We start from the raw sequence: 48,627 nt of genomic DNA, 5'->3' as shown, positions 1-48,627 counted from the left end.
GTCGACCGTACTCCCCGGTACGGCGCTCCTTCGCGAAATCCCTTAGAGCCGCAAGGTTCCGCGCAATTCTCAGGGCAGTTTATGAAATATCCGGGATAGCTCGTATGGGTAATAATGACAAAAGGTGACAAACATCATGAAACCGCCAGTGGCCGCTAAAAAAAATTGTGTCGTCCATCAGCATGGCTATGAGCGAACAGACCACTACCAATGGCTGAGGGATAAAAACTGGCAGAGGTTGATCAAGGGGGAGCTGAATTTCCACAACCCGCAGGTGCTGAGTTATCTACAGGAAGAAGAAGCCTACAAACACCATGTAATGGGAGACGCAAAGGCGACGACCACAACGCTCTATAATGAAGTGCTTTCGCGCATCAAAGAAGATGATAGCTCTTACCCGGTAAAAAAAGGGGATTATTATTACTATATTCGGGAAGAAAAAGGTAAAAACTACCCGATTTTTTGCCGCAAAAAAGGGAATAGGGCGGCACCTGAAACCATTTATTTTGATGTGAATAAAGAGGCTGAAGGCAAAGCGCTTTACCAAATGGAGGCATCAGCCACCAATCAGGCGCAGACTCACTTTGCTTATGCGTTTAACCTCACCGGTTCTCTGGAGAGTACCATCAAGGTGCGGGATTTAACCACAGCAACAGATCTGTCTTGGTCGTTTGCCAACAGTACCGGCTCTTTTCAGTGGGCCGATGATGAACATCTTTATATTGTTGAGAGTGATGCACTCTCCCGTGGCAAGGCTGTCTATAAAGTCAATATTCACAAAGGACCGGAAGAAAAACAGCTGATTTTCACCAAACCGGCGCACTATGATGACCTGTTTATGTCCCTTTCTCGAACTACAGACAGGGCGTTTTCCTTGTTGCACCTTGACAGCGGTGCCACCCATGTTGTGTTTGTGGCTAAAAAAGGCACTGACCGCTTTGAAGCCTTTGTTAAAGGAGAGAATGACATTTCATTTTCTGTGGATCATTATCAGGGCTATTTTTATATTCTGACCAATCAGGACGAAGCCCATAATTTTAAAATCATGCGCTGCTCCGCTGAGGCTGATCAGTGGTCACAGGAAAACTGGACACTGTTTTTGGCCGAGCAGAAAAACCATTGCCTTGATGGCATCAGTTTTTATAACGATTTCCTGGTGCTCGAGAGAAAAAATACCCACAAGGCACTGGATGAAATCATCATAAAAAATATGGTTTCAGGGAATGAGCAAACCGTTACCATGCCTGATGAAGCCTACGACTTGTCGTTTTCAGGTGCATGGGATCATAAGTCTATTGTCGTCAGACTCGACTATGACTCGCCAGTGAGTCCCAACAAAGTACTGGAACTGGATTTATCCACAGGCAATGTTAAACAGGTGCATGTTAAGGCAGTCCCGCATTTTGACGCTGACAACTATGTGGTGAAACGGGAGTTTGCCAAAGCCCGAGATGGTGAACACATTCCCATGACAGTGGTGCATAAAAAAGGACTGGTAAAAAATGGCACGCACAAAGCCTTTGTTTATGGCTACGGTTCCTACGGTTACGGGGTGTCAGCGAGTTTTTCGTCACGTATTTTCAGTTTGATAGACCGGGGTTTTGTCTACGCCATAGCCCATATCCGTGGAGGCGATGACAAGGGCTATGCCTGGTACCTCGATGGAAAAATGCATAACAAGATGAACACATTTTATGATTTTATTGATAGCTGTGAGCATTTGATCAGTGAGGGGTATACCCAAAAAGGGGCAATAGCGATTAATGGCGGGAGTGCCGGCGGTTTGCTTATGGGGGCAGTGACAAACCTGAGACCTGACCTGTTCGGTTGTGTCATTGCTCATGTGGCATTTGTGGATGTTATCAATACCATCAGCGACAAGACCCTGCCATTGACCCCTCCTGAGTGGGAAGAGTGGGGAAACCCTATCCATAGCAAAGACGACTTTAATTATATTTTGCAGTACTCACCGTACGACAATGTAAAAGCCTGCCACTATCCCCCCATGCTGTTTAACTCAGGGATTGCTGATGAGCAGGTCACCTATTGGGAACCCACTAAAATGGTGGCTAAACTCAGGGCGTTAAAAAAAGACGACAACCTATTGTTGCTCAATATGAAAATGCATGCCGGTCATGCCGGTGCCAGCAAGCGATACGAGTGGATTGAGGACGTGGCCTTTGATTATACCTTTGTATTAAAATGCTTCGGCCTGGAAAACCTGAAATAACCCTGTTGTTACTGTCCCCTCATAAACAACTTATCCAGCTCGTTCATGGTTAACAGTGTCCAGGTTGGCCGACCGTGATTGCATTGACCACTGCGTTCCGTGTGCTCCATATCGCGGAGCAGCGCATTCATTTCTTCAATGGAAAGCTTGCGGTTAGCCCGAACAGAACCATGGCAGGCCATGGTGGCAAGAATGTCATTGATATGGGCTTCAATTTTATCACTGGTACTAAACTGTTCCAGATCAGTAATGATATCGCGTACCAGTTTCTCCGTATCGGCGGTTTTCAGCAGTACCGGTACTTCGCGGATGATCAGGGTTTCTGGCCCCATTCGCGCTAATGTTAACCCCAGGTTTTGAAAATGGCTGGCATGCTCCTCAGCACAATCGGCCTCCCTGGCACTGACCGCAATGGATTTGGGTACCAACAGGGGTTGAGCAGCAATGCCTTCAGCTCTCCAGTCCACCTTCATACGCTCGTAGGTAATACGCTCATGGGCCGCATGCATATCCACCAGAATCATCCCCTGATCATTTTCTGCCAGAATATACACCCCCTTCAATTGCGCAACGGCATAGCCTAAAGGGGGAGCAAGCGTATTGGATTTGGACGCGGCCTCAGCAGTGACCGTTGATTCCGCTACCTGTTCACTATTGTCAGGGGTAACCATCGTTGGTGCCGCGGATGCGTACAGCTCGCCATAAGACGCCATTTGTCGTTTGATTTGTCGGGGTGTAGCAGGCGATGCGTAAGCAGGCGCTGTTGTATTTTCTGAACCTGACTCCCGCGATGTTGCTTTTGAAGCGTCCGGGGACAGAGGCATATTCTCCTGTCCCTTGAATTCACCCGCTGCCACGCCAGTATTCACTGCCTGGGGGGGCAGGGTTGTTGGCGGCAAATGGTCATCGGGTCGCACTTCTGCCAGCGCCCGGTTTAATGTACTGAATAAGAAATTATGCACCGAACGCCCATCACGGAAGCGCACTTCATGCTTGGTAGGGTGGACATTGACATCCACCATTGCCGGGTCAAGCTCAAGGTACAAGACAAAGGTTGGGTGGCGGCCACTGAACAGGACATCACGATAGGCTTGACGAACGGCATGGGCAACCAGTCGGTCACGAATAACACGCCCGTTCACAAAAAAATACTGCAAGTCGGCACTGGTTCGGGAAAAGGTGGGTAAGCCCACCCACCCCCACAGCTTTAATCCTGATGCTTCTGCCTCAATACCTACGGCATTCTCAATAAACGCGGGACTGCAAAGTGAGGCAACCCGGCGATCTTTTTCCGCTTGTGTGGTGGCCTGGCGCAACTGATGAACACTGCGCTGGTTGTGCCTGAGCGCAAAAGCCACATCAAAGCGTGACAGGGCCAGACGCTTGACCACTTCTTCAAGGTGGGAAAACTCGGTTTTTTCTGTACGCAAAAATTTTCGTCGGGCCGGTGTATTAAAAAACAGGTCTTTCACCTCAACGGTTGTACCCACCGGGTGTGGGGCTGGATCAAGGCGGGAGGCCATATCCCGCCCTTCTACCTGTACCTGCCATCCTGCCTCTTGACCCTCGGTATTTGAGGTTAAGGTTAAGCGGGACACGGAGCTGATGCTGGCAAGGGCTTCGCCACGAAAACCGAGCGTTGACACTCCTTCTAAATCTTCAAGTTCTGATATTTTGCTGGTGGCGTGTCGTGACAGTGCCAGGGACAGATCATTTTTGGGAATACCATAACCATCGTCCCGTACCCGGATCAACTTCACCCCCCCGGCTTCTACGTCGATACTGAGTTTTTTCGCACCTGAATCCAGGCTGTTTTCCAGCAGTTCTTTAAGGGCAGAGGCAGGGCGCTCCACCACTTCTCCGGCAGCAATCTGGTTGGCAAGCCGGTTATCCAGTAAACGAATAGGCTTCATGGGTCAGGCAGTGCTCAATGGACATTCTCAATGGCTATCAAAGCAGTAAACATACCCAATAAATACGGATTACGCTATTAAAAGCATATAGTTGTTGCTGGTCATGGCTTGTTGGCTTTTTTATTGCCCGGTGTGACGGTGATGGGAAACCGGAGCATAAGGCACCAAAAGCATTGATATATGCCGCAGTAATTGAAAATATATAGGCTTTTCCCTTGGAGCCTGTCGGACTTATGTTTTCGAGCATAAAATTCAGTAGGGCGAGTCAGAATTTTCGATCAATTTGCGCGAATAGTTGTCCTGTTTAAGCAAATTGATCGGAAATTCTGGCCGCGCTTTCTCGGACTTTCTCGGACTTTCTGGATTTTAGGCCGAAATTGTCTTAAGTCCGACAGGCTACTTGGACAAAAGAGGCTGTCGCAATTGGCAATAGCCCCTAAAAGCACGGGTAATAGAGAGCCGGACGACTTATGTATATATATCGCCTCGTACTGCTTCTGGTGATAGGTATTTACCTTTTCTCTCCCGCCATTATGAGCTGGTGGATTCATTTTGGTGAACGCTGGTATCAACCCTGGGTGTTATGGCTGATTCTGATTGTGGCAGCTTTTATTTTACAGCCACGGGGAAAAGCTGACGATGTTTGACATACAGCCTTTGGTGATTATCAGCACTGGCTATTTATTGCTCTTGTTTGCCTGTGCATGGATCACAGAAAAAGGGTGGTTTCCCAGACGCGTTGTTCAGCACCCTGTTACCTACGTTTTATCCTTAGGCGTCTACGCCAGTAGCTGGGCTTACTATGGGAGCACGGGGGTTGCTTATGATTTTGGTTATGCGTTTCTGGCCTTTTATTTTGGTCTCAGTGGCGCATTTCTTCTGGCACCGGTATTGTTAAATCCCATACTCAATATCGTTAAAAAGCATCAACTCAGTTCATTGGCGGACTTGTTTGCTTTTCGCTTTCGAAGCCCGGTTGCCGGGACGATCAGTGCTTTATTGTTATTTGTTACCTTAATGCCGCTTTTGGCTCTGCAAATTCAAGCGGTATCGGACAGTATTCACTTGATCACAGACCAATCATCAGCTGATACGCTGGCCATTGGTTTTTGTATTTCCATGATGCTTTTCACGGTGTTATTTGGTTCACGGCCTATCACCAGTCGTGATCATCATCAGGGACTGGTATTTGCGATTGCTGTTGAGTCATTGCTGAAAATGACTGTAATTCTTGTTGTGGGGGGGGTAATTCTTTTCCAGGTCTTTGGTGGTATGGATGGACTGGATACATGGTTAAATGCTAACAGTAAAAATATTTTTGCCATGAATACGCCGTTGGAAGAAGGACCCTGGCGAACGACGCTGTTAATGTTTTTTGCGTCAGCGATTGTCATGCCTCACATGTTTCACATGACGTTTACAGAAAACCGTGATCGTAAAACCCTGTATGCTGCCAGTTGGGGATTGCCGCTTTTTTTGTTAGCGCTCAGTATTTCAACGCCCCTTATTATTTGGGCAGCCATTAAGCTGAATGTAAATACCCTCCCGGAATACTTTCCTCTGGCCATTGGGCAGGCATTAAACCAGCGTTGGTTAACGTTGATTGTTTATCTCGGTGGACTGTCAGCGGCCAGCAGTCTGATGATAGTAACAACTCTGGCACTGTCCTCAATGATGTTAAACCATATTGTTTTGCCGATTTACCAACAGATTGAACATGTCAATTCGGAGATCAATATTTACCGGCGAGTGATATGGCTCAAGCGCGGACTAATGATAGTGCTTATTATTGCCGCTTATTGCTTTTATCGGCTGCTGCATGATGACAGTGATTTACATAAGCTGAATATTGTCGCGTATGCAGGGGCTCTTCAGTTATTGCCGGGGGCACTGTGTACTTTGTATTGGGAGCGGGCGAATCATAAAGGATTTATCAGCGGTGTACTGGCAGGAACCAGCCTTTGGTTTATGACGTTTATGCTCCCTTTGGCGATAGATATTGTGCCACTTTTTGTGGAAGGTGACAGGGTGCAAAGCTGGATTGTCGGGCATTGGCATCTGGCGGCAGGGGCGGCGCTTTTTGTCAATATTACTGTCTTTGTGACAGTGTCATTATTGACGCGAGCAACAGAAGCCGAGCAACGTGTTGCCAGGGCGTGCGTGGTTCAGCATGTGACAGCAGGTGCGCAGAGTGTTCCCAAAGCACAGTCGGCACTGGCTTTTCAGGAGATGCTGTGTGAGCCGTTGGGAAAACGGGCAGCCCAAAAAGAGGTGTCCAGGGCACTGGCTGAATTGGGTCTTAAATTTGATGAGAAACGGCCCGGTGAACTGGCAAGGCTCAGGGACAAAATAGAAAGTAATTTATCCGGGTTTATGGGGCCGACGGTGGCCCTTGAGATTGTCAACACATTTTTACCCCTTGATAGCGATAAAAGTTACATTCATCAGGACTGGCATTTTCTTGAGTCGCGCCTTGAGGTCTATCACTCTGAGCTGACCGGGCTTGCTGCTGAGCTGGACAGCTTAAGGCGGTATCATAGGAAAACACTGTACAGTATTCCTTTAGGGGTGTGTGCCGTCGGGCATGGTGATATTCTTTTATGGAACCCCGCCATGGTGGCGATGACCGGGCTTGAAACTGAACAGGTGCTGGGATTCCCGGTGAGCGGTTTGCCTGAACCCTGGGTGTCATTGCTTGGTACGTTTATTGACCAGGACCGAACATCCCTGAACAAATATCGCATCGATGTTGAGGGTACGCTTCGATGTTTTAGTGTGCATAAGGCCAGTATTGACAGCGAAGCCATCACAATGGATGGCAATCAGGTATTGCTGCTGGAAGATCTTACCGAGCACCAGCAACTTGAAGACCAGTTGATACACAGTGAACGACTGGCTTCTATCGGCCGGCTGGCTGCCGGGGTCGCCCATGAAATTGGCAATCCCATTACCGGGATTGACTGTCTGGCACAAGAACTGAAAGGCTTTTCAACCGACCCGACTATCCGTGAAAGCGCCCAACAAATACTTGAACAGACCAAAAGAGTCGGTAATATTGTGCAAATGTTGGTAAGTTACGCGCACAGTGGACAGACCAGGCAGGGGGTGACAGGTAACGCTCAACCTGTGAGACTCTATGAGTGCGTTGGTGAAGCCATGGCGCTATTACAATTAAACGCTAAACATGATGAGCTGACATTTTTGAATCGCTGCAACCCGGAACATTGGGTGTTAGCCGGCTATCAAAAGTTGCAGCAGGTGTTTATCAATTTACTGAGTAATGCGGCTGATGCTTCGCCAAAAGGTGGTCATATCACGGTATCGACAACAGAAAAGCGACATACCGTTGATATTGTCGTAGAAGACCATGGACATGGAATCCCACAAAATATAAAAGAAAAGCTATTTGATCCGTTTTTTACCACAAAAGAAGCGGGCAAAGGGACAGGATTAGGATTGGCACTGGCCTGGAATATTGTTGAGGCATACTTTGGTACGATACGCGTCATCAGCCCAGTTAATGAAGTCAGTCACAGTGGTACTTGTTTTATTGTTTCCCTGCCGCGTATTGAGTCTGTGCACGCAAAACAACAGCAGGAGATAACGCATTCGGGGGAATGGGTATGAGTCAGGCACATATTCTTATTGTTGAGGATGAAGGCATTATTCGGGCATCTTTGCGACGCTTGTTGAAGCGACAGGGGTTGTCAGTCAGTGAGGCAGGTTCGGTGCACGAGGCTGAGCGGAACTTCAACCTGCAGGATTTTTCCTTGATCATCAGCGACCTCCGTTTACCGGGAGAGCCTGGCTCTGAACTAATTGCCAGGGCACAAGGTGTGCCTGTGTTGATTATGACCAGTTATGCCAGCCTTAACTCTGCTGTCAGTGCCATGAAAAAGGGGGCAGTGGATTATATTGCCAAACCGTTTGACCATGAAGAAATGCTGCGACGTGTAAGGGAAGTGCTTGCTGAAAGTGAGGCACCGAGGCGTGCGCAAAGGGTTCAAAAGCCTGATCTTGGCGAGCCTGAAGATTCCGCCTCCAGCCCGTCATCAGACTCAAGGTTTCGCGGTATTATCGGTGACAGCCCTGCCATGTTGCAGCTTTTTCAGCGGGTACAAAAGGTGGCGCCAACGGATGCCACCGTGTTGATTCAGGGTGAGTCTGGCACTGGTAAAGAGCTGATAGCGAAAGCGTTACACGAAAGAAGTAAACGGGCAACCGGCCCTATGATTTCGGTTAATTGTGCAGCGATTCCTGAAAGCTTGATTGAATCAGAACTGTTCGGGCACGAAAAAGGGTCATTTACCGGTGCTTCAGCGGCGCGCGCAGGGTTGATTGAGGCAGCAAATGGCGGCACCTTGTTTTTGGATGAAATCGGGGAGCTCAACCTGGAGGCGCAGGCACGTCTGCTGCGCGTGTTGCAGGAAGGAGAAATCCGTCGTGTAGGGTCGGTTCAGTCCCAAAAGGTGGATATTCGTTTGATAGCAGCAACGCACCGTAATCTGCACCAGCTTTCCCTTGAGTCGAGGTTTCGTGAAGACTTGTATTACCGGCTGAAAGTCGTTGAATTGCGGATACCTCCTTTGCGCGAGCGTGGAACAGATATTCTGACATTGGCAGAGTGGTTGTTGAAAAGAGCTTGTGACAAAATGAACAAGCCACTGTATTCCTTATCACCGGACGCCATGGCAACCATTAACCAGCATTCGTGGCCTGGTAATGTGCGGGAGTTGGAACATGCCATCGAACGGGCCGTCATTCTCTCAGAAGACACTATTATTACGCCTGAGTATCTGGATATCGAAACTAAAGTACGTCATTTGGCTTTTAAAGCGGAGAGTAACGTGCCCCAGGGTGGCCTAACCCTGGAGGACTACTTTCAGCGCTTTGTCCTGGAGCATCAGGATCAAATGACCGAAACCGAGTTGGCTCAAAAACTCGGTATTAGTCGCAAGACGTTGTGGGAAAGACGGCAGCGTTTGGGTATTCCAAGAAAAAAGGCCAGTCCTGTATAGCTTTTAGTCATTCAGAAGCAGTCTTAAAAGTCTGCCCGTAGCCGCAGTAGGAGCATGACTTTTAAGACTGCTTCTCAGAGTTGACCTGACAGTTGCCGGTTTAATGGGTATTTGTCAGGTTAACGCTGAAGTTACCTCACATGCCTGATGTCGATAACAAGCTTCTCTTTTGCCAATAAAGCTATCTCATTTTCAACAATCTCTCATTGCGGCTTTTTAGGGTTGTCGATTGACGGCATTTCCCCTTTCACCGCTAAAATCTTGAGTTGGCTGGAAATATCATCCTGTTCTTTTCTGAGATTTAATAAGAATCCTTCAACTGTGCGCTCTCGCAAGGATAAGACACGGTAATTTTCATTCATCTGTGTCAGCATTTGCTGGTGGTGAGCGCATTCCACAGCGCCCTCTGATGGTTCTGAAGCAGCCTCCATACTGGCAAGCTTCGCATTGATTGCCGAAATTTTGGCGGGTAATCCGCGGATCTGGCTATGTAACTCTGACAGCTCTTCCTCAAAAGTTTTGATATCTTCCACAGTGTCTGCAAGCAATTGCTGGAGTTTAACGGGGTCATTGTAGGTTTCGAGGGCTTTAATGAGTTCTTCAGGGGTGTGTTTGGGGCTGTGTGACGAGTGTTCGTCCATGCAGAGGCTACCTTTGTTGTTTCTCTTTATTAACCCTAGTGTCATTTGGCATTTTTAGCCATGATCCCCTCAAAGGATTTCAAGCAGCAGATTGAGGTGAAACACCCCAAACTGTACTCGTCATTTCTGGTGATGTGAAGCTTGCCATAATCATTACGGTCGTTAGCCCGGATATTTCATAAACTGCCCTGAGAATTGCGCAGAACCTTGCGGCTCTAAGGGACTTAGCGAAGGAGCGCCGTACCGGGGAGTACGGTCGACTGAGCAAAACTCCTTTAGAGCCGCAATGAGCAAGCAAGGCCAGGAGCATGTTTATGAAATATCCGGGTTAGAAGCAGTCTTAAAAGTCATGCTCCTACTGCGGCTACGATAAATGGGTCTAAAAAGTCGCTTTTGTTCGTCAAATAGTCCCGCTATTCTCCTCACAAAAGCGACTTTTTATCGGCCATTTCTCGCAGTCCTCGCTACGGGCAGACTTTTAAGACTGCTTCTTAGAAAAGATCATTGGCATAAAACCTCTCCCATTAAAACATCCTCAAGGCGTTCTTACTGTCAAACTTTATCGAAGATGATTATCCAGGTTGTCCAGGATTTCTTCAATATCAAATTCTGGGTCACTGGCAATGTTAAGCTCTGAGGCGTAATTAAGATCAAACTCAGATGCATCCTCAAATCCAAAGAAATCAGTGTATTTTGGCAATATGTCACTGGCAAAGTTCATAATAAATATCCCTGTGTCGCGTTTTTCAATCAAGCCCAGTGATTTTAGAACAGCTAAGATTTCATAGACACGGCGTCGCCTATTTAATTCTACTGAAGTCAGATTGCAAAAAAATTCCATTTTTATAGTGATATGCGTTGATTGAAAAACATCAGGTGAAGTACTGACTATTTTTGTAGCAAGAAAGGATAATATATTCAGGTAGAGTGCTATTTGCTCACTGTATCCTTTAAGCGTGTTACTCCACTTTATTTTGTCCTTAAAATAATTGAAGTGGCGCATAGCAGCACGGCATAAGTAATGACTGATATCTTCATTGTTTTCACTTATTCTTATTTCCTCATTGGTTATTTTATATGTTTCTGGTTCTATGTCAGATACCAACAGTTTCATCTCTTGATCATTCTCATCTGTTCCTACACTAAATAGAAGAAAAAAATATTGGTGCAAAAACATTTCATTATTTTCAAACCACTGTAGTGGTTTTAACTTTCCTTCCCATGCGCAATGACTTATCTTCAATTTTGACAAGAATTGTTCCAACAAACTGTGATATTCCTTTTTCTCCATATTGTCATAATCTACGTTAATGATTCTGAAACCCTCCAAAATCGACAAAACCTCATGTATCCTTCTTGGAGGAGTCGTGATTAGTGTTTCCTGCTCAGGCTTGCTTATCTTTTTATTATTTTTCAAATATTTGATAATTGAGGAAGATAAATTTTGTGATTTACTTTTATGCCTTACGTTTTTTATAACGCCAGAACTTCTCCTTTTTTTCTTCGCTATAGGTTCCTTTTTTTTTGTTAATAGTACAGTTGCTGTATCTGTCACAGTTTTTTTTGTTGGCGCTCCCTGACTTAGCAGAGGTGTCAACAAGATGCTGCTAATAAATGCAACGTAAAAAAAGCGATATGAAACCATAAAAAATACATTGTTACTAATAATTACCAAGAAAATACAACAATAGAAGATAGCTGGTTTTCAGTGTTGAGCAAGTCATTATGCTAACAGGGCAAAACATGAATGTTTTTTGTACAGAGATTCAGGTAAGTTTTTTCCTTATTATGCCAATGGTCTTTAATTACGCTGACAATTTGAACGCCAGGAGCCTGTCGCACTTTCTCGCACTTTCTCGCATTTTCTCGCATTTTCTGGATTTTAGGTCGAAATTGTCTTAAGTCGGACAGGCTCCTAGCCCTGAGCAGGTTATTACCCGTCATTTTTACTGACCTGGCGCTTGCCCATTACGGTAGTTAGAAAAAACCATTGGCGTAAAACCTCTCTCCGCTAAATCATCCTCAAGGGTGGATTCCTCGGCCCCCATAATGTCAAGCTCAAAGGTGCTCCCAAAATCAAAGAAATGCGCTTTCTCAAATCCAAAGAAATCAGGGTAATTTGGTAAAATTTTATTGGTAAAGTCCATATAAAATATGCTTCTATTGTATTTTTTAATCAAACCCACTGCTGTTAGAACAGCCATGATATCATACATACGGCGTGGCCTTTTTGCATCTGATGGGATCAGCTTAATAAAAAAATCACTTTTTATAATGATATGCGTTGATTGAAAAATATCAGGTGAAACTTCTGCTAACCTTTTAGCAATAAAGGATAATATACTCAGGTAGAGTGATATGCGTTCGCTGCATGATTTAAGGGTGTTACTCCAATCTATTTTATCTTCAAAATGATTCAAGTGTTCCATTGCAGTATTGCACAACCAATGGTTAATACTTTCATTTGTTTTTACTGATTTATTCGTTATTTCATGTGTTTGTGGTTCTAAGTCAGTTATCATCAGCTCTATACAATGACGATTCCTATCTTTTCTTGCCCTAATGAGAGGAAAGCAATATTCACTAGAAAATATCTCATTGTTTTCAAACCAGCAGGGTGGTTTCAACCCTCCTTTCCATGTGCAAAAAATTAAATTCCGCTTTTTACAGGTATTCTTTAACAAAAAGTGATCTTTTTTAATCTTTGTTTTAAGAGAATGATAATTTACTTCAATTATTCTGAAGCCCTCCATAATCGATAAAACATCATAGACCCTTTTTAAAAAATTTTTATCTTCGCCTTCGAAAATGCTTTGTAGGTCATCGTTGCTTATTTTTCTATTTATCTTGAAACATTCAATAATATGCTCGGATAAATTTTTTAGTCCGGTATTATCTTTTATAGTATTAGAGTCTTCCTTTTTATTTATGCGTGCTTTTTTAGTAGTGGTACAGATGTATTCATCACAGCCTCTTTTTTTTGGTGTTGCCTGACTGACCAAAGGCGTAAACAAAATGCTGATCACTAGCGCAGCATAAAAAAAGTGATATAAAATCATAAAAGACCATATTATTAACTATAAAAGATAATAAAAGAAGATAGCTGAGTTTTATTGTTGAGCAAGTCATTATGCCAGGAGCCTGTCGGACTTAAGACAATTTCGTCCTAAAATCCAGAAAGTGCGAGAAAGTGCGGCCAGAATTTCCGATCAATTTGCTTAAATAGGTCAACTATTCGCACAAATTGATCGAAAGTTCTAACTCGCCCTACTGAATTTTATGCTCGAAAGCATAAGTCCGACAGGCTCCTGGCAGGGCAAAAATATCAATGTTTTTTGTACAAAGATTCGGGTAAGTTTTGTTCTGATTATGTCAATGGCCTTTATAAGACTGCTTCTTAGTCATACTTTACGCTAACAACCAGGACACCAGCCCAGTGTGGGCTGTTACTGGCCATTGTTCTGACGTGGAGCTTGCCGTAAATATTACAGTAGTTTAATCCCATTTAAAGAGGTTAGTGGTGATATTTTCAACGTTAAATTCTTGGACATCTGGCATGTTAAGCTCTGTGGCGTAATCAAACTCACATGGTTTTTCAAAACCGAAGAAATCGGGGTATTCTGGCAATATGCCACTGGCAAAATCCATAATGTATACGCTTTTCTTACGTCTTTCAATCAATTTCAGTGATTTTAAAATAGCTAACATATCATATACACGGCGGCTTGCTATATCTTTTGGGAGTAGATTGTTAAAATATTTCAGTTTTATAGTAATGTGCGTTGATTGAAAAATATCAGGTGCGGTTTCTGCTGCCTTTTTGGCAAGAAAAGACAATATATTTAAGTAGAGTGATAATCGTTCGCTGCATCCTTGAATCGCAGTACTCCAATTTGCTTCATCATTAAAATAATTAAAATGATGCGTCGCAATATCACACAGCCAACTATCAAAATCTTTATTATTTTCATCTGTCTTTACTTCTTCATGGATCATTTCATTTTTTTGTGGCTCTATATAAGATACCGTCAGACCTATTCCTTGATAGTTCTCATCTGTTTTTTTGCTAAATAGAGGGAAATAATATTGACTCAAAAAAAAATCATTGTTTTCAAACCACTGTGGTGGTTTTAACTGTCCTTTCCACGTACAAAATTCTATCTGCCGTTTTGGGTATCCTTCCTTCAGCAAACGTTGATATTGTTCAGGTTTATCGCCACCACGAAAATTATCTGCATCAATTATTCTGAACCCCTGCAGAATTAATAGAGTCTCGTATACCCTTTTCATTACTTTGTCACCCTTGGCTTTATTTCCATACAGTTTTTGCAGATCAGGGAGACTTATCTCTTTAATTTTCATCAAATGATTAATAACAGAAGAGGATATATCTTGTAGGGAAATTTTATTTTCAACGTTTTCTTCAATGGTTTTTTTATAGTTTTTTCTTCTAGCATCAGGGCCTTTTTTTACACCCATGCATTTTTTTTTACTAGTAGAGCCGCTGATTTTATCACAGTCTTTCTTTTTTGGTGCAGCCTCACTGAGTAACGGTGTAAATAAGGTGCTGGTAATCAGAACAACGTAAAAAAAGCGGTATAAATTCATAAAAACCACATTATTACTTTACAAAGAGCATAATATAAAATAGCTGAACTCTAGTTTTGAGCAAGACATTATAGCAATGGTTTTTAATTCTACGTTAATAATCTGAGCGTCAGCCCTGTGGTGGGCTATTACTTATTATTTTTACTAAGGAGCCTGTCGGACTTAAGGCAATTTCGGCCTGAAATCCAGTAAGAGCGGCCATATTTTCTGATGAATTTGCTTAAATAGGTCAACTATTCGCACAAATCCATCAAAAAATCTGACTCGCTCTACTGAATTTCATGCTCGAAAGCATAAGTCCGACAGGCTCCTAAGGTATATCTTTCCATGTTTATTGCGGTAGCTAAAAAAGGCTACCGTTAATAGTTAAACACACACCTCAGGCTCATCTGACAACCATTGATAAAGGGACTGCTGAATAAAGTCAGCACAAAGGCGCTCTTGCTCGAGGCGGCAGCCTGTTAATTGATTAAATAATTTCTTTTCGGCTTCATTCAAATGCTCAGGCATACTTGTGGTGGGCACGGGTTCTGTTACCACACGTTGCTTATGGCGCTCCAGCGTCGCCTCATCCATCATCAGTGTTTCACAATGGGCGCACCTGGCTTTGGCATCACTCAAAAAAGTCAACCCCCAACTGTCAATATCACCCCAGTAACCGACACGCTTTTCCTGTAGCCAGTCAGCGTCCATCCACGCAACATTTCTGCCACCGCCACAAACAGCAATGGAGGTTTTCAGTGCAGGGAGTCCCAGGCCGGATTGCAGGTTTTCAACCACCAGAATGTTCTTCGCCGGCAAGGGCGAGTTTTTCAGGGTTTCACCGGTTAGCTGCAGCAACGGCAAATTGCCCAGCGCTTTTTGACTCAAGGGGTCGAGGGGTCTGATGGTTAACCAGTCTTTGGGCAGGGCGGCACAGTCAAGCCATTGGCGTAACCCCCCTGCTGTTGTCACTTCATTGCTGTGTAAGGTATCAAGCAGGTCGGCTAACAACTGGCTGTGGGTTTCCACAAATTTAGTATCGACGCCCTTTAATGGCAGAGATCTCAGGTAGTGCCCTTGCCCCATGCCTTTTTGCAGTTGAGGCAGCGTCTTCGCTACTAATTGGGCATCGTACAATGACAGCTTTTCTATGGTATCAAGATGCTTTACCAGTGCGGGATACAAACCTTTATTGAGGGCCAATACCGGCCCCATATTGCGTTCCCATAAACGGCTTTTGTTAACGGCACTGTCACCGATAAACTGAATCAATGCTTTAACAGTGGGAATAACAACGGCCACCGGCAAACGTTGTTCATCCAGATCCCTGAACGTTTTTGCTTCCCACTGAACCAATGGTTGATAAGGGTAGTCTCGCCACTGTTTTACATAGGTTTGCAGGTGCCCCATATCAGCCAGTGCCGCTTTGCCCCTGGGCGGTTTCAGGCTGATACGAAGGGGAAAAGGCTTTTTGCCCGTAAGGAGTCCTTTGAGTGTTCGGGTATTTTGCCAGTATTTTTGCAGCACCCGGGCTTTTACTTCATCCGGCAAAAGTCCCCAGTGGCGCGGGGCGCTGTCGGCGGTATGGGTGTCAGACATTGTTACGCCCTTCAGACATTGTTACGCCCTGCTTCTGACTCTGACGCCAGTTCAATACCATAAAGGTGAGCATCGTTGGTTTTACTGGCTTGCATGCGCTTGTCAATCTCTTCCCAGGTCACTTCACACAAATGACTGTCATGATGTTGGGCATCCCTCTGGGCAATGAGCAAAGAGCGTGCGGATTCCCTGGCGAGGTTCAGGTTTTTATAAGGCGTAATCAGGTTGACATGGATATGCAGCTCCCTGAAGACCCTCAGCACCCGGCGGCTGACGGCCTCGGCGGTATTGGAAAAGGCTTCATCAAGAAACACGGTGCTATAAACCGGTTTGTCATAACCCTCAGGCGTCAATACATAGGCCAGACTGGCAGCAACAATAGTTCCGGCAAACGATTCCTTTTCCCCTCCTGATTTACCACTGGACGATTCCAGCACATCAAGCACTTTATTGGTGCGAGCATCCCACTCCTCGGCACAAAATGACATCTGGTAGCGAGAATCGAGCAAGCGCAGGCTTTCCAGGTTAGAGGCTGTGCCCGTGGTACTGGCTTTTTTAAGAATCTCTACAACCCCTTTCAATTGTAAATAACGGTCTTCATGATTATCGCTGGTCGCCTGGCTGAAGACCTTGCGTAACTGTTTTTCAAAATCCTGCACATGGGGGTATTTTTCTTTTTTTGACACCAGTTTCAAGTGCGAACCGTGGCGAAACTCCGTCCGCTTCAACACACCATTGATGGTGTTGATACGCTCCAGAATATCTTCACGCTCAGACTCCAGCCGGGTTTTTATCTGGGCAAGGGATTGTGTCGCGTGCTTGTTCAAACGCTCAACAAAGCTGTCCACCAGTTCAGGCAAGCCTTCTTCTTTCAGTTGTTTCAGATAGCCAAGGAACTCTGGCAAGCTGTCAACATCGCTTTGCCAGTCTGCGGTTATTGTCTGCCATTTGTCGTTTGCACTGAAAGTCGACATAATCCGCACGGCTTCGCGCTCGGTGCTTGCTTTTTTGTTCTGAGCGCTGTTGATCGCTTTGTCTAAATCCCCCTCGATGTTTTGTTGCAGCCTTTGCATGTCATCAAGGTGTTGTACTGTCAACTCACCCACACGCTCTGCCAGGCGCTCCCTTACGGCGTGCTCAACGCCTTGTTCAGCGGCCCTGAGTGTTTTTTCATACTGGCCTTTTGCCGTAGTGTGCTCAGTGGTAAGGCTGCCCTGTTGGGCCGAGAGTGTTTTAAGCTGCTGTTGGCAAGCCTCCAGAGCTTCCTTGGCTGACTCCCAGCGGACACGGGCTTTGTCCAGATCACCGCCGGTTTTTTCAAGGGCAGCAAGGTCATTGTTTAATGCCGCCAGTTTTTTTTGCCAGTAAGGCGCATTAATCTCATCCCACTGAAACTTGCCCAAAGCCTGCCACAGGGTTTCCTTTTCCTGTAATGCCTTAAGTGCTTTCTGGGCGTCGGCAACGGCGAGACCAGCGGCTTTGAGTTGCTCAATAAGCTGGTTGCGATCATGGGCCAACTGCTCCAGGCGTGTCTTGTTGGAAAAGCCAAGGTTCCATTGGCGACGATCATTGATTCCTTGCAGATCCTTTTTTTCAAAGCGGCCTTTTTCTTTGTGGATTAAGCCTTGTTGTGTCATGGAAAACGGCGTGTTATCCAGTTGCCCGGTATCTGCCACACACTGAAGGTCAAAACGCCGCAAGTGGGCTTTGAGCCAGTCCCGGTAACGGTGTTTACGCCATTCAAGTTTGCGCAAATAGCCATTGGCAAGAAAGGCTGGCGCGTTAGTGGCTTTGCTGTCGTTGACGACCTGAACCCTGACATGCAACCCGGTGTGCCGACTGTTCAGCCAGCGGGTCACCAGGCGATAGCTGGTCTGTGGCACTGCCAGGGTGGTACGAAGCCCGCCCATTGCCCGTTCAATGGCTCCCTGCCATTGCTGTTCACCCTCTTTTACATCGAGCAGCTCAGCCAGAAAAACCAGCTGATCCTGGTCAAGTTCGAGGGCACTGACCAGCTCGTCACGTAACTGCTGGTATCTCAGGGGAATGTTGGAGTCGGGTCTGGCCCGGATTTCTTCCAGCTCCTTTTCAATGGCTTCTGTGTCCTTTTTCAACTGTCCAAAGGCTATTTTTTGATCAACAAAAGCATCATCAGCCGTTTTCAGTGATACGTCGAGTTTTTCCAGTTCGTCATTGGCCACAGACTGATTGCGCAATAATGTCGCTTCAACCAGTTCCGTATCGAGGGATAACTGTTTTGCGGTTTTCTGGTATTCAGACGATTGTCGTGTAATGCGCGATAACGTATCGCCCGTGTATTCTATTTCCTGTTTCAGTGATTCTATTCTGTCCCCACCAAACTTCAGGTATTCACCGTGCCTGCGCTCCGCCAGGGCTTTATTGTCTGCTTCTTCGGTTTCGGTTTCTCGAATCTGTCTCTCCAGCTCAGCCATACGTCGCTCGATGTCTGCCATCCGGGTTCGCCATAACCGCGCCGCAATCTCACCAAAGTAAGCGGCTAACCCTTCCTTCTCACAGGTCAGTGTGGTCAGTCGTTCCCGAGTCTGACGCAGGGTTTTGTCCAGCACCGGCAGACGGGAAAGATGGTTTTCCTGTTTGCGGGCATCCACCAGTTTGTCATGGATAGCCACGAGGTCGGCAAATTCTTCCACCACTTTTCTGGCGTCGTCTTTAACAGAACTCGGCTCTAGCACCAGCTCTCGAATCAGGTCGGTCAAATCATCAATTTTTTTCAGCCCCAGTGCACGTGAGAGTAAAGCGGGCGCATTGCGATTCTCCATATACAGCAGCTTTTGATAGAGCGCCTGATAGACCGAAAAGTTGTTATCACAACAGGTCAGTGCCGGGTCATCGCGCAACCACTGTTTGAGTAACCGGGCGTTACCTTCGCCAAAAGCATCAAGCACTTCTTTTAATGCCATCTCACGTTTGGCTACCATATACACCCGATTGACATCCGCTAGCGCATTGGTTGATTGTGTTGTCCAAAACAGTGCCGCCAAAGTAATACAAGCGCCATCATCCCCGCGATAAAGGGCCCTCAAGCCAGTAACAACCGCCGATTCCCGTTTGCTTTTCACCCGCGTACTGACACCGTCATGGGCTGAACCAAAGCTGCCGCGCATATAAGAAAGCAGTGAGCGGTCAGAGCGATCTCCCTGGGCTGCGGCCATATTAAACGACGCTTTGCCCACCGGGAGCAGCAGAGCCATCAACCCGTCAATCAGGGTAGATTTTCCCGCGCCGTTATCACCGGTTACCAGTGTTCCCATTGGGTCAATGGTGGCTGTATGAAGGCCGTTGAATGAGCCCCAGTTAAACACCGACAGTTCTGCCAGGCGAATTTGTCCTACCCCGAACAGGGTGTCTACACCGTTACCCTTGTTAAAGGAGGTGTCAGAAAATAAGTCAGCCATGCCCTGAGTCTCCTGTGGATGATTGAGCCAGGTCATGTGCTGTACTATTTTCTTTGACCATGCGCTGGTATTGCTCTAACAGCTCCCCAAGAAGATCAGCATTGACCACGTAGCGAATGATGGGAGTAATCTCGTAACGGTCTTCACTGCCCCTGACAACACTGAGTAATTTTTTCTCGGTCATTTTTTTCAGTGAGGCTGAGAGTTTTTTACGGTCGGCTCGAGAGTTGGTGGTTAAGGGAAGAAAAGGAATAAGCCATGATTCGATTTGCTCAATGTCTGTGACAACTTTTTGCTCGCCGGCGGTTTCGCGTTCCTGATAGTACTTCCTCAACACCAATAACAAAAGTGTGTCGTATAGTGTCAGCGTTCGTCTGACAATAAGCGACGTATATTCCTCTTCCACTTCCTGTTCATCATCAGTGTCATGCCCAATGGCAGCAATGAAGGCAACGCCCATCTTTTCATCAAGCATTAGCTTTAAGTAAACCTCGGACAAATGCCGTCGTATACTATCCTGGTGGCGACACACCGTTGCGAACAGTGCCGATTTTTGAGCACCAAGAATAACACCATGACGCATCAAGCTGATCAGGGCCCTTCGTGCCTCATGGGGGATACCGTGGTTATTTGCCGCCATGGCGCCAGCCGTTTGCTGGTCGACCGTAACAGCGTCATCCTCGGCTGCTTCATCAACAGCCGGTGGCGGTGGAGACAGCTCCTCCCTTAGCTGATCAAATAATGCGGGCGATGGGGACGGGCCACTTTCTGTATCATGGGAGGTCACGGTTAAGTCCTGTTACAGCAATGGATAAAGTACTATAGCACCAGATCATCAATATTGTCTGGAAAAAGCTCAGCACTGAGCAACAAGCCAGGTATGTTTGCGTTGAGGGGTTTACCCTGTTTGTCTTGAATCGTGACAGGTTCCTTGTTGCCCAGTTCTGTTGCGTTCACTGCCTGAGCTACTCTGATATAGGCTACCAACTCTTCAAGGCCGGCAGTCACTGGCCTGAGCTCAGCAATACCCGCCACGGTCAGGGGGCCGTGCTTTTTGAGCAGAGCCTGAGTGGTTTTTGCCACTGCGCGTATTTGCACGGCATCGAGGCACTGAAGCATACTCTGGCTAGGTAAGCGACTATTGACGTTTTCAGTGATGCCAGAGGTATCGATTTTTTCATCGGGCAGGCGCAAACGCAGGGTTTGTGGTGAAGTGATTTTTACCGGCCCCACCGGCAAAGATAGCCCCGTATCGGCCTGAAGATTGACCTCCGCCTCTTTCAGGCTGACGGCAGCGCGTTCCAGTTGCCCCAGCAGCTTGTCGACAATACGGTTCTCTTGCGCGGCACCGCTTTCAATATAACTACGAAGCCCTTCTTCTGTTCGCCGACGCACAGTGAGCACACGATTGCTTTCGGTATTGAGGTTGCGCATCAGCTTTCCCAGAAACTGTTGCTGACCAGCGGTGAGCTGTTTGGCCACGGGACGGTTCAGAATACTGTGTAATTGCTCCCTGAATTCCATGGAGCGGTTCTGGTCACAAAGGAGTTGAAAAAAACCTTCAAAGGCGCTGCCGGCATCGGTAGTGGCTAGAAAAGCTTCTTTTTTGAGAACAGTAGTAATAATGTCACCACGGCTGGATTCACCTTCGAGGATCTGGATGCGGATAGCCTGACCAAGCTCACGGATATCGTCTTCCATACGACGAAAGTCGCCGGTTAGTACGGAGGCCAATTGGTAAATTTCTCGTATTCGCTCCCGTTGCTCCTTATCGCTGAGCTGCACCACAATGCCGTCATTGAGTTTATCAATTTCCCGCTGAATACCTGCTTTTTTATGTTCAAGCAAGGTCATCCGTTCATCCTTGTTCAAACTGGTAGCCACGGCAAAATCCCTGACCGCCTCCTGCACAATGCGTAAATGGGAGGCCGTCGTCCCCGCGCCGCGCTCCTCAAGGCTTTTACAAAACTGCAATGCCGTATCACTGGCATCGGTTTTACTGAGTTTGTCATTCATCAGCCGGAGCCAACCGGCATTCACCCATTGGTTCAGATAAGTACTGGCCGGTGTTTGCGTATCCCAGATTCCCCTTTCACGACAACGCGCCAGTTCCGTTCCCAGGGCGACCTGGGCGCGCTCAAAGGGTATCTCGCTTTCTTCAGAAAACAGGTCAGCCAGAAATGCCAGCATCATGGGGGCTGTCTCTGCCCGAAGGAGCCGCCAGGCTTTGCTTTCTTTATAAAGGCGCTGGTATTGCGCTTGTAAACCTTGAAAGTTCAACGATCACCTCAATTTATATTATACAGTAATGAGTGTTTGCGTAGGTATTACAAAATGCTGACGAAATAAAGATGCTTTTAAGCGTAGTATGGACAACAACTTTTTTAAGTTGTTCTCAAGCATACCACAACATTTTGGTTGTAGGCCGATGTGTACCTGATTCTGAGGCGGCCATTTTTTTGCTGCCAGGTTCAGGCTGCTTTAATGAAGAACTCTCGCTAACAAAATAGTTAATGGGCTTGAAAAAGTATATGGATGCTATGTTTGGCGTTAACTCCTGTTTTGAGTTATCCAAATTTTAAAATCCTGTAGTCAATTAAACATAATAAATAAAAAAACTATGAAATATCTAAAAAACAAGTGCCTTAGTCAACTTGCGGTGGCTGTTTTCGCCTGTAATGTCTCGATAAGCTTTGGTGAGGATATCCTTGATAATGGCTCGTTTGACAGACAAGCCTGGGATACCATCACGCAAGCTGAGCTGGATCAGCGCAATGACCTGCAGGCGCCACTGGGTCCTGTGCCCACAGACTCCACGTATTATATCAACAAATACATCACCGGCACCGAGGCGGTAGGGCTGCCACCGGTATCGGCTTATGTGTCTGATTGGGGGCAATACGGGAGAAAGGTCAATATTGATAAGTTCGCGCACGGTTATGACAAGCTTATTTTCTCTTTTATGGGCGTGTGCGGTACGGAAATTGGCGACCCAAGCAATGTGTCGGCAGTGCATTCCCTCAAGGCTGGCTGTGAAGCCTTTGGTGAAGGCAACAACACGCTGATGATGGCTGATATCTGGGGCGATATCCAGTCCACCGCGGCGGGAGCTTTAACCTCTGACGATCTGGCGGCACTGGGTAACCCTGACTGGCTTGCCATTGATGACCCAACACTCAAAAGGGATTACTGGCTAAAAGGACAAGCCCATGTTGCCGGCTTGCTTGGCGCTCTCTACCAAATTCATCAAGCCTACCCTGAAAAAACATTTGCCTTGAGTCATGGGGGGTGGTCCCTGTCGGAGGCTTATTCCAGAGTGCTTGCCTCAGAGGACGGAAGAAAAACGTTGATCAATAGTACTATTGATGTCCTCAAGCTATTTCCTATGTTCACTCAGGTGGATATCGACTGGGAATACCCCGGTGGTGGCGGGGCCAGTGGCAATTCTCAAAGCGAGAATGATGGTAAGAACTACGCGCTTTTTATTAAAGAGTTCAGAGCGGCCCTGGATAAAGCTGGTCTGGGTAGCGTGAAAATTGCCATTGCAGCGGCCGCACCAAAAGAAAAAATAGACGCTATGGCCATTAAGGATCTGATTGACAATGGTGTTGAAATCATCCATTTGATGACTTACGACTTTTTTGGTGAAGCCTGGGCATTAGGTCTTGATCACCATACCAACCTTTATACCATTGAAAATGGTGGCGATGTCTGGTCTACGGATCAGTCGGTTAATTATCTGATCGAAGAGCTGAATGTCCCTGCTAGTATGATTCATATTGGTTACGCGACCTATAGTCGGAATGCTCAGTTGGCTGACATCGAATCAATATCGCCATTAAAAGGTACGTTTGGTCAAAAAAGCAGTGGGCTTGCGGGAGGCTCTTGGGAAGAGGGTGTTTCCGAATGGTATGATATTGAAAAGTATCTGGCTACCATCAGCCCTGAGACGGGTTTCACTATTGATAAACTCGATGGCTACACGCTATACACTGATACTGTCGCCAATGCTGATTATGTTTACGGGACAAAAGATAAGTTCTTTATGTCGTTTGATACACCAAGAACAGTGTATTTAAAAGCACGGTATGTCAAGGAAAAGGGGTTGGGAGGTCTATTTACCTGGATGGCTGACTATGATAACGGCTATCTGCTTAATGCTGCCCGTGAAGGTCTTGGTTATCAGTTACAGCAAGATAGCGGCAACATCGACATGGAAAAAATTATTTTCTCCTGCGGTGAAAATGTAACGGCGGAACAGTGCGTGGCACTGACAAAAATCGCCGATGATGATTCTGTGAAAGCGACAGAGGCTCATGCTGGTAGTGATGTAACCGGTTTGCTGGAGGAGGGTAAAGCCTACCTCCTTGATGGGAGTCAGTCCACGAGCGCGGAGGGTGAGCTAAAATACAAATGGACAGTTCATAAGGTTAAGGGAGGTATTAGTCCTAAAGACATTGTGATCGCTAACCCCAAAAGTGAACAGACCCACTTCACGATTAGCAATGCAGGTGATCTTGACAGTGCTGTTATTACCTTCAAATTGAAGGTAGAAGATGAGGCAGGTACAAAAAAAGGGGACAAGGTTAAGTTTACCCTTAATGAGGACCACGAGGAAAATCAAGCACCCGTAGCTGAAGCCGAAGCGACACCAGCATCGGTTGAAGTCGGTTCTACGTTTACTTTAAGGGGGGATTTGTCTTCTGATCCTGAAGGCGCGCCATTAAGCTACCTTTGGGTGCAGTCTTCGGGTGACCCTGTCAGCTTTGACGCTGATGCCGCGAATGCTGTTGTTGACACCAGTCAATTGAAAAACAAGGATCATGAGCTGGGCTTTACCTTGACCGTCAATGATGGGGGGCTGACAGATACTGATACAACCCATGTTTCGGTTACCGCAAATAGCGCGAACAACATTCCTCCGGTTGGGAATATAGACGTATCTGGTAGTTTAGTTGTGGGTGGCGCCATCACGATGGACGGCACAAGATCATCGGACGATGGAGAAATAGCAAGTTACCAGTGGTCAGTTGTTAATCAAGTGGGTGAAGCTGTATTTGTATCAGAAAGCCAGTCCACAGTGGCCACTTTTGTGCCTGAAACAGCCGGTGATTTCACCCTGTCACTGCAACTCACTGACAATCTTGGGGTAAGCGGCGTTACCAGGAAGAATATTACGATTGAAGAGAACAATGCGGGTGAAGGCACTGACCCTGATGCAGTCAATTATCCAGCATGGGATTCTGCGGCTACCTACACCACTGGCATGATGGTGAGTCATCGTGGTTATGTTTTTCAGTGTAATTACTGGTCTCAAGGGAATGACCCAATGACCGAAGATCACTGGAACATCCAAAATGGTTTCATTATTCCCTGGGCTGAAGCAAAGGGGTACGACAGGGGAAATGTCGTTAGCCATGGCGGCTATAATTGGGAAGCCACGGTTTGGAATCAAGGGTCAGAACCTGCCACTGGTAATGCCGATTGGAAAAATATTGGCGGAGCGTAGTCTGTCTTGAAGCGGAGTAGCTAGGAGCCTGTCGGACTTAAGACAATTTCGGCCTAAAATTCAGAAAGCGCGGCCAGAATTTGCGATCAATTTGCTTAAATAGGTCAACTATTCGCACAAATTGATCGAAAATTCTGACTCACCCTACTGAATTTTATGCTCGAAAGCCTAAGTCCGACAGGCTCCTAGAGCCGGGTTTTGTTGACATAAGAACACAAACTCAGCATAAGCCGGAGCAGCTATGACTACATGGGATGACGCAGACAGACTGACGTCTTTCAAATGATAGTAACAGCGCCCAAAGTAGCTCTGGCTCTGGCCCTGCGGGAGACAATAATTGTGGAATTGACAGAGCTGAAAAGAGGTGACGTTCTATTTTATGATGAGTGTCGGATGGCATACCTATCGGACTTCATTAATCATGTGGCTATTGTGCAGAGTAATGAAGCGGTAATGCCAAAAGTTATACACCTGACTAACTCAGGTATTCTATTAAATGAAATCAGTGAACGTACTTTGAATAAAAAGATATACCATGCTTTCAGATTCACTGAACAAAGCTTTGCGGAGGAAGCCGCCGTCGTGTCCTATAACTGGCTGATTAACAACAACTACAATGAACAGCTCTCAAGTACTGATAAAAAAACGGTATTGGTGGCCGCAGGCATATTAAACAGGCCCGCACTGGAGTTGTGTGTATTCCGGTCCTCTGATTACGGCACAGGTGCCCGTCGTTTCGTTAGACGATTATGCAGGGAGTGTAAGGTTTATCCCCCCAGGGAGTTCACAGGATCAGCATTCTTCTATGACGGAGCGGCATTTTGTTCAGGATTTGTCATAGCCGCTTATCAGGCAGCCATAGGCGAAGAATTATGCCCTACACGTCTGGCTATTGACGCACGCACAACTCTGCCGTCACTATTTTTCAACTATCTGAAGACTAATACGTTCTGGGATTATGTGGGCAAGACGCAATTGAGAAAAAAAGATGCCTGACCCAGGAGCCTGTCGGACTTAAGACAATTTCGGCCTGAAATCCAGAAAGTGCGAGAAAGTGCGAGAAAGTGCGGCCAGAATTTCCGATCAATTTGCTTAAATAGGTCAACTATTCCCACAAATTGATCGAAAATTCTGACTCGCCTTACTGAATTTTATGCTCGAAAGCATAAGTCCGACAGGCTCCCAGGTTCTTTTGACAGAAACCCGTTAGCGGTAAAATAGGGCATATTCTGGCACGTCCTGCCTGTGCGGAACTTGCTTGCCGGACAATGGTCAGCATTGGTATAAAGCCTGCTACTGTAGGGCCTTTCGTTGCACAGTGACAGAGGTTAAGTAATATTAAAGGCTTCCCCCTGTTTCTGATACTGGTGGTTTTTTTATTAAGACTGCTTCTAAAATAAGTGGGGCTGGATTCAAGCAATAAGTGCAACAGACTTCCCAGTGTAGTCTTCAAGCGGTGTTAATCCAGCACCAAAATCAAAATTAAGGTAAGAGTATGAAAAATCACATATTAACGCTTGACTTCCGAAAAAGGGTTCAGTATAAAAGGCAGTACATTAATAAAAGAAAAGGAAAGGGAAATGAAAAAAATCAAGTTTATGAGAATCGTTAGAGCATCTTCCGTAATTCAGCGTGCCCAGCATTCACTGTTTTAACAAATAACAAGCCTCCGGCCATACCGGAGGCTTTTTGGATAATGGCTAATTTCAGGTTTTGACTAGACTTCCTTAAATGAGTTGTATCGGAATCTTTTGAAATTTTATGGCACTATTTCAAATAGAGCTTGTGCTTTATAAAATAGTGTTTTTTTCACTATATCCATAATTTTTCTTGCAATATAAATCATCCTTTATTTGGAGGTCTTGCTCTTGAAAGACTGGCTTGTGTCTAAAGAGGATTTTGAAAGTGAGCTTAGTAAAAAATTTGAGAAGGCTTATTTTCTTAAAAAGAATGCTTCAAAGCTGCATGATTATTTTTCTTGCGATGATGCTGAGGCATATCTGAAAAACAATGAAGGCTGGTTACAGAATATCCTAATGCTGTATCAGAATGGTCAAGACTTTCCGATACCTGCTAATCTTAAGCTTAATGCCAAAGGGCAATTTAATTATGTTTTGGATGCTTTTAAGTCAGGTGCTACGTTAAAACTGGAAGAGCTGGAAAAAAGAAATTTTACAATATCTGAAGTATGCCGCTACTTTGAGAATATCTTTGGAGGAAAGTCTTGGTGTAAAGCTTTTTGGACGTCTTTTGACGAGGAAGGTGTCCCTGCGCACTTCGATACAACATCCATTGTTGTTGTTCAAATTGATGGTGCGAAAGTTTGGCAGTTATGGGATGGTTTGCTTGAAATGCCTAACAGCTCGATGGCCTACTCATTGAATCATTCTCAGTTAGGCAAACCCAAAACTGAAGTGACCTTAGAGGCAGGAGACATCTTATACCTCCCGGCAGGTGTTCCTCATGCAGCTAAGTCAGTAGATAATCATTCATTGCACCTTGGATTTGCTATAGAGCCTATTTCTTACCTTGATGTGCTGGTGCATGGGTTGAAGTTGGTAGCCCAAGAGACTCCGGAATTAAGAAAGTCTATCATAGATTGCGCTGCTCAAAATGAAAGTGAAATTATTTCAAATTTTTTGAGCAAGATCGATCAGGGTGTATTGAATAATTTTTTTCGTGAGTATAAGTTTTCCTTATTTGCTAATTACATTTCAACAACAAAAAGTCAACTGAGAACTCTTTCACAAGCCAAGCTAGGAAAGGGTATGTTTAGGCGTACGAATGAAAGGTGTCCTGAAATAAAAAAATATGATGATGAGATAAAAATTGCTATTCCATCACAAATTATTTCAGAAAAACCGGTGGTTGTTGGTGATCCTGATTATTTGAGCCTTCCTTTGGAATGCGCTGCTCTGGTTGATACCATGCTGAACGGGGATGCATTTGTGCCAGAGCTACTTGAAAGTGAGTTTGACGAATCGGCTCATAAAGGGTTGGTCAATATTATGCTGGACGCGGGGTTGATCACTGTTGTATGAAAAAACTACTTACTATTTATACGTTCTCAAATTTAGCCTCCTGGCTTGATTTTTTGGCGGTAATGCTTATTATTTCATACACAATGAATGCAGGTATTTATACTGTTGCAATGGCAAGCATTGCGCTTGTCGCGCCCCAATTTTTATTTTCAAATGTGTTTAGCAAGCCTGTGTTTACGGCCAATATACGAATGACGGTGGTTGTTAGCTTGATTGTTAGAGCCATTATTACAGCTTCAATCATGTTCGTTCAAAATCCTGTCATACTCCTGCTTCTCATCGTTCCCAGGTCATTTTTACTTGGCTTTTTTGAGCCGATGTTTTCAACGTTGATTTCACGCTCTGACTTTGACTCTCATAAAATGGCAAGCCTTACAAGTCTTGTAAACACAGGTAGTAAGCTAATAGCACCTGCGGCAGGAGCGGCCATTGCTGCCAGTTACAGTGAGTCGATAGTGTTTGGATTGGGGGCATTGTTGTGTGCTATTGGTGGATTATTGGCGGTGTTATTTATTCGGCAGCCCCTGAATGATAAAAAAGAGGGAGAGAAAACACAACGGTCACAGGAAAGTACAGGACAACAACCAGAGAAAACAGACCCATTTTATGTACAGGTTCTTCTGCCTGCTTCAATTTATTTTTTTATGGTCTTTTCTATCAATAATTTATTCCCATACTTACTCAACTTTTATGGGGCACCAAAAGAAATACTGGGCTACTGTTTGTCGCTGGCAGCACTTGGAAATGCAATCACAGGCTTTATACTTTTACGGATAAAAAATGAGTGGGAGACTTTTTCTTTTGCCACACTGATTACGTTATTAATTGCTTTTTTATTTTTGGGTATTTCTTTTTCTTTAAACTCCGGGTTATGGCTGTTAACAATGGCGCTATTCTTGGTGACAGGGCTTTTTAGTGCTCTCATGACCATTTTGATTAGCAGGCGAATATTTTCCTCTAGCAAGTTCGCAACACACTATGCAACCTCTTTTCAATCCATGCAATGCCTGGCGATGACAGTAGCTCCAATTGCTGGAGCCTTAATTGTTTCGAATATGGGAGAGCAAGTGCTGTTAGTATCTGTATCCTGTTTCGCAGTTATATTGGTCGCCCTCTCTCGAGTTATAACAATCTTCTGGGGTAAAAGTAAGGTTCACAAATATGAACACTAGTAGCCTGTCGGACTTAAGACAATTTCGGCCTAAAATCCAGAAAGTGCGAAAAAGTGCGAGAAAGTGCGGCCAGAATTTCCGATCAATTTGCTTAAATAGGTCAACTATTCCCACAAATTGATCGAAAATTCTGACTCGCCCTACTGAATTTTATGCTCGAAAGCATAAGTCCGACAGGCTCCTGGGGATGTGAGCAACGGGCTTATTCCGGGCAATGGCATAGCCAGTGGGAGCTTTGTCCTTCGTTGAGTTGTTGTCACAGTGGCTCTTGTGGTTTCTACCAATCCTCTTTTCAATGGACTTGGATACAATGCTTTTTCTCAAGGCTCAGGTGTTGACCAGTGATCCGTGCCTTCCCCGTTTTACGCCCTATCCAGCGTCCCCCTGAGTCTGGATTGTCTGCAAAGGTGTTATCCTCATCAGTGAGTCATGTGGGTTATGCACCTAAGATATGTATTCAGCTTTAGTAAAGTGAATCACGATGATTGTAAAAACGTTTCTGAGAAGCGCTATCGTAACGGCAGCTGTAGCAATTTCTGGCTGTGCTTCACTGCCTTATCCTACAGATGAAACAAATTACCTGAAGCAGCAAAAGGTTGAACAACTCATTCAGACGGGTATGCGCTACTATTGGGAAGGTGGCGATCTTGAAAAAGTTGAAAAAGAATTCTTTAAGGGGATTACCCTTAAAGGTAAGTTCGATGTCGTTGAAGCATCTTTTGAGGAAGCGAGCGAGCTTGCTCCTCAAAGACTGGATTTAAAGTTTGGCCTCGCGTCCACGCAGATTATTAATAATGACATTGAGGGCGCGCAAGCAACTTATGAGGGAATGCTGAAACAAAATCCTGGGAATATAGATGCAGGAATTTTGCATGCGGCATACGCAAAGCTATCTGGAGATACTGATGCATTTGATGACGACATCGCAAGATTAGGTGAGAAAGCTCCCCGTCTTACAGAGGAATACCTGAAGAAATTCCAGAACGTTGAGGATATACAATCACTCCAGCTCAATACAAAGGCCAAGGCAAACCATACCGGGAATGAAGCCATTGTTATTCTGGGCTATGCCCTGGCAAGTGATGGCAGTATGAAGCCACCATTGATTGACAGGCTGAAGCAAGGTCTGTCGGCCGCCAAGGCGAATCCTGACGCAGCCATTATTGTCAGCGGCGGGGTGCCCAGTCAGGGTGTTACCGAAGCCTACAGGATGCAGCAATGGCTGATCGGCCAGGGTATCAGTGCCAAACGCATCCATCTGGATGATAAAGCCAAAGACACTGTAGGGAATGCTATCTATTCTACCCGTATTCTTAATGACCTCGGTATAGAACATGTGACACTGGTCACTTCCGCGAGCCACATGCGAAGGGCGCTGGTGGTATTTGAGGAAGTCGCGCGGCAAAACCAGAAGGAAATCACTTTCGATAATCTGGTTGCCATGGATTTTGATTCTATGGAGGAAGCCATGACGGTATCACCCAATGAGAAGTTAGTGATATACCGGGATATGCTGAGAGCTTCCGGGCTATGGGCTTATCCTGGCATTCAGATCTAGACTAAGTAAGCGTCTGATAATAACTTCCCGGTTTTGCCGTTCAGGCTGAGCCTGTCGAAGCTCGCTGCCACCACCGTTCGACTCTTCGGCAAGCTCAGCGTTCAGGGTGAACGAAAATCGGGAAGTTATTTTTAGACTGCGCCTAAGCAGGTGGCCTTGAGAGATAAACGCTTAACTCAGGGGCATCCTGATTTGACAGAAAGTGGAGAATCGCCCAATGATAAGGAAATTCAGTTGATGTCGTCAGCACTATGCCCGCCCCACTTTACCTGCAAATCAAGCACTATATCACGCAAAAAATCGACTCTGGTCAATGGCCGGAAGGTCACAAAATCACCACTGAACTGGCACTGACCAGGCAGTTTAATGTGAGTCGGATGACGGCGAATAAGGCCATTCGGGACCTGGTTGCTGAGGGCCGTCTATACCGCAGACCCCGCAGAGGTACGTTCGTTTGCAAGAAAGAAGAAAAAGCCGATGCTTCACTGCTAAGCGTCCAAAATATTGCCGAACAGGTTCGCCAGCGAGGGAAGAACTATCATTGTCAGATTATCAGGCAAGTGGCGATAGGTGCGGATGAAAATGTTGCGGCCGACCTTGAGGTCAGGGTGGGCAGCTCACTTTTTTATAGCGAAATTGTCCATTATGAAAACGACAGCCCTGTCCAGTTAGAAATGCGCTGGGTTAACGCAGAATATGTACCAGAGTATATTTCTCAGGATTTCTCATCCATCACGCCTAATCAATACCTTTGTGAAAATAGCCCATTAAGTGCGATAGAGCATACCGTTGAAGCTATTGTGCCAGATACCACAGTCCGTCTTGCACTGGCTATGTCTGAGCAGGAAGCCTGCCTGTTGCTCAAGCGCCGTACATGGAGCAACGGTAAGCTGGTCAGCGCGGCATTGTTTTACCATCCGGGCACGAGATACAAGCTCAGCGCAAAAATTCTGATGGAATAAAAATCTTCTTGCTCTGCGAGTCGTCTTACTCTTTAATTGTATAGACATTTAACAGGCCCCGCGGAGATCGCAAAGTGGAATTACTGCTAACCAATGCCCGGGTTGTCACCATGGAGCCTGGCGCAACGGGTTATCAACTTCTGGAAAACCAGTTCATCGCTATTAATGGGGGTACAATTACCCACATTGCAGAGCAAAGCGGCCTTGCTAATTTAAGGGCTGTTGAGGTAATAAACTGCCGCAGTCGTCTGGTAACGCCGGGCCTGATTGACTGCCATACTCATCTCGTTTTTGCCGGCAGTCGTGCCAATGAATTCGACCAGCGTCTCAAGGGTGTACCCTATACGGAAATCAGCCAACAAGGCGGCGGTATTCTTGCGACGGTGCGCGCGACACGTGAGGCCAGTGAACCTGAATTGGTTGAATTGGCATTGCCAAGGCTCGATGGGCTGATTCGCTCAGGTGTGACCAGTGTAGAAATCAAATCAGGTTACGGCCTGAGTGTGGATGATGAACTTAAAATGCTGCGTGCGGCAAAAGCACTGGCATCAAAACGACCAATCAATATTACCACCACATTGCTGGCAGCCCACGCGGTCCCGCCGGAATACCATGGCCGTGCCGATGACTATATTACGCTGGTTTGTGAGGAATTAATTCCTGCTGTGGCAAAACAAAAGCTGGCGACCAGCGTGGATGTATTTTGTGAATCCATTGGCTTTCACCTGGAGCAAACGGAGAAAGTCTTTCAAGCAGCGGTTCGCCACGGTTTAAAGGTAAAAGGGCATACCGAGCAACTATCCAACCTTGGTGGTACAGCGCTGACAGCACGTTATAACGGGTTGTCAGCCGATCATTTGGAGTACCTCGATAAAGCCGGTGTAACAGCATTGGCAGGCACAGACACTGTTGCCACTTTGTTGCCGGGTGCCTTTTACTTTCTAAAAGAAACACAAAAGCCGCCGGTACCATGGCTACGGGAGCAAAAGGTTCCCATGGCCGTTGCCACCGATTTTAATCCGGGTACATCGCCGTTTGCAGATATTGGGTTAATGATGAATATGGCCTGCACATTGTTTGGCTTAACGCCTGAAGAAGCCTTACGGGGCGTCACTGTCAACGCCGCGAAAGCACTTGGGGAAGATAATATCCGTGGTCAGCTTGCTCCAGGTTTTGCAGCGGATTTATGCCTCTGGAATGTCAGTGACCCCACTGAATTAAGCTATCAGGTTGGCTTACCGCTATTGCGTCAACGCATAGTCAACGGCGAGGTATGTGATGACTGACGTATTGCCTGTGACGGATCAACCCTTTCTCTGGCAGGGTCGTCACGACAGTGAGGACGGTGAGATGGGCACACGTGTTCATCATATTGTGCGGCCTTTAACCATCAATGAACTGGCAGGCAAGGAAAAAGGTATTGTCCTCGCTGGCTTCTGTTCTGACGCGGGCGTTGCCAGAAATAAGGGGCGAACGGGGGCAAAGCAGGCACCGGATTGCATTCGCCAGGCCCTGGCCAATATGGCCTGGCATCACCAAACACCCTGGTATGACCTGGGCAATACGGTGTGTGAGGGCGATGCTCTGGAACAAGCACAATCCCTCTGCGCGGATACCATTGCTCAGGCATTACCCCATATGCCGGTTATTACCCTTGGCGGTGGTCACGAAACCGCGTGGGCTTCATTTCAGGGGCTGGTACGCTATATCGATAAGCCTGTCAATAAACCTGTCAATGACAGCAGCCTGACCTCACCACGTATTGGTATTGTTAATTTTGACGCGCATTTTGACCTGCGAACGTTTGACAGTGACAGCACAGCGGTAAAGCCCAGCTCGGGTACCCCGTTTAATCAAGTGGCTCATTATTGTAAAGCACATAACTGGCCTTTTCACTACGCTTGTTTAGGTGTTAGCCAGGCAAGCAATACCGCCGCACTATTTCAGCGGGCTGATGAGTTGAAGGTTTGGTACATAGAAGACAAGGCTCTGGGAAAACCAAACCTGCTTGATGAGCAGTTGGGCAGGCTTGACCAGTTTATTGATGCTTGTGACTTTCTCTATCTCACCATTGATCTGGATGTTTTCCCGGCCGCCACGGCACCGGGTGTGAGTGCGCCAGCGGCAAGGGGCGTCAGCTACGAGCGCTTGTCCCCTTTCCTTGAAAAAGTCCTGGCAGCCAGGGAGAAACTGACACTGGCCGACATTACCGAATACAACCCGCTCTACGACATAGACAGTCAAACAGCGCGACTGGCAGCCCGGCTTTGCTGGGATATTGCCTGCGCCATGAGCAATGAACAATAACCCCGCTGTTTAGGGAGTCTTATTATGACTGACAATCACGCCGACGAGCGCATCGACAAAACACGCGCCGTTCGCGCGCCTCACGGTACTGCCCGGCAGGCAAAGTCGTGGCTGACAGAAGCGCCGCTGCGCATGTTAATGAATAACCTTGACCCTGACGTTGCTGAACACCCCCATGCTTTGGTTGTTTACGGCGGTATTGGGCGCGCGGCAAGAAACTGGGCGTGTTTTGATAAAATTGTCGAGGTATTAAAGCGCCTCGAAGACGACCAGACACTGTTAGTGCAATCGGGCAAACCCGTGGGGGTATTTCCTACCCATAAAAATGCCCCCCGTGTGTTGATTGCCAACGCTAATTTAGTTCCCCACTGGGCCCATTGGGAACACTTCAATGCCCTCGATAAACAGGGTTTGATGATGTACGGTCAGATGACGGCGGGGAGCTGGATTTACATCGGCTCCCAGGGCATTGTCCAGGGCACTTATGAAACCTTTGTCGCTGTGGCAAAAAAACATTTTGCCGGAGACGCCACCGGGCGCTGGATTTTAACCGGCGGACTTGGAGGTATGGGCGGCGCACAACCTCTGGCTGCCACTATGGCTGGTTTCTCCATGCTGGCAGTGGAGTGTGACCAGTCCCGGATTGATTACCGCTTGCGCACAGGGTATCTGGATCAAAAAGCCGCCAGTCTCGATGAAGCGCTGGCGATTATCGAGGCATCTGACAGCCCGGTATCGGTTGGTTTACTGGGCAATGCTGCTGAGGTATTTCCTGAATTGATAGAAAAGGGGATTACCCCCGATGTTGTCACTGACCAGACATCGGCCCATGACCCGCTCAATGGTTATCTACCCGCGGGCTGGTCAATGGCACGGGCAATAGAGCGAAGAAAAAACCAGGAAGCAGAAGTCGTTAAAGCAGCTAAAAGCTCCATGGCGGTTCAGGTTAAAGCCATGCTCGCGTTTCAGGAAAGAGGTGCGGCTACATTAGATTATGGCAACAACATACGACAAATGGCTTTAGAAGAAGGCGTCAACAATGCGTTTGATTTCCCCGGGTTTGTGCCAGCCTACATCCGCCCCCTGTTTTGTGAAGGCATTGGGCCTTTCCGTTGGGCAGCATTGTCCGGCGACCCGGAAGATATCTATAAAACCGATCAAAAAGTCAAAGAACTGATTCCTGATAACCCCCATTTGCATAACTGGCTGGATATGGCCCGTGAGCGAATTCAGTTTCAGGGGTTGCCAGCGCGTATCTGCTGGGTCGGATTAAAAGACCGCGAACGCCTGGGCCAGGCATTTAATGCCATGGTAAAAAGTGGTGAGCTCAAGGCACCTGTGGTTATTGGTCGTGATCATCTGGATTCTGGTTCTGTTGCCAGTCCCAACCGTGAAACCGAAGGGATGATAGACGGCTCCGATGCGGTATCTGACTGGCCTTTGTTGAATGCTTTGTTAAATACCGCCAGTGGTGCGACCTGGGTATCACTCCATCATGGCGGGGGCGTGGGTATGGGCTTTTCGCAACATGCCGGCATGGTGATTTGCTGTGACGGTTCCGATGACGCGTCACAGAGGATTGCCCGGGTATTACACAATGACCCGGCCACAGGCGTGATGCGCCACGCCGATGCGGGCTATGCTTCAGCGAGGGAATGTGCCAACGCCCAGAAGCTCGATCTGCCCATGCTGAACGAGCGCCGCACAAATAACAAAGGAAGCAATCCATGGTGAACCTTACCCTTGAACCCGGTCAGCTCAGTCTTAAAACACTGCGCCAGGTGTGTCAGTCGCCGGTGAGATTGTCGCTGTCTCCAAAGGCTGTGGAGGCTATTGACAAAAGCACGCGGGTGGTTAACCAGGTGATTGAGGAAGGCCGGACGGTTTATGGCATCAATACCGGATTTGGCCTGCTGGCCAATACATGGATTGCTCCGAAAGATCTGGAAACCTTACAAAAAAGTATTGTCCTCTCCCACGCTGCCGGTATCGGTAAATTAATGTCCGATGAAACGGTGCGCCTGATGATGGTGCTGAAGATTAACAGTCTGGCAAGGGGGTTTTCTGGTCTTCGTTTGAACGTGATTCAAGCCCTGATGGCTCTGGTGAATGCCCGGGTATACCCTTGTGTCCCTGAAAAAGGCTCTGTGGGAGCGTCGGGTGATCTGGCCCCCCTGGCGCACATGAGCACCGTTTTGTTAGGGGAAGGCCAGGCCCGTTACAACGGTAACGTCATCACCGGAGTGGAGGCGCTGAAAATAGCTGGCCTTGAGCCTATGACCCTGGCACCTAAAGAAGGGCTGGCGCTGCTTAATGGTACCCAGGCATCAACGGCTTTTGCATTAGAAGGGCTGTTTATTGCTGAAGATTTGTTGGCCTCAGGCATTGTTTGTGGCGCTATGTCTGTGGAGGCGGCATTAGGGAGCCGTCATCCCTTTGATGAGCGCATTCATCAGGCCCGTGGGCACCGTTCACAGATTGATATGGCTGCGGCCTATCGTCATATGCTGGGTGAGCGCAGTGATATTGGTGACTCTCACGCGCGCTGTGAAAAAGTACAGGACCCTTACTCCCTGCGTTGTCAGCCTCAGATCATGGGCGCCTGCCTGCAGCAAATTCGCAATGCAGCGCAAGTGCTGGTCGTAGAAGCCAATGCGGTGTCGGATAATCCGCTGGTATTTGCCGATAAAAGTGACATTATCTCTGGCGGTAACTTCCATGCGGAACCCGTTGCCATGGCAGCAGATAACCTGGCACTGGCCATTGCTGAGATAGGCAGTTTGTCTGAGCGTCGAACGGCACTATTGATTGATAGCACCTTAAGCAAACTGCCCCCTTTCCTTGTGGATAATGGTGGCGTTAACTCCGGTTTTATGATTGCTCAGGTGACATCAGCGGCGCTGGCCAGTGAGAATAAAACACTGGCTCACCCTGCTTCTGTGGATAGTTTACCAACGTCCGCTAATCAGGAAGACCACGTTTCCATGGCCACTTTTGCTGCTCGCCGTCTTGGTGAAATGGGTGAAAATACCCGGGGTATTCTGGCTATTGAGTACCTTTCGGCAGCACAGGGTCTCGATTTTCGCGCGCCCAATCTATCATCTAAACGGGTGGAAGAGGCGCGCGGAGTCCTGCGTGAGAAAGTTCCCTTTTACGACAAAGACCGTTACTTTGCCCCGGATATTGAGCAAGCGAATGAGCTGTTGAAAGTCGGTGCGCATAATCATTTAATGCCAAATACGCTACTGACAAGTCTTTAACATTTTTTCCGTCAGCCCCTGACTTCCGGGCAGGGGGTGTTGACGCTATTATGTTGTTCGATATTGGGTTTCTGTGCCCGGGTTTTAATAATTGTAAAAAGTGGAACGACGTTTATGGCAGCGACAACCGTATTTTATGGTGCAAGTGTCACCAGTAGAACGCAGGCGCAAGCTAAAGGGATTGTCCAAAGGGCTGCGTATATTTCATCGTTTTTGGAAAAGTACGGGTATCAATGTCTTACCGATGTTGTTCTGGATGCTGAACTTTTTTCTGAAAATGCGATTAAAAGCAGTGAGATTCCAGATAAATACCTGAAGCTTTGCTCACCAGAGCTGCTCGATAGTCTGACTGACCTTCGTATTGCTAACAGTGATACGTTGAAAAATGATCTGGCTTGCCACCTCTGGGGGCGGGATGTGATGAAGTCAGCCGGCTTTTGTATCTGGGATCTTACCTTGCCTTCCACTGGAGCGGGTTTTGAAATTGCCAGCGCGTTGGCAATGAACAAAAAGTGTTTCTGTTTTTCTGACAATACGCCTGTTTCTTCCACTATCAGTGGTTGTCCTTCTCCACTTCTTCGGATTGCTTCTTACGGTGACAACATCGGGCAGTTATTACTCGATTTTTTCGGTGACGAGTCTTCCTAGGGGCAACTAAGAGAAAATAAAAGAGCCTGAAGCGATGGAGTCCAGTTGGCGTCGGTTGACGCAAAGGGCTATGGGCTGGTCTTCTCAAATAATGTTTGCTGTTCAGGGATTATTGAGGAGCGAATGGATCAGGGTATTTTACGAATCTATTATCTGGAAGCTTTTCGAATGATTTTTTGACTTTACCACGCAGCATTTCGAATAACTTCATATTGTTGATATACCAGTTATAAGGTGATCTGCCCACACCCAAGCTAGCTTGGTTTTCTCGAAATGCTCCCATTAGTCTGTTTGTTTTCAGCTTAATATTCTCTCCATTTGCATCTAGTGGTGGCTCATTGCTCCAGTAGTATTCCGTATCGGTATCGTGTGAAGAAAAAACTGGAGCAAATCCCAGTTCCTCAAAAAAGGTTATTTCCGACAGAGCGGGATGATCAACATAAAGTGTGGAAACACCGGCGAATTTGAGCTTGATACTGACGACATAAAGCAACAGGTTTTCCAAACAAAAGCGACCGAAATCAACATCAATAGCTATATTCAATACGATATAACGATGTTCGGAAGAAAAATTAATTTGACCACCAGACACGGAGTAAGGGGTAAAATACCGAAGAGTAATACAGCCTTTCGCCCCCCCATGAATACCAGTCAGCAAGAGTATATAGGACAATGTATTTTTGCCAATACTGTCAGCCTGAAGTACCAGATCATCTTCTGGAATAATTTTATCAGACTCTGCCAAGGCGCGGGTAGGCAGAATTTTAAATCTGGTTTCTCTTGGTAATACCTCTTCGAAGGGGATCAATCTCATAGTTATCTTTCTTCAATGGTAAATAAAGGCAGTATAAACCGAAAAGTATTTTTGGCAATATTATTGTTTTGCAGGACTTTAACAGGTCTTGTAGTTGTTTAAGAACTACTCTGAACCCTGAGTGAATGGGTCAGGATGGTGTAAGAACCTACTATCTGGAAGCTTTTCAAATGATTTCTTTACTTTTTTTCTGAGAAGCCTTAATAACAGCGGATTGTTAGCATACCAGTTATAAGGTGATCTGCCCGCACCTGAGGTCGTTTGTTGATCTCGAAATGCTGCCATTAGGGTGTTTGTTTTTACCTTGATATGTATATGTTCTCCATCTGTCATTAGTGGTGGCTCATTACTCCAGTAGTCTTCAGGTTCCATATCCATAATGTCTGAATGATAATCTCGAATAAATCCTAGCTCCTCGAAGAAAGTTATTTCCGACAGGGCGGGATGATCCACATAAAGTGTAGCGACACCTACGAGTTGGAGCTTAATACTGATGATGTAAAGCAGCAGGTTTTCCACAAAAAACTGACCGTAATTGGCATCGATGGCTATATTGAGTACGGTATAACGAGTTTCAGGGTAAAGAAATTTAAATTCACTGCCATGGGACAAGGGGTAAGGGGTAAAGTAGCGAAGGGTGATACAACCAACTGCCTCCCCTTTATTCAACTTGAGTACATAGGACAAGGTATTCCTGCCAATACTCCCGGACTGGAGTATCAAGTATTGTTTAGGAATGATTCTTCTAATCTTTGCCAATTCAGGCGTGGGCAAGAATTTAAATTTTGTTTCATTGGGTAATACTCCTTCGAGGGGAATCATCGTCGTACTACCTTATTTTGTCTTTTAAGTGACTTAAGTCACTTAAGTGTAGACCGAAGACTATTTTTAGCCATGCTGTGATTTTGCGGGGTTTCAAAAACCTGTACTGATGAACTATCAAGACAAATAATGCGCTCAAATAAATCATATTCAGGCGTTTTTGTTATAGCGTGCTCGCTCATCTTTCTATGAAGTTATAGTATAACTCTTGGGACGTTAGTAACTGATTAACGACGGTGTTCTGTAAAATAATGCTCAGGAGCCTGTCGGACTTATGCTTTTGAGCATAAAATTCAGTAGGCGAGTTAGCCCGGATATTTCATAAACATGCTCCTGGCCTTGCTTGCTCCTTGCGGCTCTAAGGGCAGTTTATGAAATATCCGGGTTAGAATTGTGGTGTAAAAATACGGCCAGGTGTAATCGCCACTGAGATACTGTCAGACAAGGTTAACAGTAACGTTAGTTTGGGTCACTCCTGAAACAATAGACACGATACTGTACATAGACAAGCTTTGACGTTTTATTTAGCGGTTATGGATGGTTTTATTGATTTCTATTTTACCTCATATGATAAATTGATAGTTATAATACACAGGTTTAATTGTACAAAACTGTATATGAATCGTGAAAAGATGAGATGCCTATGAAAGTGAAACTATTATTCAAAATTTTGCTGTTGTTTTCCCTGAATGCTTCTTCTAATAACATTCTTATTGTTGGTGGAAGTCATGCGCGAGGGATTGAATGTTTTTCTAAAAAAAACTATGCGGGGGTGGGGCAAGAAAAATTTCCAGACAATGGGATGTTCAGCTATTTTGACTCTAAATTGCTGTTCCCTTATAAGATCACCTGTTTTGCACCTGATAATATGATGGATTTTTTTTCGTATATATTATCGAAAGTCTACTTATATGACCAGTTAAGTAAAGCCTTTAAAAAAGCGCGTGAAACAGAAAAAACTTCTATTTTACTGCTGCCTCCTTGCGTGATGTTTTGGTTGGTTTTTGGTGGTAAGGGTAATGTTTTTAAAACGCCTGAAGATTTTGATGATTTCAGACTTTCATACAGTCAACTGACTGAAAATCCTTTCTATAGTTTTTATTATAGAAATTACCGTTATTCTTACGATGAAGAAGGTAAGATATCTTACGATGAAAAAGGTGAGATAATAGTGTCCAGGCCAGTTATTATTAAAGCAGTGCACAAGCTACTGATGTTCATGCACAATCAACCAAACTATAAACAAAGTAATGATGAAGAAAATGATAAAGAAACTGTGATTGGTAAGATAAAAGCGTTTATAAAGGAAGTATCACTCATGCAGAAAGACAGTCAGGCATCAGGCCACCCTGTTATTGTTGTCCTGTCGAAGATACCCACCTTCCTTCGTGTATTCTCAGAGGAAAAAGATAAAATCAATGTTTTATCATCTGCTACAGACATGCTCAGTGAACTGGATTATTGCATGCCCTTTGACAGGACATTTATTCACGAGGTAAATGATACCATCAGAGAAGCGGTTGAATCAGAAAAAAATCCTTCCCTGTGTTTATTCAGTTTCGCAAAAAAAATAGAGGGTGATAATGACAACATAATGCTGTATACATCGGTAGGAAGGTATAGCCTGCCCTATGATAGATTGCTTTCTGAGAGAGAAGAAAAGCTCAATACTTTTGGTTATACTTTTCTTGCTGACAGCATGATGTGTACTGCAATGCAATCAGAAGCCTGGCCTGAAGACCAATGCGACTTCAGTCTTAATTACAAGAGAGAGCTAATCCAGCTATTGCATGTGAATAATGCCAGAAACGCCCCCAGCCCTGTAAAAACTCCGGCCACTTTACCCTTACCAAAAAAGGATCGCAAAACTCCCAAAAAGAGACTGTCCGCTATACTTGGGCTTCCTTGAATGTTTGCCTAGGAGCCTGACCGAGAATAGCGCCCGTAGCGAGGATTACGAGAAATTGAGGATAAAAATTTCTGCTTCTGAGGATAATAGTGGGGCTATTTGACGAAGAAGCAGGAATTTTTAGACCAATTTATCGCAACCGCAGTAGGGTAGTCTATTCTCGGACAGGCTCCTACCCCGGAATGCCTGGCAAAGGGGCATTACCGGGTTCTTTACAGGTGTGGTTTTTAGCTGCCTGACCCCATTACGAGCTTTCACTGAAGTGTTGACAAGCGGTCAATATTCAAAGAGCCTTTAGCCGGTAATAATGGAGTATATAACCATGCAAAAACCACGGGGGCGACGACTTCGAAAAACCCTGCCATTTTTTTTATTGATGTTTTTTGGGCTGACAAGTAACGGAGTATTTGCTGCTTCTGTATCGAACAATGCTGTTCCCTCCCCTTGGGAGAGAGTACAGCAAGAAGCCACGGGGCAGACGGTTTACTTTAATGCCTGGGGAGGGGATGAGCGGATCAACAGCTATATACGCTGGGCCAGCGATGAGTTGAAGCAGCAATACGACATTGATCTAAAGCTGGTCAAAATTGATGATACTTCTACTGTGATTAGTCGTTTATTGTCAGAGAAAAGCATAGGTCGAGATACAGAAGGTAGCGTTGATCTGGTCTGGATCAATGGTGAAAACTTTCGGGCAATGAAAAAAAACGGGCTTTTGTCTGGGCCGTTTACCCTTGAGTTACCTTCCATGAAATATATTGACCCTGTGGAAAAGCCAACGGCATTCGTTGATTTTGGTGAGCCTGTTGATGGGATGGAAGCCCCCTGGGGAATGGCGCAACTGGTCTTTATGTACGATAGCGCTCGTGTGAAGTCGCCTCCGAAAAGCGCCCTCGACCTGCTGGCATTTGCCAAAATGTATCCAGGGCGGGTAACGTACCCTTCACCACCTGATTTTATTGGCACAACGTTTTTAAAACAGCTTCTGACTGAACTTGCTACGCATCCCGCTGTTTTACAAAAGCCGATAAAGCCTGGTCAGTTTAGTACTGTTACCAAGCCCCTCTGGGATTACCTGGATCAACTGCACCCTTTGTTATGGCGGGAAGGCAAGCTATTTCCCAGAAATCATTTATCAATGACACCGATGCTGGATGATGGCGAAATCCTGCTGTCCATGACGTTTAACCCATTGTATGCCAGTGCGGCTATGGAAAAGGGTGAGTTAGCTCCATCAGTGAGAACTTATGTGCATAAAGGAGGCGTGTTGGGCAATACTCATTTCCTGGCGATTCCCTATAACAGTTCTGCCAAGGCAGCGGCTAAGGTGGCGATTAATTTTCTGATGTCACCCAGGGCCCAGGCCAGAAAAGCAGACCCAAGGGTATGGGGCGACCCCACCGTACTGACCATGAGTCGGCTGTCTGAACAAGACAGGCAGCGCTTCAACGCACTAGCAAAAGGTCAGGCAACCTTGACAGCTCAGCAGTTAGGCAGCGTATTACCAGAACCCCACGTGTCATGGGTAGAGGCGTTGGAAAAAGCCTGGGTCGAGCGGTACCGATAACAGGCTATGGTCTCTCGTCCTTTTTCTACCGCGTTATTAACAGGTCTGCTGGGAGTGTTTTTCTTACCCATAATGGCAGGCGTCGCTTACGTGGGAATGATGGCCTTTGGCTACTTTCCCCCGTTGGGGTATAACCGTTTCAGTTTATCTATCTGGCGACAGTTGTTTGATAGCCCTGATTTGTGGTCAATGCTGGGGTTATCCCTTTGGGTGGGCGTTGTCTCGACACTGTGCTCACTCGGTGCGGCGCTGGCTATTGTGAGCGCGCTCTGGGGCAGTCGGTGGTGGAGCGGCATTACCCGCTGGTTGTCCCCCATGCTGGCGATACCCCATGTTGCTCTCGCCTTTGGTGTGTCCTTTCTCATTATGCCCAGTGGCTTGCTTGGGCGGTTGTTAGCGCCTGTTGCTGATTGGCAATACCCCCCTGACTGGCAAACTGTGCAGGATCCTTTGGGGCTGAGTCTTATTGCTGTGCTGATTCTGAAAGAAACGCCTTTTTTGATCGTTTTATTAATCGCTGCGTTGGAGCGTTTGCCGGTAAAAGCATTTTTGGCGGTGGGGCAAAGTCTGGGTTATACCCCTTGGATGGTATGGGTAAAACTGCTGTGGCCCGGGCTTTACGCCATGGTCAGGCTGCCGGTTTATGCGGTGCTGGCCTTTTCACTGTCGGTTGTGGATATTGCCCTGTTTATCGGTCCTATGAATCCGCCAGTCTTTTCTGTTCAGCTGCTGGAATGGCTGAAAGATGCCGATGTAGACAAGCGGCTACTGGCTTGCGCGGGTGGTTTGCTGCTAGGGGGAATCGTCATCCTGGCAATGGCGGGGATGGTAGTTGTTGAGCATGCGGTTGCCCATGTCGGACGACGCTGGTTAAGCCGGGGAAGACGAGGGAGCCGACACATTTCTATACAATGGTTGTCGAAGGTACTCTGGCGATGGTTATTAATCACTGTTTCAGGTGCCTGTGGTGCGTTGGTGATCTGGTCGTTTACCTGGCGCTGGCGCTTTCCTGCACTGTGGCCAGAGGATCTTACCCTGCTGAGCTGGCAAAGGGCGTGGCCTTCTCTATCAGAGCCATTGTACTACTCTCTGGTCACGGGATTCCTCTGTGCACTGCTGTCTGTTGTCGCAACAGTGTTGATCCTTGAGATAACAGCAAAACACTCCCACCGTGTACGCCTTGGTATAGAACGGTTGATGTATATTCCCATGCTATTACCACAGATGAGTTTTTTATTCGGTATTCAGGTACTGCTGCTCAGTGTCCGATGGGATGGACAGCTGATGGCTGTCGTCGGTGCGCATGTACTGTTTGTGCTGCCTTATTGTTACTTAAGTTTGTCAGGTCCCTGGCAGTCTTACGATCAAAGGTATAGTCTGCAAGGTCGGTTACTGTCCCGCTCGCGGTATAAAACGTTTATAGCGATTAAGTTGCCGCTTTTGTGGCGCCCGCTGGTGACCAGTTTCGCCCTCGGATTTGCCGTCAGTATTGCCCAGTACTTGCCTACGATCTTTTCCGGAGCTGGCCGGATATCAACCATCACCACAGAAGCTGTCGCCCTGGCAGCAGGAGGCAGTCGGCAATATATGGGCGTCTATGGCGTTATGCAAATGTTGCTGCCCATGCTTGTTTACGGATTGGCCCTGATATCGGGTAACAGGTCATTAAGAACCTTCAGAAAAAGGTTAACGCTGTGACGCTCAACATTAAGGATATAACCCTGTCTGTAGAGGGGAATGTGCTGTTTCAGTCAGTCAGTTTTGATGTAGCTGGTGGGCAGGTTTTCAGTATTATGGGACAAAGTGGTTGTGGAAAGTCTTCACTGTTGAGCCTGATTACGGGCACACTGGATACTGCCTTCACTGCATCGGGCTGCGTGCTGCTCAACGGATGTGATATTACCCATCAGGCACCCCATAAGCGTTGTATTGGCATACAATTTCAGGATCATTTGCTTTTTCCCCATATGACAGTGGGAGAAAACCTGGCGTTTGGTATACCGGAGCGGTTTCGCGCAAAAGAGCGCAAAGCCATGGTGATCAAGGCGCTCAACGACTGTGGTATGGCGGGTTTTGAAAACCAGAATCCTGCCACGCTCTCAGGTGGTCAGCGAGGGCGCGTCAGTGTCATGAGAACCTTGTTATCTGAACCTGAGGCTGTATTACTGGATGAACCCTTTTCAAAACTGGATAAAGAATTAAAGGCTGAGTTCAGGCAGTTCGTGTTTGACCAGGTTTACAGCAGGGAGATCCCTACTGTTATGGTTACACACGACACTGATGATGTACCTGACAGGTCGTTAATGATGCGTTTGTAGCTTCAGGTTTAATATAGCCAACACATCCCGTTGATCTTTTTCGTGCATATAACGGGTAGCTTGCCAAAGATGGGGAAGCGCTTGTTGTAACAAGGGTTGTGACAACAGTGTATCAAGTGCGTCAACAGGCTTGATTTGGGTTCGAAGTCCGTCAACAGGCAGGGGCTTTGCCTCAGGGCTTCTGCTTATCAGCTCTGCGAGGCTTATTTTCCTCAGAGCCTTTTTAAGGCTTATAACTGCACCGGTTAATTGCTGCTGAGAGCGGGGAAATGGTGAACTGACGCCGCTGGCAATGGTATGGCATAAGCGTTCAATCTGATCGCTATGTGTGTGACTAAGGGCTAAAGCTTCATTAATCAGAATACTTGCCTGCTGTTTTTTTGCGCTCTGATTGAGTTGATGTATCAGCGCTGCTGCTTTTTGCAGTAAATCCCCATGTCTTTTCATGGCTCTACCCCATCAGTATGATTATGTGACTAGTTATACCGTGGCGTGGTCCTGAACAGTCTAACAAGACTGCCAGAATAACTGACACACAGGCTTCTAGGCGCAATTAATACCAATCTTTTTCTAACTGCAGCATAACTACCCATTTTCAAGAGCGTAAGCTGGTCAATCGACCTGTTTCTTCATACAATTTATTCCAAGGTTCACAACAGCTATCAACAATATGTCCCTTGCCAGGCCATTGAAGAATGAGCCTTCCAAGTCGTTCCTTGGGGTATGTATAGCCTGAGAAAAAGCGTTTTATTCGCCGATAGCTGGATTCTTCCATCGATTTGCTCTGCTCCCCGGTAAGGGTTACAGGAACGGGCTTTGATCAAAGCAAATATAACTGAGCAAGAGATACAATCCGAGCTTGATGGCACATGAGGTGAGTTTTAAGCTCCTTCACTAATGAGCTGATGTCTTACATGTGCGACGAAGGTTATATACCTAGAGTTAAGATGCTCAATAGAATACTTTGTTATTAACATCGCTTCATATCTGAGTACTTTTTAACTTCTGGCCCGTAGATGTTTCGTCTCGCACTTATATCCTTGCAGAGCCGTCGATTCGTGTTATTGTTCAGACTGTCGTTCTTTATTCTAATAATTCTCAGGATCTGTTTGCACAAAAGTACTTGGATAAGGTAGGTGATTGTAGTGTTTAATCTTCGTAATCGTAACTTTTTAAGGCTGTTTGATTTTAGCCCCCGTGAAATTGCCCACGTGCTTGAGATGGCGACGGAGCTGAAAAAAGCGAAATACAATGGTTATGAAACCCAGCGCCTGAAAAATAAAAATATTGCCTTGATTTTTGAAAAGCCCTCGACGCGGACTCGTTGTGCCTTTGAAGTGGCTGCTTTTGATCAGGGGGCTAATGTCACGTATATCAGCAATGGTTCGCAAATGGGGGTAAAGGAAACTGTCAAGGATACCGCCAAGGTATTGGGAAGGATGTATGATGGCATTGTGTTTCGCGGCTTTTCACAGAAAACGGTGGAGGAGCTGGGGGAGTTCTCCGGTGTACCTGTGTGGAACGGTTTGACTGACGAGTGGCACCCTACCCAGATATTGGCTGATTTTATGACCATGCTAGAGCACGGGCAGGGGCGTTCATTGGATCAGCTTTCTCTGGCGTACCTCGGGGATGCCCGAAATAATATGGGGAACTCTTTGCTCGGTGGCGCTGCTGTAATGGGGATGGATATACGGCTGGTTGGGCCAAAATCATTCTGGCCAGACGAAACTATGGTTGAACAATGTCGTGAAATTGCTGGAAAGACAGGCGCAAAAATCACGCTGACTGAGCAGGTGGATGAGGGCGTTAAAGCCGTTGATTTCCTTTATACGGATGTCTGGGTGTCTATGGGGGAGCGTGCCAGCGCCTGGGATGAGCGTGTTACCATCATGAAGCCTTATCAGGTGAATAGAATAATGATTGAGAAAACCGGAAATCCAGCCGTTAAATTTATGCACTGCCTGCCTGCTTTCCATAATGATGAAACGCCGATTGGCAAAGAGGTTGCTGAAAAGTATGGTATGAAAGGGCTGGAAGTCACAGAGGATGTATTTGAATCAAGGCGCTCAATTGTTTTTGACCAGGCTGAAAATCGGATGCATTCCATCAAAGCAATGATGTTGGCGATATTGGAAGATTATTAAAGTGGATTAAATGCAGCTATCCTTCGGGGTACATGTGAGTATCCCGAAAAGGGTATATAGCGGTTTAACAAAGAGGTTTGAGATATTAAACATTTATGCGAGGCCAGCTGTAGTGTTTCTCAATCATTGCCATTTCTCCTTTTTCTCTAAGAAGCTGTTCATGATCTGTTGTGAACAGAGTCTAAGCTGGGTTTCTTAAAGACTGGTCAAAAGACATTATCTGCTGAGATGAATTCGCACAAATTGATCGAAAATTCTGACTCGCCCTACTGAATTTTATGCTCGAAAGCACAAGTCCGACAGGCTCCTGGTAAATATGGCATAGGGCAAGAATGAATAGGGTGTTGCTCTAAGAAGCAGTCTTAAAAGTCATGCTCCTACTGCGGCTACGATAAATGGGCCTAAAAAGTCGCTTTCGTTCGTCAAATAGTCCCGCTATTCTCCTCACAAAAGCGACTTTTTATCCTCCATTTCTCGCAGTCCTCGCTACGGGCAGACTTTTAAGACTGCTTCTAAATATTCATTCAACGACACAGTGGATAGGTAAAACTACGTGGTTGCGTTACTATACCATCGCCCTATAATGCGTCTCCAGCTTGGGCGGCACGCCTTCGGTTATTTTCTCTCCCACGTCAAAACGCGGGTTGACAGAAACCACTGAATCGGTAGAATGCGCCTCCACTGACTCAACGGGTCAGGGGGTCAGCGGCTTTTTTTTGAGCGTCATCACTTGATGGTTGCCACGAAAAAGAACGCTTGACAACGAAACGGGTCAGAGTATCATGAATGACCTTTACTGGCGAAGTAAACACGTCGTCAGCCAGTTAACCCTCTGGTTAGCTGAGTTCTTTAACAAAGTATCAGATAATTCGTGTGGGCGCTTGTGAGATGGCATCAGTCATCAAGGTTGTTCTTTATTCTATAAAGAGCGCTTTGAAATGATTTAACATGCTGATCAAGCAAGTGAACATACTCGTTAATTCAGCGCCTGATTCCGTAAAAAGAATCAGCGCGTTAATTCAATGTGACGTTTAATTGTACGATTGAGCGGCTGACTGTCTTCGGGCAGAAAGCAAACGATTTAAACTGAAGAGTTTGATCATGGCTCAGATTGAACGCTGGCGGCAGGCCTAACACATGCAAGTCGAGCGGTAACAGGAAGTGC

The 48,627-nt window shown here is 46.3% G+C and carries 32 protein-coding genes and 1 rRNA gene; 21 read left to right on the top strand and 12 right to left on the bottom strand.

Annotation, left to right across the window (positions count from 1 at the left end; genetic code table 11):
• The first annotated feature begins 136 nt into the window (after nt 1-136).
• A complete protein-coding gene (locus tag V4C51_RS05550; RefSeq protein WP_330925141.1) occupies nt 137-2,230 on the top strand; it encodes a S9 family peptidase in 2,094 nt (697 codons plus the stop codon).
• A gap of 8 nt (nt 2,231-2,238) precedes the next feature.
• Here V4C51_RS05550 and mutL read toward each other — a convergent pair whose 3' ends face one another.
• Nucleotides 2,239-4,143 carry a DNA mismatch repair endonuclease MutL gene (gene mutL, locus V4C51_RS05545; RefSeq protein ID WP_330925140.1) on the bottom strand — a complete coding sequence of 635 codons (1,905 nt, stop codon included), beginning with the start codon at nt 4,141-4,143 and terminating at the stop codon, nt 2,239-2,241.
• A 470-nt stretch (nt 4,144-4,613) separates the two neighbouring features.
• On the opposite strand from mutL, the gene V4C51_RS05540 reads away from it, so the two are divergent.
• Genes V4C51_RS05540 through V4C51_RS05530 form a run of 3 tightly spaced genes read left to right on the top strand, consistent with a single transcriptional unit; the run spans nt 4,614 to nt 9,161 of the window.
• The gene (locus tag V4C51_RS05540) at nt 4,614-4,790 is read left to right on the top strand and encodes a hypothetical protein (RefSeq protein WP_330925139.1); all 177 of its coding nucleotides are present in this window, start codon (nt 4,614-4,616) and stop codon (nt 4,788-4,790) included.
• Nucleotides 4,783-7,770, top strand: coding sequence for an ATP-binding protein (locus tag V4C51_RS05535; RefSeq protein WP_330925138.1), 2,988 nt, complete (start codon nt 4,783-4,785; stop codon nt 7,768-7,770). The genes V4C51_RS05540 and V4C51_RS05535 overlap by 8 nt, the downstream gene beginning before the upstream one ends.
• Nucleotides 7,767-9,161, top strand: a complete 1,395-nt coding sequence (locus V4C51_RS05530; protein ID WP_330925137.1) for a sigma-54-dependent transcriptional regulator — start codon at nt 7,767-7,769, stop codon at nt 9,159-9,161. Before V4C51_RS05535 ends, V4C51_RS05530 begins: the two co-directional genes overlap by 4 nt.
• Nucleotides 9,162-9,364: 203 nt before the next feature.
• Here the strand turns inward: V4C51_RS05530 and V4C51_RS05525 are convergent, their stop codons facing one another.
• From V4C51_RS05525 to V4C51_RS05490, 8 genes are all read right to left on the bottom strand, one after another.
• The gene (locus V4C51_RS05525) at nt 9,365-9,802 is read right to left on the bottom strand and encodes a hypothetical protein (protein ID WP_330925136.1); all 438 of its coding nucleotides are present in this window, start codon (nt 9,800-9,802) and stop codon (nt 9,365-9,367) included.
• Between the two features lie 559 nt (nt 9,803-10,361).
• A complete protein-coding gene (locus V4C51_RS05520; protein WP_330925135.1) occupies nt 10,362-11,447 on the bottom strand; it encodes an E2F family transcription factor in 1,086 nt (361 codons plus the stop codon).
• A gap of 301 nt (nt 11,448-11,748) precedes the next feature.
• Nucleotides 11,749-12,861 carry a hypothetical protein gene (locus V4C51_RS05515; protein WP_330925134.1) on the bottom strand — a complete coding sequence of 371 codons (1,113 nt, stop codon included), beginning with the start codon at nt 12,859-12,861 and terminating at the stop codon, nt 11,749-11,751.
• A 436-nt stretch (nt 12,862-13,297) separates the two neighbouring features.
• Nucleotides 13,298-14,410: a hypothetical protein gene (locus V4C51_RS05510; RefSeq protein WP_330925133.1), complete on the bottom strand. Its 1,113-nt coding sequence runs from the start codon at nt 14,408-14,410 to the stop codon at nt 13,298-13,300.
• Between the two features lie 366 nt (nt 14,411-14,776).
• A complete protein-coding gene (locus V4C51_RS05505) occupies nt 14,777-15,991 on the bottom strand; it encodes a DUF3322 domain-containing protein (RefSeq protein ID WP_330925132.1) in 1,215 nt (404 codons plus the stop codon).
• A gap of 11 nt (nt 15,992-16,002) precedes the next feature.
• Nucleotides 16,003-19,428: an ATP-binding protein gene (locus V4C51_RS05500; RefSeq protein ID WP_330925131.1), complete on the bottom strand. Its 3,426-nt coding sequence runs from the start codon at nt 19,426-19,428 to the stop codon at nt 16,003-16,005.
• The gene (locus tag V4C51_RS05495; RefSeq protein ID WP_330925130.1) at nt 19,421-20,215 is read right to left on the bottom strand and encodes a DUF4194 domain-containing protein; all 795 of its coding nucleotides are present in this window, start codon (nt 20,213-20,215) and stop codon (nt 19,421-19,423) included. The genes V4C51_RS05500 and V4C51_RS05495 overlap by 8 nt, the downstream gene beginning before the upstream one ends.
• Nucleotides 20,216-20,247: 32 nt before the next feature.
• A complete protein-coding gene (locus tag V4C51_RS05490) occupies nt 20,248-21,708 on the bottom strand; it encodes a DUF3375 domain-containing protein (protein ID WP_330925129.1) in 1,461 nt (486 codons plus the stop codon).
• A gap of 340 nt (nt 21,709-22,048) precedes the next feature.
• Here V4C51_RS05490 and V4C51_RS05485 point away from each other — a divergent pair, with 340 nt between their 5' ends.
• From V4C51_RS05485 to V4C51_RS05435, 11 genes are all read left to right on the top strand, one after another.
• Complete coding sequence (locus tag V4C51_RS05485) at nt 22,049-24,937, top strand: glycosyl hydrolase family 18 protein (RefSeq protein WP_330925128.1); 2,889 nt, start codon at nt 22,049-22,051, stop codon at nt 24,935-24,937.
• A gap of 393 nt (nt 24,938-25,330) precedes the next feature.
• Nucleotides 25,331-25,933: a hypothetical protein gene (locus V4C51_RS05480; protein WP_330925127.1), complete on the top strand. Its 603-nt coding sequence runs from the start codon at nt 25,331-25,333 to the stop codon at nt 25,931-25,933.
• An 872-nt stretch (nt 25,934-26,805) separates the two neighbouring features.
• On the top strand, nt 26,806-27,978 hold the full coding sequence (locus tag V4C51_RS05475; protein WP_330925126.1) for a JmjC domain-containing protein: 1,173 nt from the start codon (nt 26,806-26,808) through the stop codon (nt 27,976-27,978).
• On the top strand, nt 27,975-29,150 hold the full coding sequence (locus tag V4C51_RS05470; protein WP_330925125.1) for an MFS transporter: 1,176 nt from the start codon (nt 27,975-27,977) through the stop codon (nt 29,148-29,150). The genes V4C51_RS05475 and V4C51_RS05470 overlap by 4 nt, the downstream gene beginning before the upstream one ends.
• A 481-nt stretch (nt 29,151-29,631) precedes the next feature.
• Entirely contained in the window at nt 29,632-30,708 is a 1,077-nt protein-coding gene (locus V4C51_RS05465) for a YdcF family protein (protein WP_330925124.1), read from the top strand.
• Between the two features lie 251 nt (nt 30,709-30,959).
• On the top strand, nt 30,960-31,670 hold the full coding sequence (gene hutC / locus V4C51_RS05460) for a histidine utilization repressor (RefSeq protein ID WP_330925123.1): 711 nt from the start codon (nt 30,960-30,962) through the stop codon (nt 31,668-31,670).
• Between the two features lie 74 nt (nt 31,671-31,744).
• Nucleotides 31,745-32,956, top strand: a complete 1,212-nt coding sequence (hutI, locus tag V4C51_RS05455) for an imidazolonepropionase (protein ID WP_420797635.1) — start codon at nt 31,745-31,747, stop codon at nt 32,954-32,956.
• A complete protein-coding gene (gene hutG, locus V4C51_RS05450; RefSeq protein ID WP_330925122.1) occupies nt 32,949-33,977 on the top strand; it encodes a formimidoylglutamase in 1,029 nt (342 codons plus the stop codon). Before hutI ends, hutG begins: the two co-directional genes overlap by 8 nt.
• A 24-nt stretch (nt 33,978-34,001) precedes the next feature.
• Nucleotides 34,002-35,711 (top strand): urocanate hydratase, encoded by a 1,710-nt coding sequence (gene hutU, locus V4C51_RS05445; RefSeq protein WP_330925121.1) that lies wholly within the window; start codon nt 34,002-34,004, stop codon nt 35,709-35,711.
• Nucleotides 35,705-37,237, top strand: coding sequence for a histidine ammonia-lyase (hutH, locus tag V4C51_RS05440; protein ID WP_330925120.1), 1,533 nt, complete (start codon nt 35,705-35,707; stop codon nt 37,235-37,237). The genes hutU and hutH overlap by 7 nt, the downstream gene beginning before the upstream one ends.
• Nucleotides 37,238-37,351: 114 nt before the next feature.
• Nucleotides 37,352-37,885 (top strand): hypothetical protein, encoded by a 534-nt coding sequence (locus tag V4C51_RS05435; protein ID WP_330925119.1) that lies wholly within the window; start codon nt 37,352-37,354, stop codon nt 37,883-37,885.
• 109 nt (nt 37,886-37,994) lie between these two features.
• Here V4C51_RS05435 and V4C51_RS05430 read toward each other — a convergent pair whose 3' ends face one another.
• Nucleotides 37,995-38,699, bottom strand: coding sequence for a hypothetical protein (locus V4C51_RS05430; protein WP_330925118.1), 705 nt, complete (start codon nt 38,697-38,699; stop codon nt 37,995-37,997).
• Between the two features lie 105 nt (nt 38,700-38,804).
• The gene (locus tag V4C51_RS05425) at nt 38,805-39,521 is read right to left on the bottom strand and encodes a hypothetical protein (protein ID WP_330925117.1); all 717 of its coding nucleotides are present in this window, start codon (nt 39,519-39,521) and stop codon (nt 38,805-38,807) included.
• A 643-nt stretch (nt 39,522-40,164) separates the two neighbouring features.
• Here V4C51_RS05425 and V4C51_RS05420 point away from each other — a divergent pair.
• From V4C51_RS05420 to V4C51_RS05405, 4 genes are all read left to right on the top strand, one after another.
• The gene (locus tag V4C51_RS05420; RefSeq protein ID WP_330925116.1) at nt 40,165-41,430 is read left to right on the top strand and encodes a hypothetical protein; all 1,266 of its coding nucleotides are present in this window, start codon (nt 40,165-40,167) and stop codon (nt 41,428-41,430) included.
• A 322-nt stretch (nt 41,431-41,752) separates the two neighbouring features.
• Nucleotides 41,753-42,997, top strand: a complete 1,245-nt coding sequence (locus V4C51_RS05415; RefSeq protein ID WP_330925115.1) for an ABC transporter substrate-binding protein — start codon at nt 41,753-41,755, stop codon at nt 42,995-42,997.
• A 6-nt stretch (nt 42,998-43,003) separates the two neighbouring features.
• Nucleotides 43,004-44,695, top strand: coding sequence for an ABC transporter permease (locus tag V4C51_RS05410; RefSeq protein WP_330925114.1), 1,692 nt, complete (start codon nt 43,004-43,006; stop codon nt 44,693-44,695).
• Nucleotides 44,692-45,315, top strand: a complete 624-nt coding sequence (locus V4C51_RS05405; RefSeq protein ID WP_330925113.1) for an ATP-binding cassette domain-containing protein — start codon at nt 44,692-44,694, stop codon at nt 45,313-45,315. The genes V4C51_RS05410 and V4C51_RS05405 overlap by 4 nt, the downstream gene beginning before the upstream one ends.
• On the opposite strand, the gene V4C51_RS05400 is transcribed toward V4C51_RS05405, so the two are convergent.
• On the bottom strand, nt 45,298-45,762 hold the full coding sequence (locus V4C51_RS05400; RefSeq protein WP_330925112.1) for a hypothetical protein: 465 nt from the start codon (nt 45,760-45,762) through the stop codon (nt 45,298-45,300). The genes V4C51_RS05405 and V4C51_RS05400 overlap by 18 nt on opposite strands.
• A 698-nt stretch (nt 45,763-46,460) precedes the next feature.
• Here V4C51_RS05400 and argF point away from each other — a divergent pair.
• Nucleotides 46,461-47,462, top strand: coding sequence for an ornithine carbamoyltransferase (gene argF, locus V4C51_RS05395; protein WP_476577891.1), 1,002 nt, complete (start codon nt 46,461-46,463; stop codon nt 47,460-47,462).
• Nucleotides 47,463-48,545: 1,083 nt separating this feature from the next.
• A 16S ribosomal RNA gene (locus V4C51_RS05390) occupies nt 48,546-48,627 on the top strand; the annotation flags it as partial.

The sequence above is a fragment of the Candidatus Sororendozoicomonas aggregata genome (assembly GCF_031528575.1).
In the GTDB taxonomy this organism is placed as follows: Bacteria; Pseudomonadota; Gammaproteobacteria; order Pseudomonadales; family Endozoicomonadaceae; genus Endonucleibacter; species Endonucleibacter aggregata.
The sequence above is the reverse complement of the archived record's forward strand: the minus strand, read 5'-3'. Positions and strand labels throughout refer to the sequence as shown.

Bases quoted from the DNA above. Each gene is read 5' to 3' on its own strand.
- hutH (WP_330925120.1), top strand. From the start codon at position 35,705: ATGGTGAACCTTACCCTTGAACCCGGTCAGCTCAGTCTTAAAACACTG.
- V4C51_RS05525 (WP_330925136.1), bottom strand. From the start codon at position 9,802: ATGGACGAACACTCGTCACACAGCCCCAAACACACCCCTGAAGAACTC.
- V4C51_RS05465 (WP_330925124.1), top strand. From the start codon at position 29,632: ATGATTGTAAAAACGTTTCTGAGAAGCGCTATCGTAACGGCAGCTGTA.
- V4C51_RS05515 (WP_330925134.1), bottom strand. From the start codon at position 12,861: ATGATTTTATATCACTTTTTTTATGCTGCGCTAGTGATCAGCATTTTG.
- V4C51_RS05485 (WP_330925128.1), top strand. From the start codon at position 22,049: ATGAAATATCTAAAAAACAAGTGCCTTAGTCAACTTGCGGTGGCTGTT.
- V4C51_RS05520 (WP_330925135.1), bottom strand. From the start codon at position 11,447: ATGGTTTCATATCGCTTTTTTTACGTTGCATTTATTAGCAGCATCTTG.
- V4C51_RS05540 (WP_330925139.1), top strand. From the start codon at position 4,614: ATGTATATATATCGCCTCGTACTGCTTCTGGTGATAGGTATTTACCTT.
- V4C51_RS05530 (WP_330925137.1), top strand. From the start codon at position 7,767: ATGAGTCAGGCACATATTCTTATTGTTGAGGATGAAGGCATTATTCGG.
- hutC (WP_330925123.1), top strand. From the start codon at position 30,960: ATGCCCGCCCCACTTTACCTGCAAATCAAGCACTATATCACGCAAAAA.
- V4C51_RS05415 (WP_330925115.1), top strand. From the start codon at position 41,753: ATGCAAAAACCACGGGGGCGACGACTTCGAAAAACCCTGCCATTTTTT.
- mutL (WP_330925140.1), bottom strand. From the start codon at position 4,143: ATGAAGCCTATTCGTTTACTGGATAACCGGCTTGCCAACCAGATTGCT.
- V4C51_RS05535 (WP_330925138.1), top strand. From the start codon at position 4,783: ATGTTTGACATACAGCCTTTGGTGATTATCAGCACTGGCTATTTATTG.
- V4C51_RS05480 (WP_330925127.1), top strand. From the start codon at position 25,331: ATGGCATACCTATCGGACTTCATTAATCATGTGGCTATTGTGCAGAGT.
- V4C51_RS05510 (WP_330925133.1), bottom strand. From the start codon at position 14,410: ATGAATTTATACCGCTTTTTTTACGTTGTTCTGATTACCAGCACCTTA.
- V4C51_RS05435 (WP_330925119.1), top strand. From the start codon at position 37,352: ATGGCAGCGACAACCGTATTTTATGGTGCAAGTGTCACCAGTAGAACG.
- V4C51_RS05425 (WP_330925117.1), bottom strand. From the start codon at position 39,521: ATGATTCCCCTCGAAGGAGTATTACCCAATGAAACAAAATTTAAATTC.
- hutU (WP_330925121.1), top strand. From the start codon at position 34,002: ATGACTGACAATCACGCCGACGAGCGCATCGACAAAACACGCGCCGTT.
- V4C51_RS05400 (WP_330925112.1), bottom strand. From the start codon at position 45,762: ATGAAAAGACATGGGGATTTACTGCAAAAAGCAGCAGCGCTGATACAT.
- V4C51_RS05470 (WP_330925125.1), top strand. From the start codon at position 27,975: ATGAAAAAACTACTTACTATTTATACGTTCTCAAATTTAGCCTCCTGG.
- V4C51_RS05410 (WP_330925114.1), top strand. From the start codon at position 43,004: ATGGTCTCTCGTCCTTTTTCTACCGCGTTATTAACAGGTCTGCTGGGA.
- V4C51_RS05430 (WP_330925118.1), bottom strand. From the start codon at position 38,699: ATGAGATTGATCCCCTTCGAAGAGGTATTACCAAGAGAAACCAGATTT.
- V4C51_RS05505 (WP_330925132.1), bottom strand. From the start codon at position 15,991: ATGTCTGACACCCATACCGCCGACAGCGCCCCGCGCCACTGGGGACTT.
- hutG (WP_330925122.1), top strand. From the start codon at position 32,949: ATGACTGACGTATTGCCTGTGACGGATCAACCCTTTCTCTGGCAGGGT.
- V4C51_RS05420 (WP_330925116.1), top strand. From the start codon at position 40,165: ATGAAAGTGAAACTATTATTCAAAATTTTGCTGTTGTTTTCCCTGAAT.
- V4C51_RS05550 (WP_330925141.1), top strand. From the start codon at position 137: ATGAAACCGCCAGTGGCCGCTAAAAAAAATTGTGTCGTCCATCAGCAT.
- V4C51_RS05500 (WP_330925131.1), bottom strand. From the start codon at position 19,428: ATGGCTGACTTATTTTCTGACACCTCCTTTAACAAGGGTAACGGTGTA.